The sequence below is a fragment of the Stenotrophomonas sp. STEN063 genome (assembly GCF_056854515.1).
The window spans coordinates 1-44,239 of sequence record NZ_JBXFWF010000037.1; the positions used below are offsets into that span (position 1 = coordinate 1).

Sequence of the window (44,239 nt, forward strand, 5' to 3'; positions counted from 1 at the left end):
GCGCAAGGGAGGGAGCGAAGCACGTGACCTGTCAGCCCCCCGTGCACGCCGCTTTTGCCCCCTCCCTTGCGCAACGCGCAGGGGAGGGTTGGGGAGGGGTGCCCTTTGCTGGTAGCGAACCTTTGAAGCAAAGCCCACTTCCAGCTTTCACCATGCGCAAGGCGGCCCCTGCGCTTGCCTGCGCTGCGCAGTGGGTGCTAGAAGAGTTCACACAGGTTCGGCCCGTAGCAGCGTGGCAGACGAACACGGCGATCGCAGTGGCCCGCGGCGCTACGATTCATTTCGAGGGCATGCCGCACCATGCTGGGACGCGAACACGACATAGCAGTGAACCCCGACGCCTGCCCTGTGCAGGCCAAGCGTGGCCTGCTGCAGGCACTGGACCTGCATTCGCTGTGGCGCGCCTGCGTGGATCTGATCAACCAACACCTGCCCTGCCACTCGTGCACCTTGATGTACGACATCAACGGTACCTACCAACCACAGCGCAGCCTGCATTTCCTCGGTGCCAGTGCGGCTGGCAGCGCACGCCCGCTGCGCAGCCTTGAGGTTGCCGCACCCTATCTGCAGCGCAACCCGCGCGTCGACTGGTACACGCTGTCGCAGATCGCTTCCACCGACGCGCAGGCCCGGCTGCGGCTACGCGCGCAGAATCCCGCGCCCGGCTGGAACGAATTCATCCACATGGCGTTCTGGCGCGGTGAAGGCCTGGAGGCGGTGTTGAGCATCCGCATGCAGGCCGGCCAAGAGCAGATCACCGACGCCCACCAGCAGTTCCTCGGCGAACTGCATCAGCTGATGGCCGCTGGCCTGCAGCGCGTGCGTTCGATGCGGCATGAACGTCGCAGCATCTACCAGGCGCTGCTCGACCGACAAAGCCAAGCCGACATCATCCTCGACCATGAGCTGCACCTGATCAGCCTGTCGCCTGCCGCGCAGCTGTTGTGCGCGGGCTGGCTGGACGAAGCCGGCAAGCGCCTGCGCTTCCCCGACAGCGTGGCTTCGGCATTGCGCGGCTGGCTGCACCAGGCGAGCCAGGTCGGCGATGCTGAGCTTCCACGGGAAGCGTTGGACCTGCCGGCGGCACAGTTGCGGATCGGCCTGCAGGGTCGCTTGCAGGCGGACGGCCTCTATCCGATGTATCTGCTGCGGCTGACGCCATTGCAATCGTTGGCAACGGCGACGCCCGTGGTGACCCGGCCGATGTGGTCCAGGCTCTCGCCCACCGAAACCCGCGTCGCCGAACTGGTCCTGGATGGCATGCGCAATGACGAGATCGCCAATCACCTGCGGCGCTCGCGCAAGACCATCGAAAGCCAGATCAGCGCCATCTACCGCAAGCTCGATGTTGGCCATCGTGCGCAGCTGGTGCGCCTGCTCAGCGTCCCCGGCTGAGCAGGCGCAACAACTCAAGGCACGAACAGGAAGTAGTCATGCGCGGCACGCGCCAGCTGCGCGATTGCCGCGTCGCGGTCCTCGCTGCTGGCGCGTGATTGCACGAATACGGTGACGATGGCGTGGCCGCGTCCACCCGGCAACGTGATCACGCCAACATCGTTGATCACATCCCCAACCGTGCCAGTCTTGTGCGCCACCGGGGTTTCCTTCGGCAACATGCCTCGCAGGCGGGCGCTGCCGGTGCGGGTGTCGAGCATGATGTCCTGCAGCAGCTTGGTCGAACCTGGCTGCAGCACCTCGCCACGCCAGACCTTCTGCAACAGGGTGGCCATCGCGCGGGCAGTACTGGTGTCGCGCGGATCTTCGTTCCAGGCATTGGTGTGGCCGCGCCGCAGCTCCTCGCTGCGCTCACTGCGCGACAGCTCGGCATAGGCCGCCGGGCCCAGCGGCTTCGCTTGCGAAGCCCCATTGCCGCGATAGTTGGCCAGCAACTCCCAGATATAGCGATCCACCCGCATGCCACTGATGCCCAGTGCCTGCATGCGTGCATTCACCGCCGTGGTGCCACCGCCAAGACGGATCAGGATGTCGGTGGCGTTGTTGTCACTGACCGTGATCATCATATGCAGCAGATCACGCACGGTGATGGCCGAACCGGCGCTCAGGTGCAGGTCCATGGGCCCGCCCATTTCCGGATAGACATCATCTTGGTCCAGCGTCACCTGCTGTTGCAGCGTGAGCTTGCCTTCGTCCACCAGCTTGAGGATGTGCACGGCCACCGGCACCTTCATGGTGCTGGCCATGGGGAAGGCCCGGTCGGCATCGAGATAGACGCTGCGACCACTTTCCAGATGGACGATGGCCGCGCCGAGCTGGCCTGGCAGTTGTGCGGCAAGCCGTTGCGCTTCGACCTGCAGGCCCTGGCTGGATGGAGGTTTGGTGGCGGCCATTGCCGGCAGCAGCATGCATGCCAACAGCGGCGCGACGAACAACGCACGCGGGCGTGGACGCGATGGGGAGCAACGGCGGTGGTGCTGGTACATATGGAGTCCTCTGCAAACGGAACACTGCCGCCCATCGCTGAGCGGCAGTCATCATCCCTAGAAACGCATGCGCGCGCCAAGCGTGAAGTAACGGCCGACCACATCGTAATAAGGCGAGCCGACCGCACCCAAGGGGGACTTCTTGTCGAACAGGTTGCTGATGTCGGCGTAGACCTCGACTTCGTTGTCGCCGGCCAGCGCGAAGCGCGCCTTGCCACCCACATCCCAGTACACATAGGACGGGATGTTGCCGTTCGTCAGCACCAGCTGGTTGTTGTAGACACCGGCGGAAATGTAACGCGCCCGCGCCTGCGCACCGTAGCGGTCACCACGCCAGCCGAAGGTCGCGTTCGCACGCCAGCGTGGCACACCGGAGCCGCCGGTGAGGCCCTGCGAGGTCACGTACTCGAAGGTGTTCTTGCCGTCGTAGGTGGTGAGATTGTCGGTCCAGGTCGCCAGCACGCGGGTGTGGAAATTGCCCGACATCGCCGGGAACAACTTCGCCGCCGGCAGGGTGTAGAGCAGGTCCAGGTCGACACCGTTGGTGCGGTACTCGGCCAGGTTGACGTAGTTGGAGTTGATACGCTCGATCTCGCCGTTGCCATCGCGCTGGATGCGCCCGCACATGGCCTGGTTGCCGGCGATACAGCGCAGCACGGTTTCCTGTGCCGACACCTGGGTGATCACGTCCTTGATCTCGATGTCGAAGTAATCCACCGACATGATCAGCCCCGGCACGCCGGCCGGCGCCCAGGTGAAGCCGGCGGTCAAGGTGTCGGCCTTCTCCGGATCCAGCAACGGATTGCCGCCGCCAATCACCAGGGCGCTGATCGAGGTGCCGGTCAGTGGATCGCTGATGGTCGACCAGCCGGTGGTGCTGGTGGTGTACATCTCCGACAGGTTGGCCGAGCGGATATCGCGCGAACGGGTGAAGCGACCACGGAAACCATCAAAGAATTCGTTGGTCATGCCGTACTTCCACGACCAGATCGCGCCGGAGCTGTTGTAGTCGCTGAAGCGCGCTGCCGCATTGACCTGCAGGTCACGCAGCACCGGCATGTCGCGCAGCAGCGGTGCGGCCACTTCGGCGAAGGCTTCGCGAACCTGGAAGCTGCCGGCCATCGGCGAGGAACTCCAGGTACTGAACGACTTGGTCAGGTCCTGTGCGCCCACCTTCTGGTCGATCTGTTCCTTGCGCGCTTCCAGCCCCATCGCCACCGACACCTCACCGGCCGGCAGCGAGAACGGTTCGCCACGCAGATCCAGCCCGGCTGCATCAAGCTTGGTATTGGTCATGCGCCTGGGCGTACCGGTGACATAGGCAGCCGCCTCGGCCGAGGGTGCGCCATGGCCGATCAGGTTGATCGGCACGCAACCGGAGTTGGGGTTGGTCAGCGTCACCCGGCAGACCGGCTTGCCGCTGAGCGGATCGATCACCGCATCCACCGAATCGCGGTAGTTGCTGGTCAGCAGGAAACCTGGCGCGGCCAGATCGGACTGGTTGTCGCCGCGGCTGTAGTAGCCGCTCCAGCGCCAGTTGTCGCCGACCACGCCATCCAGCGCCGCGGTGAACTGGGTGGTGCGGCGGTCGTAATCGATATCGGGAAAGGCAAAGTCACTGTTGAAGCGACCAAGCCCAAAGCTGGTTTCGCCTGCGGCCAGCAATGCATCACGCACGGCTGTGGGCAGGAAGGCGTTGTCCACACTGATCTTCAGGCCGGTGCCACGGTTGTGGTCGCCGAACCATGGGAAGCGGTTCCAGCTGCGCGAGTGGCGGACGTCCATGGTCAGGCTGGTGTTGTCGGTGAGGTTCCACGACAACCTGCCCAACACGTTGTAGCGGCGCTGCGGCGTCATCAGCGAACTGATGTCGTCATTGCTCGGGCTTTCGCCGCCCTGGATCAGCGACGCACCGGTATAGCCCGGGAACGGCCGCAGGCTGCCATCCGGATTGAAGGCCTGCCCGGCCAGCACACCGGTGGTGATCAAGCCACCGATCGCGGCATTGCCGTAACCCACGTTGTCTTTCATCGTGAACGTGCCGTCGCCATTGGACAGCTGCGCGGTGCGGCCCAGCCATGACCGCGATGATTTGGGCAGAATGCCGTCGTTGTTCAAGGCCTCGCCGCCGATGACGATGTGGCCGCGGCCCTGTGCGATCTCGAAGCCGGTAGCGGCCGAGACGTACTGCTTCTGGTTGTCCGAGCGCGAGGACATACCGCCCTGCACGTCGATCTTTGTGCCGACCAGCTGGCTGTCCAGCTGCACGTTGACCACGCCTGCAACCGCGCCCGAGCCCCAGGCGGCGGAGGCACCGCCGGTAACCACGTCCACGCCGCTGATCAGGATCGAAGGAATACTGGCCAGGTCGTTGTCGCTGGAGAAGCGCCGCCCGTCCAGCAGCACCAGGGTGCGGCTGACGCCGAGGCCACGCAGGTCGACCGGCGCCCGTGCCGCGTCCACGCCGGTGGTATGGGTCTGCGGCGACACCGTGCCACGGAACTGCGGCAGGTCGTTGAGCGCGGCAGCGATATTGGTGTGGGTGGAGAGCTGCAGGTCCTCCGGCGTCACCTTCACCGTCGGCGTCGGCGCGTTGAAGCCCGGCCGATCGATGCGCGAGCCGGATGCGGTGACGTTGACGCTACCGATATCCACCACCTTGTCGGTGGTCTGCTCAGGTTTGGCATCGGTCGATTGGGCGAAGGCGCTGGGCAGGCTGCCGGCGATGATCAGGGCGATGCCCGTGGACAACGTGGTTCTGGCGATACGGCACGGCATACGGTTCCTCGCAGAAGGCTGGAAGTGGAACTGCTGACCTGGCAATGCGGACTCTCCCCTCTCCGCATCTTAGGAAGCCACCTTCCCGCCCCGCATCAGGGAAAACCCCGATACCAACCGCTCAAACGACAACGGCCAGCACAGGGCTGGCCGTTGTTTCAAACGTTACCAATGCTTAGTGCGACGAAGCCTTGCTCGCACCAATGCCGGTCTCGGCGCGCACTTCCTGTGCCGGGTAAGCGGCACGCTCGGCCTGTGCGTTCTTGCTCTTGTCGGTGATCGAGAAGAACCAGATGCTGACGAAGGCAATCGTCATCGAGAACAGCGCCGGGCTGGTGTACGGGAACGGCGCACTGCCGGCCGCATTGCCCAGCGTGTCCACCCATACCGACGGCGACAGCAGGGTCAGGATCAGCGACGAGGCCAGGCCCAGCGAACCACCAATCACCGCGCCGCGGGTGGTGCAGTCCTTCCACAGCAGCGACAGGATCAGCACCGGGAAGTTGGCCGAGGCGGCGATGGCGAAGGCCAGCGACACCATGAAGGCCACGTTCTGCTTCTCGAACACGATACCCAGCAGCACTGCGATCACGCCCAACGCCAGGGTGGTGACGCGCGACACACGCAGCTCCGAGCCCGGTGCCGGGTTGCCCTTCTTGAACACGGTGGCATACAGGTCATGCGACACCGCCGATGCACCGGACAGCGTCAGGCCAGCGACCACGGCCAGGATGGTGGCGAACGCCACGGCCGAGATGAAGCCCATGAACATATTGCCGCCGACGGCCTTGCCGACCAGCACGGCTGCCATGTTCGGGCCGCCCTGGATGGTACCGGTGACCGGGTCCGCATACTCCGGATTGGTCAGCACCAGCGCGATGGCACCGAAGCCGATGATGAAGATCAGGATGTAGAAGTAGCCGATCCAGGTGGTTGCCCACAGCACCGACTTGCGTGCCTGCTTTGCATCGGGAACGGTGAAGAAGCGCATCAGGATGTGCGGCAGGCCGGCGGTACCGAACATCAGTGCCATGCCGAACGAGATTGCCGAGATCGGATCCTTGACGAAGCCACCAGGCCCCATTATCGCCAAGCCGGTACTGGCCGCTTCCTCCGCACTCTTGCCGCCGTTGGCTGCGATCTGGGTCTTGACCCGCACCGCCTCGGTGAACAGCGCCTCGAAGCTGAAGTTGAAGTGCCACATCACCATCACGGCCATGAAGGTCACGCCCGACAGCAACAGGCAGGCCTTGATGATCTGCACCCAGGTGGTGGCAGTCATGCCGCCGAACAGCACGTAGACCATCATCAGCACGCCGACCAGCGCCACTGCGATCCAGTAGTCCAGGCCGAACAGCAGCTTGATCAGCGCACCGGCACCAACCATCTGTGCGATCAGGTAGAACAGCACCACGACCAGCGTGCCCGATGCCGCGAACATGCGGATGGGCTTGGCCTGGAAGCGGTAGCCGGCGACGTCGGCGAAGGTGAAGCGGCCGAGGTTACGCAGGCGTTCTGCCATCAGGAAGGTCAGGATCGGCCAACCGACGAGGAAGCCCAATGCGTAGATCAGGCCGTCGTAACCATTGGTCATCACTGCGGCGGTGATGCCGAGGAACGAGGCCGCCGACATGTAATCACCAGCGATGGCCAGACCGTTCTGGAAACCGGTGATGCCACCACCGGCGGTGTAGAAGTCGGACGCCGACTTGGTGCGGCCTGCGGCCCACTTGGTGATGCCAAGCGTGAACACCACGAAGGTCGCGAACATGATGATCGCGGTCCAGTTGGTCGGCTGGCGCACGGTCTGGCCGATGTCGCCACCGGCGGCCATGGCCGCACCACTGGCGATCAGCAGACCGAGCAGCGCGCCGGTTCGCAGGAAGGAGTGGTTCATTTCGCTTCCTCCACGATCTCTTCGGTCAACTTGTCGAATTCCTTGTTGGCACGACGCACGTAGAAGCCAGTGATGACGATGGTGAACACCATCAAACCCAAGGCGATCGGAATGCCGACCGTGGTGATCTTGCCGGCACCTATCGGGGTGGCCAGGAAGGCCTTGTCGAAGGCAATCAGGCCGATATAGCCGTAATACCCCAGCAGCATCAGGATGGTCAGGAACCAACCCAGCTTGTTGCGCGAGCTGCGCAACCGTTGGTATTTCGGGTTGGAGGCGATCCGCTCTACACGGGGATCGACGGAAGCATTCATCGGAATTCTCCAGGCGTTGGGAATACGAACGCCATGGCATGCGGAGATGCCGTGACGGTCACATGAGTGCTCCCCGTGGGGGTAGGGAGATTAGGCGTACTACATTTTCAGACGCGGTACCGGCGGCACTGCACCGCCGGCACCGGATGGGTCAGAAGCTGTACTTGGTGGTGAACTGCAGGCGGCTGATATCGCCCTTCTTGCCGTTCTCGATCTCGCGCACGCCGTACATCAACTCGGCACCGACATCGACCTTGGGCATCGGCGTGTAGAAGATGTTGCCGCGGATCGACTGCACGCTCTTGGTGACCAGGTCACCGGTGATGGACGCGTTGTTGTCGTAGTCGCTGCGTGCGTAGATCAGGTTGGTGCGCAGCTTCGGGCTGAAGGCATGGCGCCAGCCGACATAGCCGGCAACCACGCCGGTCGGATCAATCTCATCACGGATCGCGTCATAGCCGCTGTCGGCGGTGATGCCCAAGCCGATGTAGCGCGAAATGCCTTCGCCACCGGTCAGCTGGTAATGCAGGGTATCGGCATCGCCCATCAGCCACTTGCCGCCGAGGGTGATACCGCCGGCCACCTTGCTGGCATCGGCACCGGTGGTCTGGTTGTCGAGCTTGAGCTGACGCACCAGGCCGGCGACGCCGAAGGTGCCCCAGTCGCCCTTCCAACCGTAACGCACGGTCAGGTCAGGCATCGAGCCACGGTCGGAGTTGGCAACCGCCGGCACGTTCCACTTGTTGGTGACCGGGTTGAAGGTGCCGGTAAGCGTGGTGGTTTCCGGGTTTTCCAGCGCAACACTCAGGCCGCCATTGGTGTAACGGATCTGCGCCTGGCGCACGAACACCACGCCATCGGTGGGACCGACGAAGTCAGCTGCTTCCGGAATCGAGGCCGCGTCCATGAAGTTGGACCAGGTCTGGCCGGCCAACCACTTGTTCCAGTACATGTAGGCGTGGCGCAGGGTGACGCCATAGGTGTTGGTCGCGGTCTGGTTGCCCAGCGAGTTGCCGAAGAAATCCATCTCCACCATCGCGCCGGCCTTGTCGCCGTTCTCGGCGACATGGTCCACGCCCAGGTTGAAGCGCGAGAACTTAGCATGGGCGTTGTAGTCCACGTCCGAGGCCTTGCCCGAACCACCGGCGCCATGCACCGGCGTCTGGCCCGGCAGATACAGCGCGCGGCCGGTGGCATCGTCGGCCAGCTGGCCGTCGCCGGTACGGGTGGCGAGGAAATCGGCCTTGATGAAGCCACCGACCTTGAAGGTGGTGCCCGGCGCGGCGCCCGGGGTGATGCTGGTCAGCTGAATTGGCTGCTTGCCTGCCGGCACCGCCGGTGCAGCAGCACGCTCGGCCTGTGCAGTGCGCACCTGCACCACTTCACTCTGGGTCTGGGCAATCGCGCCCTGCTGTTGTTGCTGGGTGGACAACAGCAGCTGCACCTGCCGCTCAAGATCAGCAACGCGTGCTTCCAGCGCCTTCTCTTTTGCGGTCTCGGCGAAGGCCATGCCCGGCGCGACCAGCGCGACGAACAGGGCAGCGGCAAGTGGCCGGCGGGCCGTTTTCAGGATGTTTCGATTCATTGGGGCTGCCTCTCTCCAGGCTGGCGAACGGTCCGCGCCGGTTGCACGGTCGCAGCCAGCGTGCGCGGCGATGGCAGCGGCCGGCTATTCGCCATTAGTCGTAAGCAGACGTCTGTTCGACCATCGTCTAACAGAAGATGCAGCGCGAGGTGGGGTGGATGCGGCACACTTGGGGTGTCCCGGCCCTGTCCCACGACAGGGCTCATTCATTGGTTACAAGTGCAAAGGTGAGGGTTGCCATGACTGATGTATATCCCGTTGATTCCGCGTTTGCCGAGAAGGCACGGATCGACAAGAACACGTACCAGCAGCTGTACCGCGAATCGGTCGAAAACCCCGATGCGTTCTGGGCCAAGGCCGCCGAACGCCTGGACTGGTACAAGAAGCCGACCAAGATCAAGAACGTCAGCTACCAGCTCGACGATTTCCGCATCAAGTGGTTCGAGGACGGCGAACTCAATGTCAGCGTCAACTGCCTTGACCGGCAGCTGGCCACGCGCGGTGACAAGACCGCCATCCTGTTCGAGGCCGATGGCCCGGACAGCCCGGCGCAGAAGGTCACCTACCGCGAACTGCACCAGCGCGTCTGCCGCCTGGGCAATGCACTGCGCAACCTCGGCATCAAGAAGGGTGACCGAGTCACCATCTACCTGCCGATGATCGTCGATGCCGCGGTGGCGATGCTGGCCTGCGCCCGCGTCGGTGCGATCCACTCGGTGGTGTTCGGTGGCTTTGCCGCCAACTCCATCGCCGACCGCGTCGGCGACTGCGCCAGCAAGCTGATCATCACCGCCGACGAAGGCCTGCGTGGTGGCAAGAAGGTGCCGTTGAAGGCCAATGTCGATGCCGCGCTGAAGCTGCCCGGCACCAATACCGTGGAAACCGTGCTGGTCGTACGCCACACCGGTGGTGCGGTCGACATGCAGGCGCCGCGTGACCGCTGGTTCCACGATGTGGTGGACACCCAGCCGGCCGAGTGCGAACCCGAGCGCATGAACGCCGAAGATCCGCTGTTCATCCTCTACACCTCCGGCTCCACCGGCAAGCCCAAGGGCGTGCTGCACACCACCGGCGGTTACCTGCTGTACGCGGCCTACACCCATGAAGCGGTGTTCGACCTGCGCGAGGACGACATCTACTGGTGCACCGCCGACGTCGGCTGGGTCACCGGCCACAGCTACATCGTCTACGGCCCGCTGGCCAACGGCGCCACCTCGGTGATGTTCGAAGGCGTGCCGAACTACCCGAACACCTCGCGTTTCTGGGAAGTGATCGACAAGCACCAGGTCACCATCTTCTACACCGCGCCCACCGCCATCCGTGCGCTGATGCGCGATGGCGAGGAGCCGGTGAAGCGCACCTCGCGCAAGAGCCTGCGCCTGCTCGGCAGCGTCGGTGAGCCGATCAATCCGGAAGCCTGGCGCTGGTATTACGACGTGGTCGGCGATGCACGCTGCCCGATCGTGGATACCTGGTGGCAGACCGAAACCGGCGGCATCCTGATTTCGCCGCTGCCGGGTGCAACCGACCTCAAGCCTGGCTCGGCAACGCTGCCATTCTTCGGCGTGCAGCCGGCGCTGGTCAGTGCCGACGGCGAGCCGCTGGAAGGCGCCACCGAAGGCAACCTGATCATCCGCGATTCCTGGCCGGGCCAGATGCGTACCGTCTACGGTGACCACCAGCGTTTCATCGATACCTATTTCCGCACCTACCCGGGCAGCTACTTCACCGGTGACGGTTGCCGTCGCGATGAAGACGGCTATTACTGGATCACCGGTCGCGTCGATGACGTGATGAACGTGTCCGGTCACCGCATCGGCACGGCCGAGGTGGAAAGCGCGCTGGTCTCGCACCCGAAGGTGGCCGAAGCGGCCGTGGTCGGCTTCCCGCACGACATCAAGGGCCAGGGCATCTATGCCTATGTCACCCTGATTGCCGGCGAAGCGCAGACCGACGAGCTGCTCAAGGAACTGGTGGCATGGGTGCGCAAGGAAATCGGCCCGATCGCCGCACCTGATCACCTGCAGTGGGCACCGGGCCTGCCCAAGACCCGCTCGGGCAAGATCATGCGCCGCATCCTGCGCAAGATCGCCGAGAACGCGCCGGACCAGCTCGGTGACACCTCAACGCTGGCTGATCCATCGGTGGTCGCATCGCTGGTGGAAGAGCGCAAGGTCCGCTAAGCGTTACAAGCCCGGGGCACCACGGTGCCCCGGCTGTCGGTCCATGTGGAGGGCGTGGATCAGCGTCGCAGCCGGTATCCTGTTTCACCGGAAGGGCGTCACGCCCCTTACTTCAGCATTGGATCGCATATGCCTACCCTCCTCATTGCCGATGACCATCCGCTGTTCCGCGAAGCCCTCAAGGGCGCGGTGCAACGCGTCATCCCCGGCGTGCAGCTGATGGAGGCCGACAGCGTCGAAGCACTGTACGCACTGGCCGAACAACACCCCGATGCCGACCTGGTGCTGATGGACCTCAACATGCCCGGCGCACAAGGCTTCAATGCGCTGGTGCACCTGCGTTCGCTGCATCCGCAGCTGCCCATCGTGGTGGTGTCCGCACGCGAAGAAGCGACGGTGATGCGACGCGCACTGGACCATGGCGCATTTGGCTTCATTCCAAAATCCGCCGATTCGGACACCATCGGCCATGCGCTGGGCACCATCCTCGATGGCGAGCGCTGGGCACCGGCCGAGGCACATAACGTGCCCCCGACCCCGAATGAGGAACGCGAAGTCGGCCAGCGCCTGCGCGAACTGACCCCGCAACAGTTCCGCGTGCTGCAGATGCTCGGCGTGGGCCGGCTGAACAAGCAGATCGCCTATGACCTGGGCGTTTCCGAGGCCACCATCAAGGCCCACGTCACCGCCATCCTGCGCAAGCTCGGCGTCACCAACCGCACCCAGGCGGTGCTGATGGCCGGCAAGCTGGCGATCGACGACGACGCCATCGTGTTGCCGCCGGAAGAAGATTGAGTTGCTGCCGGCACTTGCCTGCGGCTGAGCGCTAAAAGCCCCCCCTCCCCAACCCTCCCCTGCGCGTTGCGCAAGGGAGGGAGCCTGGCCCCTCCCCTTTGGCGCAGCCAAGGGGGAGGTTGGGAGGGGGAGCGTTGGTTGTTGCTTCTACGCGTTGTCTGGCTTGCCCGCGAACAGCCCCCTCCCCAACCCTCCCCTGCGCGTTGCGCAAGGGAGGGAGCTGCTGCCCCTCCCCTTTGGCGTAGCCAAGGGGGAGGTTGGGAGGGGGTAGCTTTAGCTGTTGCTTTTACGCGTTGCCTGGCTTGCCCGCGAACAGCGCCCCTCCCCAACCCTCCCCAACCCTCCCCTGCGCGTTGCGCAAGGGAGGGAGCTGGAGCTCATGCCGAACGCTGCAGCTCCGGATCCGCTGCCGCCGTCGCATCGACCACGAACACTTCCGCCGCTGCGGCCAGCTCCTGCGTCTGCTCGCGCATCGCCTGCGCGGCATGCGATGAGGCGCGTGCGACCTCGCCACTCTGGCGGGTGCCTTCACCGATACGCCGCAACAGGCGCTCTACATCATCCACCGCGCTGACCTGTCGCGCCGAGCCTGCATCGATCCGCTCCAGCGCGCTGGCCACCTGCGCCACCCGACCACCAATGTCCTGCATCGCCGCTCCGCTACTGTCAGCCAGCCGCGCGCCTTCCTCCACCTGCCGCAGCGATGCGTCGATCAGGCCGCGGATCTGCTTGGACGCCTCCGCCGAGCGCTGCGCCAGCTGCCGCACCTCGTTGGCCACCACCGCGAAGCCACGCCCGTGGCTGCCGGCCCGCGCGGCCTCGACCGCAGCGTTCAGTGCCAGCAGATTGGTCTGGAACGACAGGCTGTCGACGGTGGCGACGATCTCGCGGATGTGGCGTGAGGACGCCCGCAGCTGGTCCATGCCAGTGATCGCGGCCGCCGTGGCCTGGCGCCCGCGTTCGGCCGCGTCGCTGGCCTGCGCCGACACCAGCGCGCTCTCGCGCGCACTGCCGGCATTCTCGCGCGCCTCACCGGCCACCGAACGCACCCGCTGCAACGCCTCCTGCACGTCACCCACCTGCTGTTCCACGCGCCCGGACAGATCGGCGGTGCCACTGGCCATGTCGCCCACCGCTGCCTGCACGCTGCCCGCCGACTGCTGGATGCGGGCGACGATGCCGCCGACCTGCTGCATGGCCTCCTCCAGCCCTTGCCGCAGGCGTGCGTAGATGCCCTGGCCGTCGCCGCGCATGCGCGCACTCAGGTCACCGTGGGCGAAGTGGCCGATCACCCGCGTTGCATCCCCCACCTGCGCCTGCACGCTGTCCAGCAGGGAGTTGATGCGCTCGCCCAGCTGCAGCACGAAGCCCTGCTTGTCGGCCAGCACGATGCGTCCCTGCAGGTCACCGGCGGTCGCCGCCGCGACCACCGCGGCCACTTCGTTGACGATCACCCGCTCAAGCCGTCGGTCCTGCCATTCCATCACCAGGCCAAGTACCCGATCAGCTTCCAGCACCGGGCTGGCCCGCAGCAGGAAGCCGCTGTTGCCCAGCTCCACCTCCGCATCCATCGCCACGCTCTGCTCGAAGGCGGCCCGCATGAGTGCGGCAACTGCCGGCCCGAGTTCGGCCACCTCGCTGCCCACCTCGGCCGCTCCTTCGATCCCGGCCTCGGCGAAGGCCTGCTGCAACGCCGAATTGGCATAGACCACGCGGCCTGCGGCATCCGTCACCAGCACCGCAGCGCTGGCCACGTCCAATGCCTGCCGTACCCGCTGGTTGGCACCCGCCGCCAGGCGCTCGCCGGCAATGCGCTCGCGCAGGCTGGACTGCATCTGCATCAGCGCCGCCGCCAACCGACCAATCTCGTCATGCGCGTTGCGCACCACCAATTGGCCGTCCAGATCATCGTCGGCAATGGCGCGGGCGAACGCTGCCGCGTCGGCCAGCGGCCGTTCCACCGCTCGCAACAGCAACAGCAGCAGACTGACCAGCAACAAGCCCACCACCAGCACGGTGGCAGCGAAGGCGGCATCCATCCAACGCCGCGCCGCGGCCTGTTCGTCGCGTTGCTTGGCCAGGCTGGCACGCTGTGCCTGCTGCAAGCGGGTCAGCACCGGCAAGGCCTTGGCGGCAAGGTCGTCCATCGCCTGGGTCTCGCTGTCGGCCCCGTAGCGCGCCGCTGCATAGGACAGGAATGCCTCCTGGTAGCGCTGCATCGCATCGCGCACCTGCTGCTTGCTGCCGTCCGGCATGCGCGCTGCCTGCAGCAGCAGCTCGAAGGGCATCACCTGCGCACCCAGTTCGTCCGCGTATTTCTGCTCACGGCGCAGGATGAAGTCCTTCTCGTAGCGGCGCATGGTCAACATCGACACCTGCAACGCTGCATCGGGATGCTCGCCGATCAGGTTCTCCACTTCGTGCACGGCGTTGCGCAGCTGGCCCTGCATGCCGCTGTCGGCATCGTGGCCAAGTTCGGTGATGCGCTGATCCAGTGCCTGACCGGACTGGACATATTCAAGCAGCGGCGCGCGCAATGCCTGCTCCCAAGCAGCGCCCTTCCTGTCCGTGGCCAGCAGCTCCTGCAGGCGGCCATTGGCGCCCACAAACGCCTGCCCGGCGACGGCCGAGAACGACATGGCATACTCGGCCTGGGCGCGGCGCGCCTCGGCAAACGCAGCCACCAGCGCCTCCAACTGCGCCGCATCCTGCTGGTAACTCTGCAGCCGCTGGTCGGCACCGCGCATGCCAACACTGAGCCAGGCATAGGCCGAGCCGATGACGAGCAGGCCGACCACCAGCGCCAGCAGGCTCAGACGCAGTTTCTGGGCGATACCAAGGGGGAACTTCATGCCGCACTCCGGGCGTAGAGATGCCTCGAAATCGGCCGCATATCAGGTTTCTTGAGTGCTGATTTGCAGGAAACTCCCGCGCTGCGCCAGCCGTGCGCGCGTATCAGGCCATGCATCCATGACAGTGATGTTTCAATCCCGCAGCCAGGCTGGCATCCCGGGCTGTCCGTTCAGATTCGGAGGCCATGCTAGAATCCGCGCTCCCTTGGGGAGTAGCCTGCTTCCAGCATTGGAAGCGCCCACATCAACATACTCGGCCAGTGCGCCGTGGTGTGGGCAGCCAGACCCGGTTGGCGAGACCAGCGGCATGCGTGCGCAACTACGGTTGGGCGCGACGCATGCCGTTTGCGTCCGCCCGACCCGGTAGTCCTGATGTCCCCCATTTCCATTGTTCTGATCGGTTTCGCCATGTCCACCGACGCCTTCGCCGCAGCGGTCGGCAAGGGCGCAGCCATGCGCAAGCCGCGCCTGCTTGATGCACTGCGCGCAGGCTTGATCTTCGGCGTCATCGAGGCAATCACGCCGATCATCGGCTGGTTGCTGGGCCGCGCTGCCTCGCAGTATGTGCAGGCCTTCGATCACTGGATCGCGTTCGGTCTGCTGGGGGTACTCGGTGCACACATGATCATCGCTGGCCTGAAGCCTGATGATGAAAGTGAAGCCGACAACGACGACGAAGCAGGCGAGCAGCACAAGAGTTTCTGGACGCTTGCCGTAACCGGCTTCGCCACCAGCATCGATGCGATGGCGATCGGCGTCGGCCTGGCCTTCCTTGACGTGCATATCGGCGTGGTGGCGCTGGTGATCGGCCTGTGCACGATGATCATGGTGACCATCGGCATCATGCTCGGCCGCGCCCTGGGCGCGGTGGTTGGCAAGCGTGCGGAAATCGTTGGCGGCGTGATCCTGATCATCATCGGCTGCGCAATCCTGTACGAGCATCTGACGGCTGCGGCCGCAGCTGTGGGAGCGGCATGAGCCGCGAAGCCAGCGCACCACCTGTAGAGCGCAGCCATGCTGCGCTGGGGCATTGCCGGTAGAGCTTCTGCCGAGCATGGCTCGGCACTACAGAAACCTAGCCCCTCTCCCGATCACCGGAGAGGAGTTGGGGTGAGGGCAGCTTTTGCTGGTAAAGCCCCTTGCCGAGCATGGCTCGGCACTACAGTGCTGGTTGCTAGCGTCGGCGCGGGTCGTTCAATGCGGTCAGGAACGCGCGCAGCGAGGCCGGCTTCACCGGCTTGGTCAACACGCGGTAGCCGCGTTCGCGGGCCATGCGCTTCAACTCATCGCGGCCATCGGCGGTCAGCAATGCGCCGGGCAAAGGACGGCGCGCGGCTTCGCGCAGGGCGAGCAGGGTGTCCAGGCCATCGAGCCGATCGTGCAGGTGGTAATCCACCAGCATCACATCGGGCTGTTCGCTCAGTTTCTCCAGCGCCATGTCCACCGTACTGGCGGCGATGACCTCCACCTTCCAGCGGCCGAGCAAGGCGCGCATGCCGTCAAGGATTTCCTGGTCGTTGTCCACGCACAGCACGCGCAGGCCGGCCAGCGAGTCATCACCACCAAAAGCGGTCGGCTGACGCGGCGCCGGCAGCGGTACTGCCGGTGTTTCCACCCGCGGCAGGGTGATCGAGAACATGCTGCCGTGGCCGGGTTGGCTGCGCGCGTTCAAACCGTGATCAAGCAGGCGCGAGATGCGTTGGCAGATCGACAAGCCCAGGCCCAGACCCTGCTCGCCCCAGTCGAACGGCTGCTGGTAGCGATGGAACTCATTGAAGATCTGCTGCATGTGATGCTCGGGAATGCCCGGGCCGGTATCCCATACCTGCAGTTCAACCTCGTCGCCACGCACGCGCAGCGCCAGCACGATGCGGCCACTGCGGGTATAGCGCAGGGCGTTGGCCATGAAGTTCTGCAGCACGCGACGCAGCAGGCGTCGATCACTGCGCACCCAGGCAGTGCGTGCAAACACATGCAGGCGCAGGCCTCGCCCTGCCGCTACCGGCGTGTACTGTGCAGCGAGCTCGCGTACCAGCACGCTGGCATCGAACTCGCTGATGGTCGGGCGCAGCCCGCCCGCATCCAGTCGCGACACGTCCAACAGGCCATCCAGCAACTCTTCGGCCGCGCGCAGGGAAGCATCCACGCGCTCGGCCAGATGCCGCTGCTCGTCGGTCTCGTGCAGGCTGTCGCGCAGGGCGGATGCAAAAAGCCGCGCTGCATTCAGTGGCTGCAACACGTCATGACTGATCGCGGCGAGGAAGCGCGTCTTGGATTGCTGCGCTGTCTCGGCTGCCTGCGAACGCTCGGCTACGCGCTGCTCCAGGGTTTCGTTGGCTTCCAGCAGCGCCTGCTCGGCATTCTTGAAATCCGTGATGTCGTTGTAGCTGGTGACATAGCCGCCACCGGGCAAGGCCTGGCCACGCAGCTCGATCACCTTGCCATCGGCGCCGGTGCGCTCGAACACATGCGGTGAACCCGCACGCATATAGCCGATACGGCGATTGATCTGCACTTCGGTGTCACCCGAACCCAGCTCGCCGCGCTCGGCGTTGTAGCGGATCAGGTCGGCGACCGGGCGGCCGACGTAAAGCATGCCGTCCGGGTAACCAAACATCTGCTGGTAGCGCCGGTTCCATGCGGTCAAGCGCATTTCCGGATCGACCACACTGACGCCTGCGCTGATGTTCTCCAGCGTGGTGGAGAGAATTTCGCGGTTGAAGCGCAGCTCCTGGCCCGCCTCATCCAGCACCGCCACCACTTCACCAAGATCCATGCCCGAACCGCGCAGCAGGCTGGTCAGCAGCAGACGCGCGGACGCCGCACCGATGGATGCGGCGAGCAGGCGCTCGGTGAACTGCACCCAGACACGGTCGGCGGCAGCGGCGGGTTGGAATTCGCGTTCCAGCAACTGCGCCTGTTCGCCGAACGAGCGCCGCGCACGGTTGTCACCGATGACGCGCGTGGCCAAGGCCAGCAGATCACGTACCTTCACGTGCGCCGGCCAGTCACCGGCCACCACTGGCCGCTTGGCATAAGGATCGAGGAACGGTGCCGCGCGCAGGCGCTCGGCGACATCCGGGCGCCAGCGCATCGACACCAGCAACATGGTCACGGTGTTGATCAGCAGCGACCAGAAGGTGCCATGGGTCAGCGGGTCCCAGCCGGTCAGGCCGAACAGCTGCTGCGGTCGTAGCCAGCCGATGCCGAACGGCCCCTGCGTCAGCAGGCTGGCATCCAACCAACCACCATGACTCAGCGCCGGCACAAGCAAGGTGTAGGCCCAGACCACAAAGCCGACCAGCATGCCGGTTTCTACGCCGCGGCGGCTGGCGCCACGCCAGTACAGGCCACCGAGCAGGCCCGGTGCGAACTGCGCGACCGCGGCGAAGGCCATCAATCCGTAGGCGGCCAGCATGGTGTCGTCGTTGCTGCCGCGGTAGTAGCCATACGCGACCAGCGCCAGCAGCACGATCGCCATGCGCCGGATCCACAGCACGCGCGAGGCGACATTGGCAGCCTCGCGGTGGTCGCCACTGCGCCGCAGCAGCAGCGGCATGACGAGATCGTTGCTGATCATCGTCGCCAGCGCGATCGAGGACACGATGACCATGCCGGTGGCCGCGGAGAAGCCACCGATGTAAGCAATCAAAGCGAGCGTTGTATTGCCGGCAAGCATCGGCAAGGCCAGTACCAGGGTGTCGTCCGAAGCCAGGCCGGTGCCGAACATCGCCGTGCCGGCCGTGGCGATAGGCACGATCATCAAGGAAATCAGCACCAGATAAGCGCCAAACATCCAGCGTGCGCTGCGCACATCACCGGCATTGCCGCACTCCACCACCGCGACGTGGAACTGCCGGGGCAGGCAGATCAGGGCCAGGAAACTGAGCAGCGTCTGCGAGACGAAGCCCACCGGCGGCATGCCTTCAAACAAGGTGCGTGCCGACTGCACCACCGACTCGCCGCGGTCGGTCAGCCACACATAGGCGAAGACGCCGATGGCGACCATGGCCAGCAGCTTGATCAGCGATTCGACGGCGATGGCCAGCATCATGCCGTAATGGTGCTCGGTGGCATCGACCTGGCGGGTGCCGAACAGGATGGCGAACAAAGCCATCAGCAGCGAGACATACAGCGCCGGATCGGTCAGGAAACCCTTGCCGGCGGCATCCCCGGTCAGCACCTGCAGGCTCATCGCCACGGCCTTGTACTGCAAGGCCAGGTACGGCACCACGCCGATCAGTGCGATCAATGCGACCAGTGCCGCCAGCCGCCGCGAGCGGCCAAAGCGCGAGGAAATGAAGTCGGCGATGGAGACCACGTTCTCGCTGCGGGCGATCAGCGCCAGCCGTTCGATGATCCGCCAGCCGAACATCAGCATCAGCAGCGGACCAAGATAAATAGGCAGGTAGCCGATGCCATAACGCACCGCCGAGCCGACCGCACCGTAGAAGGTCCAGGACGAGCAATAGACCGCCAGCGCCAAGCTGTAGACTACCGGCCGCAGCCACGGGCGGTCCGGATACAGCGGGCGACGATCACCCCACCACGCCACCCCGAACAGCAGCGCGGCATAGCAGAGTGAGACCAGGAGCAGGATCCAGCTGGAGACCAAGGGTAGTTCCCGTGCGACTTAGCCGGGCCAGTGTAGCCATTCCGCCCGGTTGGGGCTTTTGCCCCTCCCTTGTGCGAAGCACAGGGGAGGGTTGGGGAGGGGTGCTTTTGGCGATGGCAATCGGATGCACTTACCGCTTGGCGCATTCGTACGTTCTGAAGCTCAGAGCGTCGAGCTGCGCTCGCCTATCCCTCCCCAGCCCTCCCCTGCGCCTGCGGCGCAAGGGAGGGGGCAGATTGCCTGCACACGGAGAATGCGTCGACTGCTGCTTGGCCCCCTCCCTTGTGCGAAGCACAGGGGAGGGTTGGGGAGGGGTGCTTTTGGCGGCGGCAATCGGATGCGCTTTCCACTAGGCGCGTTCGTACGTTCTGAAGCGCAGAGCGTCGAGCTGCGCTCGCCTACCCCTCCCCAGCCCTCCCCTGCGCCTGCGGCGCAAGGGAGGGGGCAGATCGCCTGCGCATGGAGATTACCCGGAAGGAGACTTGCCCCCAAAACGAACAACGCCCCGGCATTACCGGGGCGTTGTCGATCAACTCATCGCGCTGAACTTACTGCGCCAGCTCGAACCGCACTTCCACGCGGCGGTTCGGCAACAGGCATTCCAGCAGCGCGGCACGCGGCTTGACGCCGTCGCACTGCTGCACCTGCTGGGTATCGCCGCGGTACTCGTAGCGGATCTTGTCCGCCGGCACACCACGGCCGACGAGCAACTCACGCACGGTCTTGGCACGGCGCTCGGACAGGGCCTGGTTGTAGTCGAAGCCGTTGCCCTGCATGCGGTCGGCGTGGCCAACCAGGGTCACCCCGGCCAGTTCACGCTTCTCGCTGCCGATGGTGGCCAGGGCACGGTCCACGCTCTCCAGCGAGTAGGTACGGATGTCCTTGTAACCGTCGCGGTCGAACTCGAACAGCACGTTGGCGATCAGCGGGCCAGCCGCCACCGGAGCAACCACCGGGCCAGCCGGATCGACACCGCACAGGCGCGCTGCGGTTTCGGCTTCGTTGACCAGGTCTTCGGCGATCTGGATGTAGGGCTTGGAGTGGCGCCACTGCTGCTGGTTGAACTCGTTGCCGGCGTGCACCAGCTCCACTTCACCGCAGGCCACCTTCTGCGAGGCGCAGGCGAAGCCCGGCGTGCCGTGGATGACCTTCAGGCGCTCCCACAGATCGGCACGCAGGTACTTGGCACCGTTGACCAGGGCGGTGTCGGTGGGGATCGGCGAAACACCGTTCTCCATGTCCACGATCAGCTTCTCCGACTCGGTCAGCGCTTCCTGCGGGAAGGCGCTGCGGTCGTTGCGGGTGTACTCGTGGAACGACACGTCCAGCCAGCACTGTGCCTTGGACAGGTGGTAGTCGCGGATCGGGCGACCGCCATCATTCAATGCCTGGATGCGGCCCTGGGTCGCTTCGTAGGACTGCAGGTCGGCATGGATGGCTTCATCGCTGATGCGCTTGGCCTGCGGGTTGAGCTGGGTCTGCTGGGCCCCGGCGGTACCGGCGACAGCGAAGACGGCAACAGCCAACAAGCTGCGCAGCGGACGGTACTTGGTTTGCATAACGGTCATGGTGTCGTCCTCAGCGGGCCGGGTCGCGGTAGCGGACCGGGTCCCGACGGAAAAGGTCTTCGTCGAACTTGAAGCGCAGCCGCAGGAAGAAGCCCTGCTGCGTGTACTCGTAGCCATTGAGATCACTGTCGCCTTCGAAGCCGGTCCAGTTGTAACCGGCCGACAGCCACAGGTTCTGCCGCAGCAGGCGGCCAACTTCCATGCCGTAGGCAAACTGGTTGGCGCCGTACTGGCCACGGAAGGTGGAGCCGAGCACGCCGATGTCCCAGTTCTCGGTGATGTCGTACACGACACGACCGGAGACCAGCACCGCGTTGAAGCTGCTGTTGACGCGGCTGCCATCGCCATAGGCGAACTGGTCGCGCTGCCACTTGCCGGCAATGCGACCGGTCAGCCACCACGGCCGCGACGGATGCCAGTCGGCGTGGGTGGAGACAATGTGCGCACGCGTGCGTACATCCTGGCTGGTGCCACTCACCACGTCACCGTTGAGCAGGGTCAGACCGCTTTCGTCACGCTCGAGCTTGTACTCATAGCGCATCAAGGCGTTGACCCGGTTGCGGTCGGTGTCGCGGTAGGCCAGGCCGATCTGGAAGCGGTCCTGCAGCACGTCACCGCGCTCTTCGTAGTTGGTGGCCAGCAGGTAGTTGCGGCCCAGCAACGTCCAGTCACGGCTCAGCTTGCGTGCGACCATGAACTGCAGCAGCGTGGTCTTGAAGGCCTCGTTGCTGTCGGTGGTGCCCGGCACGTCCTCGGAGATGCGGTGCTCGGCACGGATCGCGCCGCGCCACAGCGGGTTGGCACTGTAATCCAGGGCCAGCGCCAGGCCGGTGCTGTCGCCGGTATCGCCGGCGACCACGTTGACGCGTTCGATCGAGCTGCTCAGGCGCAGGCCCTTGGCGATATCCCAGTTGTTGCGGATACCCGAGGCGGCCTGCACATCACGGCCACTGATCGCATCACGCAGGCGGTACTCGGAGAACGCCTGGGTGTCGCGGATGTAGCTGCTGTCGATACCGAACACCAGTGCATCGGCCTCGCGGTCGGTGGTGGTGATGCCGTACGCACTGGTCAGGCCGGTCTGCTTCTCGTAACGGCCATACAGGCGACTGCGTTCGAAGACCTGGTAGTCCACGCCGGCGGCAACGCGGTTGCGGTCTTCGCCGCTGACGCTTTGTTCGTATTCGGCACCACCGCTGAACTTGTCGTTGAAGCGGTAGCCGATACCGACGCGGGCGCTGTCCGATTCCAGCTTGGTGCCTACCGGCAGGTCGCTGGTCATGGATTCGCCGTTGCTGCCGCTGTTGATCACCATCAGCCCGGTGGCCGGATCCAGCGCCTGCTGGCCGTAGCCCAGTGCGCCGCCGCCCGAACCGGTGGCGAAGCCGCCGGTCAAGCCGGACAACTGGCCATAGCCGGTGCTCGACCACGGCGAGGTGATGCCGATGGTTTCGCGGATGCTGCGCAGGCCGAAGTCCAGCGTCAGGCGTTCGGTGGCAGCCACGCGCACGCCGGCACCGCCGGCATCACGCTTGCCACCATCCGGGTTGCGGTCTTCGCTGCGCAGGGCTTCAACGTACAGCTCCAGGCGCGGGCCCACGGCATAGGACATGCGGCCGCTGTACTCGCCACGGCCGCCGTACAGCGGCGAAGCCTGGTTGTTGAACTCCGGATCGGTGCGCGCGCCGAACAGGCGTGCATCGAACTTGTCACCGTCGTGGGCGAACTCGACGCGCCATGCGTCACCTTCGACCTGGCCGCTGACATCCTTCAGGCCCTGCGACGTCACCTGGTTGAGCGAGTTGGTGTTGACCTCGCTCTGGGTGCGGGCGAACTCGGCCACCAGCATGGTGTTCTGGCCGAAGCGATAGCCAGCATTGACGCTGCCCATCTTGAACTCGGCATACGGGTTCTGGTCTTCGACCGCCGATGCACCAACTTCCAGCTTGTCGGTCAGCTTGTACTGGCCATCTGCACCGACCACCCAGAACTTCTCGGTCTGCTGATCGAGTTCATAGGTGATGCGTAGCGAGACCGGATTCAGGTCGCTGTCGAACGAAGGCAGGAACTGGTTGAGCAGGATGCGCCCGGAGAACGGCTCGAAGCTGTAATCCACCAGCCGTGCCAATGCCTTCACCGAGACGATGCGCGAGGGCTGGTTGCGGTCGCGAACGATCATCTCGACGCGCTCGCTGCCTTCCAGCACCGCGTTGTTGCGCAGCGCATACGGGCCGCTGCCCTGGCTGCGGAACTCCTCGATGATCTGCCGCAGCGAATCCTCGATGGCGAACACATTGGTACGCACGCGCTCACTTTCAAAGTGCCAGCCCAGGCCGGTCGCGGTGCGGTTATAGGTGCTCAGGCTGCGCTGCGGGATCGGGCCACTGCCGCCAACGCCAGTGCTGGTTGCCAGGTTGTCGCCGGTCTGGAAATCACCGTACAGCAGGTAGCTGCGCTTGTTGTCCACGCGCACGTACAGGCGCTCGGCCGAGCGTGCATCGAAGCCACGCAGCGAGGAATCACCGTAGACCGGGTAGAACTCTTCCGGCTGGATGTCACGCAGCAGGCGGCCACGCACGTCCTTGTCCGAGTCATAGGCGGCGGTGAGCAGATACTCACCCTTGATCCGGCCCTTGACGAAGAACGCGGTGCGCGCCGAGGCGCTGGCCTTGCCGTTGTTGAACTGCTTCTCCCAGCGACGGATGTCGCGGTCGAAGGCATCGTGGTGCTGCACCGGCGAGATCAGGCTGGCGTTGGACTTGTTGCGGAAGTTCAACACGCCTTCGATCAGGCCGGTGGCGAGCAGCTCACGCATTTCCGGCAGGAAGCCGATCGTGCCTTCGGCGGTTTCGCCACCGGCCGTGATCCGCAGCACTACGTCCTGTGGGTCATGCGGGGCGACCAGGTCGAACTCGGCAACGCCGTTTTCGACTTCCAGCTGGACGCCAGGCATCACCTTGTCGGCGTCGCTGGCACCGGGGCCGAATTCATCGGTACGCGAGCCCGGCAGGCGGATGCGACCGCCACTGTTCTCGATGGTGACGAAGGACTTGCCGGCCAGCGGCTTGCCGTCGGCGCCGAGCAGATGCACGGTGATGTGCACCGGCGTCTGGCCGTCGGCGGGCACGCCGTCGCGGTCCACTTCCACCGACACCCGATCGACGCCGGCGTTGCGGCTGTAGTCGACTTCACCCGAACGCGTCGCCACCACTTCCGGCGGCGTATCGGTGGTGGTCAGCGAACGCGGATACAACGTGCTGCTGTCGCCGATCACCGGGGTGAAACGGGTGCTGCTGCCCACGTTCTGGGCCATCAGCGGTAGTGAAGCGGTGGCCAGCGCGCAGGCCAGCAGGCTCACGCGCGGCATCTTGCGCAGGGCGGCGCGGCTCATGGCTGCACCTCCTGCTGGGCCGCCGCAGACGGCGGGTTGGGTCGCGGTTGCACGATCGGTCCCTGGTTGGACGAGTCCGTTGCCTGCTGCGGCGCACGGACCGGCTTGCTGTCAAAGCGCAGCTGCGACTGCCCGGTTTCGGTTTCCGGTGCACGCACCTCACCCTGGGTACGACGCGCCTTCACCTGCTCCAGCAGCGGGTTGGAGCAGCTGCCCTCGACGAAGTCGGCACGGTGCAGCTCGCCGTTCTTCAGGTCCAGGAACAGGCTGTCGGCATCACCGAGGTTGCGGTTGCTGCTCGTGGTCAGGCGTGCACCCACCGGCAAGGTGGACGGGTCCACCTTCAAGGTGTGGCTCTGCGGCGGCAGGCCGCAGTAGCTGTACTTGCCCTCGGAATCGGAAATCATCCAGGTACCGTTGGAGAAGTACATGCGTACGCCCGGGATACCCAGCTCTTCCTCGTCCTGCACGTGGTTGTTGTTGCAGTCCACGAAGATCTTGCCCAGCACACAGGCTTCCTCGGTGAACACGCCACCGGTGACGCGCACGCGGTACTCGGCACGGTTGGACGGCACCGAGCCCGGCACCGGCGTCAGCGTGACCGGATCGATACAGCCACCGGTGATCGAGCAGCCATGTGCCTGTGCACGGTTGATGCCATCGCCCTGCTGCGCACCGACACCGACACGCACGCGGTAGGTGAGCACCAACTGCTGGCCGACGTTGATCGGGCCAAGGTTGAAGCCCAGACGCGGGCCCGGCTTGCCGATCGGATCGTCGACGGCGCGACCACCCACACGGCCGGTGCCATCGATGTAGGTGAAACCACGCGGCAGCGTGTCGACCACGTTCAACGTGGCCATCGCACTGCCGGCGGTCTGCCGCACGGTGATGGTGTACTGCACGGTGTCACCGATTTCAGCAGTCTGGCGATCACCGGTCTTGGTGATCACCAGGCCGGTGGCCTGCGCGGTATCCAGCGGGATGTGGTTGTGCACGATGCCAGCGGTAGCCGAACCTGCGAACAGGGTCAGCCAGTACTGGGTCGGCGTGCCCACTGCACCGGTCGGTGCACCCGTCTGCGGCTGTACAAGATGGCTGCTGCCGGCCGCACCTAGCGGCGACAGCGAACCCGTCTCCGCCGGGATCAGCGACGACACGAACTGGTAACCACCCGGCGGCGTGACCGTCAGCTGGAACTCACAACGTGCCGGCGCAGCCGGACCAAACATGAACTGGTAGTAGCCGTTGTTGCCAACCGTCATCGACACCGCATTGCCTTCCACGCGGTAACCACCGGCGCCGGCATTGAGGATGGCGGTCTTCGGGTCATAGCCGGTGCACACGCCAACCGGTGCGATGGTGACGATGGAACCCGGCACCGGATCGCGGGTGACGGCATCGTAGACGACACCCGACGGATCCACCGGCAGGCTCTGCTGCGGCAGATGCTGGCCGGCTTCGAGCACGACCTGCAGCTGGCTGGTGCCGTTCTCACTGACACGGCAGGCGCTGACGCCGTTGTTGTTGATGGCGCGCGGACTGTCACAGGCCACGCCCATGCCGCCGACGGTCTCCTGGTTCACCGGCCATGCCCACAACACGCCCGAGCTTGGATCGCGGAACTGGATGTTCCACTTCACGCCCGGAATCACGTCGGCAAAGCGATAGCTGCCGTCCACTGCGGTAACGGTGGACTGCGACACGGCGCCAGTGACCGAGTCCAGCAATTCCACGATCCACGACTGCAGGCGTTCGTCGCCGCCGTCCAGGAAGGTGTCCTCGCTGCCGACATCGAACCACACGGTGCCGCCAACCGAGGACGACAGCTGCACCTGGTTGGGCACGCGGCAGACGTTCTGGGTGATGGCGGTATCGCACACCGGCAGGTCGCCGACGTTGCCTTCAAAGGTGTTGCGCTCGGCCACGGTCGGGGTACGGAACTCGTTCTCGCCGCCGCCTTCGATCAGCACGGCATTGTTGACGGTACCGGCGTTGGCAGCCTCGATGCCGACGTTCACCTTGACGGTGATGTCAGACAACGAGGTGGTGCCGACGTTGACGACTTCCGAGCTGCGGCATTCAAAGCGGGCATCGCCCACCGCACCGGAGCAGGTCCAGTTGTTGCCGGCCGGCACTTCAGCCAGGGTCAGGCCCACCGGCAGGCGATCCTTGACGATGTACTCGCCGAAGGAAGGCTTCTGCCCGCCGTTGCGCACGCGGATGGTGTAGCTGCCCACGTTGTTGACGGTGAACTTCACCGTGTTGGACGACTTGCTCACCAGCATGTCCGGCGAATCGCCGATCTCGCCGAAGTTGTTGTCCACCGAGTTGTTGCCCGGCTTCAACACGATGCCGTCGATCTGCGAAGGCACGGTGTCCTTGCCGGTGACCTTGGCGCCGGACTTCACACCGTCGATGCTGCCGGCGGTGGTCAGGCCATTGAGGGTTTCGGCAGGCTGGGTCGGCTCGGTCACGATGTAGGTGCCCGGGCGCAGGTTCTGGAACACATAGTGGCCCTGCGCATCGGTGACGCCCTGCACGTTGACCGGGTTGCCCAGGTCGTCGGTGCCGGTCAGCACCACGTCGATCATGGCGTAGCCACCTTCGTCGTTCTGCTTGATGCCGTCATCGTTGCTGTCGTTGTAGACGAAGCCGGCAATGCTGCCCACCGGCACTTCACCGAAGTTGTTGTCCTTCGAGGTTTCGTTGACGCCGACCACGATCGTCGAGATCTTCGACGGCGTGGTGCCCGGCGCGGTCGCCGTACCACCGGTGCTGCCCGGCACGGTCTTGCCGTCCAGGGTGCCCGGCGGCTGGTTCGGCTCGGTCACGGTGTAGGTGCCCGGCGGCAGCTCGTCGAAGCTGTAGTTGCCGTCGGCATCGGTGGTCACGGTGAGCTTGATCGGGGTGCCATCGATCGCGGTGCCTTCCAGCTCCACGGTCACGCCGCCGATGCCCTTCTCGCCCGGGTCCACCACGCCATCATTGTTGGTGTCTTCCCACACCTTGCCGCTGATGGCGCTGCTGCGCGGGATTTCACCGAACAGGTTGTCCACCGAGGCGGTGCCCGGCACCGACAGGTCGATGTCGGCGATCTTGCTCGGCACCGTGGTGACCGGCGTCGCCGTGCCACCGGCACTGCCGGCGGTGGTGATGCCGTTGGCGGTACCCGTCGGCTGGGTCGGCTCGGTCAGGGTGTACTTGCCCGGACGCAGGCCTTCAAAGCTGAACTTGCCATCCTTGTCGGTAGTGGTGCTCAGGCTGACGGTAGCGCCGGCATCGTCGACGCCGTTCAACTCGATGACCACGCCTTCCAGACCGGTCTCACCGGCGCCAAGCATCGCACCATCGTTGTTGACGTCGAGGAACACTGCACCAGAGATCGACACCTGCAGCACTTCGCCGAAGTTGTTCTTCTCGGAGCTACCGCCCGCGCTCAGGGCGATGCCACTGATTGCGCTGGGTACGGTTGCCACCGGCGTCGCCGTACCGCCGGTGGTGCCGGCGGTGGTGATGCCGTTGATGGTCGGCGCACCGTTGTAACTCGGCTGCGCCGCCTGCTGGGTCACCGTATAGGTGCCGGCCAGCAGGTCCTGGAACACGTAGTTGCCGTTGGCGTCGGTGGTCGCAGTCAGTGCGCCCTGGCCCAGCACGTTCTGCACGCTGGCCGGCAGGCTCACTTCAACGTTGGCCAGGCCCGGCTCACCGGCGTCCTGGATGCCGTTGTTGTTGCTGTCCAGATAGACCACACCCGACAGCACTGCGGCGATCTCGCCGAAGTTGTTGCCACTGGAGCCTGTCGACGGCAGGTTGGTTATGGTGATGACGTTCGGCGTACCGGTGTTGACGGTACCGTTTTCCTTGCCATCGCCAAGATCAACCGGCTGCGTCTCGGTGACGCGGTAGTTCTTGCCGGTGACGGCTTCCGGGTACGTGTAGTGACCGTTGCTGTCGGTGACGATGGCCGGACCCGGCACCTTCACCCAGTTGCCCGGGCCGTCTTCAACTTCCACGGTGAGGCTGATGTTGGGGATGCCCGGCTCACCGGGATCCTGCGTGCCATCGTTGTTGCGGTCGATGTAGATCGTGCCGCTGATCGGTGCATTGGCCAGCTCGCCGAACAGGTAGCCGCTGGCGCTCTGGCCGGCATCCAGGCCGATGCCGCTGATGACGTTGGCTACTGCATTGCTGCCCGCCGTGGTCGCATTGCCCACGGTGTGCTTGCCGTCGATGTAGGCGGCCGGCTGGGTCTCAGTGATGGTGTAGCTGCCCTGCAACAGGTCGCCGAAGCTGTACTCGCCAGCGGCATTGGTGACGACGGTGCGCGGGGTGATCACCTTGCCGGTGCTGTCGGTGCCGGTCAGGGTCAGGGTGACCCCGGCGATGGCTTTTTCGCCAGCATCCTTGTTGCCGTTGTTGTTGTTGGCCGCAGTGCCCGAGAAATCCTCGTACACGTAGCCAGCCAGGGCGCCAAGCTTTTCACCGTAGTTGTTGCCACTGGAACCGCTCGGCGACAACGCGGTGATGGTGATCTCATTGGTCGGATGTTCCTTGCCCGCGGCATAGCCGTTGGGCTGGGTTTCCTTGACCACATAGTTCACGCCGCTGGGCAGGTCGGCAAACGCATAGTTACCCTGCGCATCGGTCACGGTGCGGTCGATCTCGGTGACGCCATCGGCTGCATACAGCACGATCTCGACGCCAACGATGCCACCGTTGGCAGCGGAGTTGTCGCTGCCCGCATCGGCGGCATCAAAGCTGCCGTTGTCGTTGCGATCCACGTACACCGTGCCAGTGATGGCTGCGACCAGGATCTCGCCGAAGTTGTTGAGCAGCGAGTTCTTGCCTGCCGGCAGCACGATGCTGGAAATCTTCGACGGTGCTTCGGTAACAGTACCTACGGCGACAGAATCGATGTTGCCAGCCGTGGTCTTGCCGTTGTGCGTGGTCACGCCGTTATACGTCGGCTGCGCCAGCTGCTCGGTGACTGCATAGGTATCGGCCAGCAGGTCCGCGAAGTGGTAACGGCCGTCGGCGTCGGTGGTAGCCACCGTCACCAGCGGCTGGCCCAGTGCATTGGTGGTAGCCGTTGCAGCCGACAATGTCACCTGCACGCCCGGCAAGCCCGGCTCGCCGGCATCCTGCACACCGTTGTTGTTGCTGTCCAGATAAACAACACCGGAGACCCCCGCCGCAACTTCACCGAAGTTGTTGTTGGGCGAGCCGGTTGCCGGAATCACACCGGTTTCGATGACGCTGTTGCTGGTGGTACCCGCCGGGCCATTTTCCTTGCCATTGGCAACGCCGATCGGCTGGGTCTCGGTCAGACGGTATTCCTTGCCGATCAGTGCATCGGCATAGCTGTAGGCACCCTGGCTGTCGGTGGTGAGCGTCGTAACCGACACCCAGTTGCCGAGGTCATCCTTGACTTCAAGGGTGACGACAACGTTCGCGATGCCCGGTTCGGTAGCGGCCTTTGCACCATCATCATTACGGTCCAGATAGACCACGCCAGCGATGGTGGTTTTCAGGTTCTCGCCGAAATTGAACTCGGTACCGTTGCCGGCCACCAGCTTGATGCCGGCGATCTCGTCCTGGTCCGTCACACCACCCGCATTGGCGGTGATGGTGCAGGTGCCCGGCGGGCACGGCACGTTGTTGATGCGTCCAAGGTTGACCGCGTCGTGCAGGTTGACCAAGCCAACCGGCGTGGTCGGCAGCGGTTCGCGCAGGCGGTAGGTCTTGCCAGCGCTCAGGCCAACGAACTCGTAGAAGCCCTGCGCATTGGTGGTAGCGGTCAGGGTGCGGTTGGTCTCTACTTCAAACAGCTCAACCTTCGCACTCGAGATAGCAACATCGGATGGGGTGCGGGTCTTGCTGTTGTCCTGGTCAACATAGACGTAGCCGGACAGCTTGCGCTCCGCAGGTTCCGGGAAATCGAACTGCACGCCATTGGCACCCGTGCCAAGCACCACGCCACTGATCACGCTGGAGCTCGCGGTGTTGGCAACGATGTAGGTGCCGCTCACACCGGTGCTGGCGCCGTTACGCACCGCACGCGACGTGTTCGGCTGTGGAACGCCATTGGTCGGATATCCCGCAGGCTGGGTCTGGGTGATCGTGTAGCCAGTGGCATCGGACGGCGCCAGATTGTCGAACACGTAGTCACCGCTGTTGGCGGTGGTGAACTCGCGGTTCACCACGTTGCCGTACAGATCGGTACCACTCAGGGTGAGCCTGACACCGCCGATGCCGTTGTCGCCCGCATCCACGTCGCCGTTATCGTTGGCGTCCTGGAACACGCGGCCGCCAATGCGGGCATTGGTCACCTGCGTGGTGGAGCTCTTTTCGTTGTTGCCCGGGACCAGATCGATCGAGGTCGGCTCGTCATTCTCGTCACGACCCGGTTCGATGTTGGCTTTGTTGGTGTGGTTGACCGGCGCATAGTCACCGGTGAACACGCCCGGCACGGTGCGCGCCCACAAGGTCAGCGTCAAGGTATTGGCCGCACCCACCGGGAAGCTTCCGCCCAGGTCGCAGGTGATCTTCTGCTGCTGGCCGAGCGCGGTGATCGCGGTCGGGCCGGCGGACAGATAGCAGACGTTGTCGGTGCCAACGGCGGGCTTGCTGGTTGCAACCGCCACCGGCTGCGAAAGCGTGGCGGCGCTACCTGCATCCACTACGAAGGTCAGCGGATGGCTGGCGTCGCGCACCCACTCAAAGCCCTGCGGCAGCGTGTCGGTGACGCGCATTTTCTCGACGCGACTGCCCGCGGCGTTGCGAACGACGATCGAGTACTGGATCGGCTGGCCGACGTTCACCGGCCCGGCTGTTACGGTGGTCTTGCTCACAACCTCCAGGTCGGCCGCCGGGAACACGACATCGTTGACCTGTTCAAGGTTGTTGCCTGCATCACCTGCATCTGCACTGCACTTGCCCTGACTCTCATAGTTGGCGGTTTCATCGCCGCATACATAGGCAAGATTGGTGAACAACACCGGCTTGCTGGAGTCACCGACGACATTGAACACCACGTCGAAGGCGACCATCTGCATCTTGTCCAGCGTGTTCAGCGCCGGGTTCGGGTTCAACTTGCAGACCAGCTCGGCGCCCTGCTGCGCGCAGCTGACGTCAGCGTTGGCCTTGTAGGCGTAGCCACTTACCGGGGCACCGGAGTTGATGTGCTCCACCGCTTCAAAACTGGCAGTGAAGCCCGCCGGAACCGTGAACTGATCGCGGATCTCGACATTCTCCGCCTGCGACGGTCCCAGGTTGAAGGTGCTCATGCGGTAACGCAGCTTGTCGCCGGTCACGAAGTTGGAACGGCCAGCCGGATAGATCTGGGTCTTCTTCTGCTGCAGATCGATGGTCGGAACCTTGACCTCGAACGTCACCTTCCCGCTGTTGTTGCTCTCCGACGCAGTGTCATTGCAGCTGGTCGACGACCCTGGCAACCACTGGCAGATGTTGCCGTTGGAGCTGACCACTGCTTCATTGGTGACCTGCGCATAGACCACGCCACCAGCGGCAACCGACAGGTTGGCCGGCTTCTTGACGCGGGCATTGATGGTGACCGTCTCGGTGGTCTGCGAGGCGATGGTGCCGACACTGTTGATGCAGGAGATCACACCCGTCGTGTAATTGCTGGCGGCACAGTTGAGCTTGCTGCCCGAAGGCACGGTCACGCTGATGATTTCGTAGGCGATATCGGTCGACGTCGCAGTGCCGGTTGGCAGCGTGTCAGTGATGACGAAGTCATTCAGCGGTGCCACGTCCGGGCCGTGATTGCGTGCGGTCAAGGTGAAGCTGATCGGTTCGCCGATCAGCACCGAGCCACTCGGGGTGACCGTCTTGCTGGTCATCCGGTAATCGGTACGCGGCAGCACTTTCACCGCAGCCGAGTCGGAGAGGTTGTTGTCGGCACGCAACGACGTCAGCACCGCATTGGGCGAGGTCAAGCTGGCGGTATTGGTCAACACGGCAACGCCTGCCGTGGAGGTAAGTTCACGCTTCACCGCCAGCACTACTTCAATCTGGGTGCCCGGCGCGACATTGGTGAACACACAGGTCTGGCCGCTGCTGCCCACTGCAAGCGCAGGGCAGTTGGTCCCGGCGAGACCGGTGACTACGGTGTTTGAAAGGACCGAAACCTGGCCTTTGAAGACGCTTGTATTGAGCACCCCCGGCACATTGTCGGTCAGGTTCAACGTCGGGATGGTTTTCTGGTTGGACTTGACCGCCGTTGTCGGCGTCGACACCACGATCTTCCAGTACACCGTCTCGGCATTGGCTTGCAGGGTCGGTGCGCTGGCAACGTCATCCACCCAATTGACGTTGTCCACCGAGGAGAACTTCTCGATGTTGACCCAGGCGGTATCGTTGATCACATCGGTGAGGTTGAGGCCTGCACCAGCATTGGCACAGTCGTTGGTTGTGTTGCGGTCCGCAGGCAGCGCGGCATTGGCCGGATTGATGCCCAGCTGGGTCAAGGCGGTGCTACCAGCACAGGCACGATTGGACAGGATCAGCTGGCCGACCACGGCGGTGGCCTTGGTTTCGAACTTCAACACCGTACTGGTGCCACGCACCAGGGTTCCGGTGCCAGTGGTTTTGCAGCTCACCTGCGTGGTGAGCGCGGCACTGACGCCTGCCGGCGGCGTGACGCCGCGCGCTACCGTGCATTCCCATCCGGGACTGACATTGGCCAAGCCATTGAGGCCATGGCTTGCGTCCATCTCTTCGGGCCGCATGTAGTCAACCGCCCACAGCGGGTTGCTTGGCGTGTACTGCGCGTCGCTGGTGCTGTCCGTGCCGTTGCTGATGGTCAACGTAGTGGTGATCGGGGCACCCGGGCTGATCGGGCCAGAACCAGGGCTCTTCGTTTTGCCCAAGCGGATATCGGTGTAAGGCTCGTTGATCTGGTACGGCGCAAGAACGCTGTTGTTGCCTTCGTTCCAGTCCTTCAAAGCAGCCGGCGGGGTAACCACGACCGGGAAGCGGCCATCGCTGCCGGTCGCGGGTGTGGTCAGCGGAATGGTGAAGTCCGCCTTGTTGCCGGACGCAACCACGCCCGCATCGCAGGTCACCAGGGTGCCCGGATACGTCACTCCATTCACGACCAGCTGTTCAGCCGGCTCCGCCGCACAACCAGCGGGCAAGTTGCCGATGATGAAACCGTCGGGGACGATGGTGCTGACCTTGCCGCCGATGGTGCTGGTCTGCGGGCCATTGTTCTGGTACGTCAGTACCAGGTTCTGCGCGGTATTTACTTCAATCGGTGAGCTCGGAAAGCTGACCTTGGCTTCGATATCGGTACCCAGCACGATGTTGTAACTGGCACTGCCCGAATTGTCGTTCGGGTCGGCATCGAAGTAATTTTCATTCTGGGTAGCGATGGTGGCGTTGTTGGTATGCGTACCCAAGCCATTGGTGCGCATCTGCACACGGATCTTGGCGGCATTGAACTGCGCTGCCGTCATCGGCCCGCTGTAGGTGCATTTGAAACTGCGGGTGCTGTTGGCGGTGGCAACCGTGTCGCAGACCGGGTTGCCGCCAGCAGGCGTCGGCGTGATCGCCGTCACCACGTTGGCCACGTCGCTGGGCAGCTGATCAGTCACCACGATCGAAGCGCCAGCCGGCAGGTCGCTGCCACCTGCGGCGATGCGCGGATCCAGCTCGAACACGGCGGTGCCGCCGGTTGCGCCCTGGCCGTTGTCCGGCGAAACCAAGGTCTTGGCGACCTGCAAGTTGCCGGTCTCACGGACGGTGGTGGTACCGGTGGCCGGCGTTGGGCTGTTGCTGGAACGCGCGGTGAGGTTGAAGCTGCCCAGCTCGTTGCCACGGATGGTGAAGCCGACCGAGCCAGAGGGAGCACTGGTCGTGTTGCCCGGCGCAACCGCGCAGGTCACCGTGCGCGTGGCTGCGACGTAGGTGCAGTCGTTGGGGCCTGGTACTGCCGGCGGCACGAAGCTCACCGATGGAGGAAGCACCACGGTGATGTTGGTGACCGCTGCATCGGTGGCGGTACGCATCCAACTGATGGTCAATGGGGTGTCGATCGACTGCCCCATATTGGTCGGCAGGTTCACGTTCTGCGGAATCACCGTCGCCAGCGCTGTCGCCGGCAACAAGCAGGTCAATGCCAAGCAGGCCGCAATGCGGGCCAGGCGTGTACGCCAGCTGCCCGCACCCGCCTTGGTGGTGGGTGCAACGGAACCATCGACGGCCATGTCTTGCTCAATTTGGTTGTTCACCGGCAAACCTCTTGCAAACGGCGCACGCACAGCCCGCCCGTCCAGCTGGCGGCCTGGAAATGCTCGTTTTTGTGAAAAGCGGTCCGCCCCAAAACGGACCGCCGAATCAGCACCTACAGGTGCTTGGAATGGCGGCGATTCTTACGGCGCATACGCGGCTATTCAGTTCCGTTCTCTGACGGAAACTCTCACTTGATTACACTGCGGAACTGCGTGATTGCGCCTCACGGCACTATCACATTGATTTCACGAGGTATTTACTTCAGCAAGCGCTCACAAATGTGAAACACGGGCATTCACTTAAATGAACTCGCGATAAACGCAAAAGTGTGACCTACACCGTCAAACGGTAGCCAGCGCCCCGAACTGCGCGAACTGGAAGGGTACAGCCGGTGGCCGACTGCACACGGTTACGCAAACGGTGGACCAGCACTTCAATCCGGTGCGGATCAAAGCTCCAGGGCTGGTCGGTGAGGGCGGCAATCAGGCGTTCGCGGGCAACCGTCTCGCCCGGAGATGAGAAAATCAAAGTGAGAAATGCGCGCTCGGCCTCGGTCAGCGCCAAAACCTGCCCATTGGGCCCGCGCAGGTCCCAGCCATCGGATTCCAGTGCCCAGCAGGGGCTATTGGCGGCCCCGCCGGCCTCCATCAGCTGCGCCGCCTCGCCGGGCAAGCGCCGGCGCAGGCTATACAGCTTGGCAGCGAGGAATTCCGGCTCCGGGCGGTGTGGCAGGCAGGCGTCGGCGCCAGCCCAGAGGCCTTCGGCGATCAGATGTGGGGTGAGCGGATCGACCAACAGGACAACTCCCAGATCATCACGACGGCGCAGGTGCTCGACCGTCTCGACCATGCCGGCGCGGACCCGGGTGGTATCGATGACCACGATGTCGCAGGGCACGATCACCAGTTCGCGATACAGCGCCTCGACGCTGTCCAGGGCCTGGATCTGCGCGCCGTACGGCAACAGCGGTTGCAACAGTTCCAGGTTGCCGACAATCCAGATACGCAGTGGCGCCAAGGCCGTGGGATTGGCTGCGCCCACAGGCGCATAGTTCAGATCCGATGCCACACACTCTCCCTGTCGGGCGTCAGTAGACAGCCCACCTATTCTCGGGATTTTAGCCTAGCGTAATGTCAGTTATCGCCGAAACGGGGTACACACCGTTTTATGAATGGAATGGGCGGCACTATCGCGCCGCCCATTCAGCCACCCTTATTCGGCAGGTACGCCCATTTCCTGCAGCAGAGCAGGTGCCGGGTACACCTTGGCCAACAGCCAACGCAGGTAACGCATGTCCACGTGCACGGCACGCTTGTAGCGCGGGTCGAACCACCAGCTGGCGCTGACCGATTCCCAGTTGGAATCGAAGTTCAGACCAATCAGTTCTCCCTTGGCATTGAGCACCGGCGAACCGGAGTTGCCACCGGTCGTGTCCAGGTTGGTCAGGAAGTTCACCGTCTGCGTCTTCAACGCAGGATCAGCGGTGCTGCCGAAATCACCCTTGGCAATTGCCGCCAGCAGCGGCTTGGGCGCGTCGAACGGCACCGTGTTGGTGTTCTTCTCGACGATGCCCGCAACCGTGGTCACCGGCGAGTAGCTGACCGCATCACGCGGATGCAGTGCCTCGACCTTGCCATAGCTGATGCGCAGGGTGCTGTTGGCATCGGGATACACCGCCCGGCCCTGGCTTGCACGCCAGGCGAACAAGGCCTGCATGTAGGACGGACGCAGGCGCAACTGCTCACCCGCGCGTTCCTTGCTGTCGCGCTCGGCGTTGAGCTGTGCCATCACCAGTGCAGAGGCCACCGACACCAGCGGATCGGCTTCGATGAAACCACCCTTGCGTGCGGCTTCGAAGCGCGACAGACGCTGCGCTTCATCGCCGAGCTTTGTCTGTGCGTACAGTTCATCCAGATGCCTGGCCAGCTCGGCCGGGGTGCGACCGAACAAGTTGTCGTAATGCGAGTCGCGCTGTGCATCGGGCAGCTGCTGGTAGCGGGTCAGCAATGCGGTGAGCAAGGCCTTCTCAACGGCCGGGTCGTAGCGACGCTGTACCTGCTTGAGCACACCTTCGATCAAGGCCTGGTCGCGCTGCTGATAGCCGGCTTCACGCTCGGCATCGGGCTTGAGCGACTCCACCCGCAGCCGCTCCAACAGCAACGCCGAACGGAGCAGCTGGGTCTGGCTGGACATCAGGGTGATCAGGAACTCGCTGCCACCAACCGCGCTGTCCGCGGCCAGCGACGCAAACAGTGCATCGATATCGGCCTTGTACCTGCCATCGGCGCTGGCCAGCATGGCCTGTTCGTCCTGTGCGCGCTGGGTCTTGGCATCGCTGCGCAGCAGGCCTTCCAGTTCACCGGCAGCGCGCTTGCGGTTGTTCTTCAGCGACTGCAGCTGCGAAGCGTAGCGCGTGCGTGCATCGGCATTGCCCTTGCCCTGCGCTTCGATCACGTCGATCAGCTGCTGGAACACTTCCACGCGACGCGGCAGCACGGTATCGATCTGGTTGGCGAACTCGGCGGCGGTGCGCAGGCGATAGGTGGTGCCCGGGTAACCGGCCAGCATCGCGTAATCGCCTTCCTTCGGGCCATCCAGCGACATTTTCAGGTGCGCCGGCGGATGGTAAGGCACGTTGTCCTTGCTGTACGGCGCCGGCTTGCCATCCTTGCCGACGTAGGCACGCAGCAGGGTGAAATCGCCGGTGTGGCGCGGCCACATGAAGTTGTCGATTTCATCGCCGTAGTTGCCGATCGCACGCGGCGGTGCATAGACCAGACGGATGTCGGTCAGCTCCAGCTGGCGGATGCGGTAGAAGTCGCTGCCGTAGTACATGTTGGCCACCGAGCAACGCACGCCGCCTTCGGCCTCGCAGTCGGCGACGATGCGCTTGCGCGCGCTTTCCACCGCGTCGTAGTAGCCGCGACCGGTCTTGCCACGCGCGTCCTTGAGCACCTCGTCGGTGACCTTGTCGAAGCCGACCGTCACCAGCACCCGGTAGTCGGGATTGGCAGCGCGCTCGTCATCGCGGCCCTGGGCGATGAAGCCGTCATCGATGAAGTTGTGCTCCTTGCTGGCGTTGTACTGGATGACGCCATAGGCCACGTGGTGATTGGTCAGCAACAGACCCTCGTCGGAGACGAACGAACCTGTACCGCCACCGACACGCACCACCGCACTCAACGGCGGCGCGGTGACATCGGCCAACTGCTTGGGGTCGCCCTTGAAGCCGGCGTCCTTGAGCGTCCTGGCCAGCTCCGGCAGCTGCGTGGGCATCCACATGCCTTCGTTGGCGTGGGCGGCAGCGGCGGTCAGGCTCATGCCCAGCGCCAGCGCGGCGGTAAGCGGTTTACGCGTCATTGGAACTCCAGCGGATTACAGAACAGCGGTGGACAGTAGCGGCCCCCGCTTGGAGCGGCAACCGCCAGCAGTCACGCCGTACCGCCAACGCCTGTTGGGGCGGTGTCAGCCGCGAAGCCGGTGCGGATTTATTTCCCGGCAGAGCGGCAGCTTCGGTGTTGGCAATGCGCCAATGGCGGCTGCGGGAGCGCGGGCTTCGCGGCTGACGCCGCTCCCCCAACTGGCCCGCGGCTTTCCGAGGGAAATTGTGGGTTCGGGTGCGTCGAGAACGAAATACTTCGGGAGTGGCGTGAGCCGCGAAACCCGTGCGGCATGGTTTCGCGGCAGAGCAACGGCTTCGGCGTTGCCAATGCGTCAATGACTTCGGCGGGAGCGCTGGCTTCGCGGCTGACGCCGCTCCCACAACACTCCGCCTCCTGCTCAGCGCTCCTTGCGCCAGTTCACCGAGCCGCGGTTTTCGACCGTGGACGATTCCACTTCGATGTCGAAGCCGCGCCGCAGCAGGTACTTCAAGGTGAGTACCGAACCGCTGCCGATCAGTGACACGCCGTAGCCGATGTAGAGCTTGGGCGTGATGTACTTGCCCACGCCGATCACCGAACCGCCCAGCGCGCGTGACTGGCTGACGCCAGCATCATCGAGGCCGATCTTGGCGCCCACCTGTGCAGCAAGCAGGCCGGTGCCGGCCGACAATGCCGCCGATGCCGCGTTGACCTGCTGTGCCTGGTCGCTGCTGGCCATGCTCAGGCTACGCCCCAGCACCAGATAGGCCAGTGACTCGGATTGCGACATCGCCGGATCCGACCACACGTCGACCTTGGGCTGCTGGGCACGGCCGGTGACATGGATGCCGGCGGTGATGTCACCAATCGAGCGCTGCGCCTTGATGTTGATGCGCGGGTCGGAGACCACGCCGTAGTTCCACAACAGCTGGCCGTCGGTGATGGTCAGGTCCTGGCCGTAGGCCTTGTAGCGGCCACTGACTTCCAGGCCGCCGTTGGCGGTCATCTCGCGGCCCGGGCGTGCACGCACCTGCATCCTGCCGGTCAGCGCGCCCTTGAGGCCGAAGCCGCTCATCTTGACCTTGTCGCCGAGGCTGACGGTCAGGTCCATGTCCAGCGGCGAGGACGGGCCTTCTTCCGGGTCGACGGGATCCAGCACCACGATGTCTTCCGACGCCGAGGTACCGCGATCCAGGCGTTCAAGATCCAGATCCGCCTCGGGTACATGCACGCTGCCACGCAGTTCCATCGCGGTGCCAGCCAGGGTGAAGTCCAGATCCGGATTGGCCACCACCCGCAGTTCGCTGGTGTTGGCCATCAGCACCTTGTCGCCGTGGATATGCAGCTGCAGGGGCTGTGCATCGCCGAACCAGGACAGGCCGCCATCCACCTGCAGCGTGCCTTCGCCACCGGTCTTGGTGGAGGCGCTGATACGCGCCGAGCCGTCGGGCTGGGCGATGAAGCTGCCCTTGCCTTCGCTCAGGGTCAGTCCCAACGCCGGGAATTCACCGGTGAAGTTGCTGAGCTTGGCCTCGCCACCCAGGGTTGGCTGCGAGCGCGTGCCACGCAGGCTGACGTGGCCTTCGATCAGCCCTTGCGGGCGCACCAAGTCAGGCGAGAACAACTCCAGCCAGTACAGCCGCGCGATGTTCATGTACAGCTCGCCGGTGAGTGCCGCATTGGGCTCCCAGCCGGTCTGCACCTTGGCATCGATGAAGCCGTCGCCCTTGAAGCCGACGCCGAGGTAGCCCTTGATGCTATTGGGCAGCATGTCGACGTTGAGCGAGAAATTGTCGTAACGCACCAGCTCGCCACGGGCATTGTCGCCCAGGCGGATGCCGCCTTCGGCCGAGGCTACCTTGAAGCCACCTTCCCAGGCATTGCCACGCGGACGGATGTTGCCATCCAGGGTGAGCTCGCCACGCAGGTACATGCGGCGGCCTTCATTGGGCGGCAGCCATGGCTGCACCAGGGCAAGCGGCAAGGCATCGCCGCGCAACTGCAGGCCTTCGCGCGGCCAGTTGGCGGCGATACACAGGGCACCACCGGTCTCCGAGCCCAGGCAGGCATCGGACAGGGTGAAGTTGCTGCCCTGCGCACTGAACGTGGCCGCTTGCCGCAGCTGCCATGGCGCGCCCTTGACCGGTGCGATCCGCAGCGAGGCCAGCTCGCCGCGCCAGGCCTGGCCCTGCTGGCGCACGCTGCCACTCAACGCCACCGCGCCCAGCTCATTGCGGGTATCGGCGTCCAGCTGCAGGTTCTGCACGCTGCCACGTGCGTTGATGTTGACCTGGTCGAGCAGCATGCCGACCTCGATCGCACTGCCATGGATCGCCAGCGCGCCGTTGTTGCCCTGCCATGGCAGACGGCCGTTGATGCTGATCTGCTGGGCCTTCCAATCGTCCCATTGCAGGCCATTGCCGCGCAGGTCGGCGCTGATGTCCGGCTGACTCGGCGTGCCGCGCAGCTGCAGCGTACCGGCCAGGCTGCCGGTGCCGCCGGGCAGCAGATCAGACAGGTGCAACGGCTCCAAGCGCGCATCCACATCCAGACGGTCACCGACCTTGCCCTTGGCCTCGATCTGGCTGTCACCCATCACCAGCCGCACATTGCCCTCGCCCTGCGTACCCTGCAATGCGAGCTTGGCGCGCGCATCGACGCGACGGCCGCGCAGCATGCCGTTGATCTGCGGCACGTCCAGCGTGGCCTCGAAACGCATGTCGTTGCTGCCGGCCATGGCCGGCAACTGCTTGCCCTTGGAGGCCAGCGAGCCGGACAGGTTGCCTTCCCAGCCCGGCGCGAAATAACCGGGATCAAACTTGGACAGGCTTGCATCCACATCCCAGGCCAGCGTCGGTGCCCAGGCCGCCGAGCCCTTCAGTTCCAGCGAACCACCAGGCGTGCTCGCCTGCAGCCGTTCGATATGCGCCTGCTGGTCGTTGCCACGCACATCGAAATCAAGATTGGCGTCCTGCGCTTCGCGCGCCACTTCAGCCTTGCCAACGGCGGCCCAGTTCTTCAGGTTGCCGGCCACACCCAGCCGCGCCTCTTTCAGATGCAAGGGCACAGGTGTGCTATCCGGCGAACTCGGGTCCGGCTCGGGGGTGTAGGTCAGCTGGTTGGCCACAACCGCGAAGCGGAAGCCCGGGTTCTGCGCATCGCTGAAATCGGCGGTGCCCTGCAGCCGCACGCTGCCGCCGAAGGCTTCGGCAACCAGCGGCGCAACCGTCAGCACCTGCTTGTCGATGGCGACATTGGACGGCGCCAGCACCAGTTCGTTCTCGCCCTGGCGCACCCGTCCCTGCAACCGCGCCTGGCCACCGCGGCCACGCGCGGTGAAATCCAGCGCCAACGGTGCCGGCGCTTCGGCCAGGAACTGCGCTGGCACCAGCTGGCCGATATCCAGCTGCTCGCTGCGCGCTGCCACGTTCCACACCGGATCGCTGCGGCCATCGAGAATGAAACTGACATGCAGCGGCTTGGGCGCGTAGCCGGCCACCGCAACTTCCATATGGGCCAGGTTGCCACGTGCGACCAAGCCCAGCCGCGCGGCGGGCTGGCCCGGACGTGGCGGCATCAGCGCGCGCACGGTCAGGTCGGTGGCGTAGTCCTTGCGCGGCAGGTAATGGCCGTCGATACGGAAATCGCCGAGGTTGCTGTTGACCTTGATCTGGGTGGCGGTGAACTCGCCATCGGCGGCTTCAAGTCCGCCACGGACCTTGCTGATGTCGATGATCGGCTGCTGCAGCTGGGTGATGCGCAGGCCATCGATGACGATGGTGTCGGCCTGCAGGGCCAACGGCAACTCGATGGCCGGCAATACATCCGGCCAGTTGGGCAGTTCGAACGGCGTGTCTTCCGACGGCCCCAGCTCCAGCGTGGCATCACTGATGCGCAGCGCGTCCAGGCGCAACTTGCGGCCCAGCAGCGGGCGGATATCCGGATCCAGATAGGCCTGGCCGGCAGTGAAGTGCAGCTCGTTGTAGCGGAAATCCAGGTCGTGCAGGATCAGCGGCCCAGCCAGCGGGCCTTCGGCCTTGCTCCAGGTCAGCGATGAGCCAGCGGGCAGGCGCGCGACCACCTGCGCCAGCAGCACCTCGCGGCCGGCTACGGTCTGCAGCAACCAGTACAGCGCGAACAGGCCCAACAGCACCAGCACGGTGATGGTGATGCCGCTGCGCACCGCCAGCGTGCGCAGCCGCGCCTTGCGCTTGGCACGCAGCTCGGCGATGCGCGCTTCGCGCTCTTCCGGGGTCACTTCATCGGGGCGTGTACTCACAGGTCAGCTCCGATGTTCAGATACAGCTGGAACTGCGAATCCGGGTTGTTCAGGCCATGCGCGATATCAATGCGCACCGGGCCCACAGGCGACTTCCAGCGCACGCCGAAGCCGACGCCGGTATGCAGGTCGATGGTGTTGTCGAAGGCGCTGCCGGTATCGACAAACACCGCGCCGCCCCAGGGACCGCCGCCGAAGTAGTGCTCGTATTCGACCGAACCCACGGCAAGATTCTTCGCGCCCAGCGCGAACTTGTCCGGTGCCGGCGTACGCGGGCCGACTTCGCGGAAGGCATAGCCGCGGATGGAGCGGTCACCGCCGGCGAAGTAACGCAGGCTGGGCGGCATCGCGACCAGATCGCTGGTCCAGGTGGTGCCGGCCTGTCCGCGCAGGATCAAGCGATCAGCCTCGCCAACCGGGATATACCAGCGCACGGTGGCATCGGCCTGGATGAAACTGGTATCCGAACCGGCCCCCTCGATGCCGCCACGCAGGGTGGCATTGCCGCTCAGGCCTCGGCGCGGGAAGCTCTTGTCGTCGACATCGACGTAGTCGGCGGTGAGCTGCGGGTAGACCAGCGTCGAATAGTTGTAGACCGCGGCATTGAACTGGTCGCCGGAGCTGTAGCGCCACCGCTCGCGCAAGGCATTCATCGAGACGATGGCGGTCCAGTGCTCGTTGATCTCGCCGCTGCGGCTGGCGATCAGCTTGACGTTGCGCAGGTCGATGTAATCGGTCTGCTCGTCATAGGCACTGATCGCATAGCTGTACCACCCATCCAGCCAGCGGAAGCCCGGCACGCGGTAGCTGGTGATGAAGCTCTTGCGCTTCTGTGCGTAGTCCAGCTGGGTGCTGAGCTTGTGCCCACGGCGGTTGACGTAGCGACGCTCGACGCCACCGCGCACACCGGGCCCGCTCTCGCTGCCATAGCTCAGACCAGCGGTATAGATGGTGCGCTTGGCGCGGGTCAGCTTTACGTTGACCGGGACCTCGCCGTTGTCATCGGCCTGTTCCGGATGCGGCTGGATGTCGATGACGCTGAAATAATCGAGCTTGGTCAGCGACTCGCGCAGGCGATCAAGCTTGCCTTCATGCCAATAACTTCCCTGTTCCCAGTACACCAGTGGCTCGAACAGCCCCGGACGGAAATAGTCCTGCTCGAAGGTGATCGGCCCCATGTTGTAGCGGCGGCCGCTGTCCCAGGTGAGGAAGATGTCGGCGGCATTCTCGGCGCGTGTCACCTCCACCTTGCGCTGGGTGAAGTCGGCATCGAAGTAACCACGCTCGGCCAGGCGCCGGGTGATGGTGATCTTGCTGGCCTCGTAGTTCACCGAGTCGAAGGCTTCGCCGGTCTTGGGGTGGAAGGCCTCGATGTCGTCCTGCAGGTACTGGTCGCGCGAGGCCGGGCCGGTGATGGCCAGTTCCTGGGTACGGACCTTGACCTGCTCGCCCTTGTCGACCTGGATCAGTACCTGCAGGGTCTCGCCGGTACGCGGCGCTTCCACTGTGATCTTCGGGTTGTAGAAGCCGAACGGCTCCAGCGCGGTGCGGGTCTGCCGCTCGGCCTGCGACAGCAGGTATTCCAGCCGGGATTCGCCCTGCACCTTGCCGATCGCGTCGTAGAGCGACAGCGACACCTCGATGTTTTCAATCATCTCGGCGTCATCACCCTTGTCCAGACCCTTGATCTGGACTTTTTCGATGGTGCCGCGGGCATGGGCAAGGGGTGCTGCTGCCAGCGACGCCAGGAACAGAAGGAGCGGGGTGATTCGAGATAGCTGCATGCGCGCCAGCATACCGGTCCGAACATGACCGGCAAAATCACATGGCCGGCAGGGCCCAGCCATGCTCGGCCGGGGTGGCCCCTGTTGTGCCGAGCCATGCTCGGCAAGGGCATTACCGGTACAGCCTCTGCCGAGCAT

Annotated in this window: 18 protein-coding genes and 1 riboswitch; of the genes, 4 read left to right on the forward strand and 14 right to left on the reverse strand. The window is 64.5% G+C overall.

Annotated features, from left to right (window positions below; all coding sequences use genetic code 11):
- Window positions 1-300 precede the first annotated feature (300 nt).
- On the forward strand, window positions 301-1,395 hold the full coding sequence (locus tag AC1VWL_RS11350; RefSeq protein WP_482986752.1) for a helix-turn-helix transcriptional regulator: 1,095 nt from the start codon (window positions 301-303) through the stop codon (window positions 1,393-1,395).
- A gap of 14 nt (window positions 1,396-1,409) precedes the next feature.
- Here the strand turns inward: AC1VWL_RS11350 and bla are convergent, their stop codons facing one another.
- The 5 genes from bla to AC1VWL_RS11375 form a co-directional block, all read right to left on the reverse strand.
- Window positions 1,410-2,441 (reverse strand): class A beta-lactamase, encoded by a 1,032-nt coding sequence (gene bla, locus AC1VWL_RS11355; RefSeq protein WP_482986753.1) that lies wholly within the window; start codon window positions 2,439-2,441, stop codon window positions 1,410-1,412.
- Window positions 2,442-2,498: 57 nt separating this feature from the next.
- A complete protein-coding gene (locus tag AC1VWL_RS11360; RefSeq protein ID WP_482986754.1) occupies window positions 2,499-5,219 on the reverse strand; it encodes a TonB-dependent receptor domain-containing protein in 2,721 nt (906 codons plus the stop codon).
- A 175-nt stretch (window positions 5,220-5,394) separates the two neighbouring features.
- Window positions 5,395-7,116, reverse strand: a complete 1,722-nt coding sequence (locus tag AC1VWL_RS11365; protein ID WP_303748236.1) for a cation acetate symporter — start codon at window positions 7,114-7,116, stop codon at window positions 5,395-5,397.
- Entirely contained in the window at window positions 7,113-7,430 is a 318-nt protein-coding gene (locus AC1VWL_RS11370) for a DUF485 domain-containing protein (protein ID WP_303748235.1), read from the reverse strand. The genes AC1VWL_RS11365 and AC1VWL_RS11370 overlap by 4 nt, the downstream gene beginning before the upstream one ends.
- Window positions 7,431-7,581: 151 nt before the next feature.
- The gene (locus AC1VWL_RS11375; RefSeq protein ID WP_481534295.1) at window positions 7,582-9,015 is read right to left on the reverse strand and encodes a DcaP family trimeric outer membrane transporter; all 1,434 of its coding nucleotides are present in this window, start codon (window positions 9,013-9,015) and stop codon (window positions 7,582-7,584) included.
- A gap of 239 nt (window positions 9,016-9,254) precedes the next feature.
- Here AC1VWL_RS11375 and acs point away from each other — a divergent pair, with 239 nt between their 5' ends.
- Together acs and AC1VWL_RS11385 are read left to right on the forward strand one after the other, a co-directional pair.
- Window positions 9,255-11,198 (forward strand): acetate--CoA ligase, encoded by a 1,944-nt coding sequence (acs, locus tag AC1VWL_RS11380; protein ID WP_282267499.1) that lies wholly within the window; start codon window positions 9,255-9,257, stop codon window positions 11,196-11,198.
- A 129-nt stretch (window positions 11,199-11,327) separates the two neighbouring features.
- Window positions 11,328-11,993, forward strand: a complete 666-nt coding sequence (locus AC1VWL_RS11385; protein ID WP_057629262.1) for a response regulator transcription factor — start codon at window positions 11,328-11,330, stop codon at window positions 11,991-11,993.
- A 377-nt stretch (window positions 11,994-12,370) separates the two neighbouring features.
- Here AC1VWL_RS11385 and AC1VWL_RS11390 read toward each other — a convergent pair whose 3' ends face one another.
- On the reverse strand, window positions 12,371-14,845 hold the full coding sequence (locus AC1VWL_RS11390) for a methyl-accepting chemotaxis protein (RefSeq protein WP_482986755.1): 2,475 nt from the start codon (window positions 14,843-14,845) through the stop codon (window positions 12,371-12,373).
- Between the two features lie 200 nt (window positions 14,846-15,045).
- A riboswitch (yybP-ykoY riboswitch) is annotated at window positions 15,046-15,207 on the forward strand.
- A 10-nt stretch (window positions 15,208-15,217) separates the two neighbouring features.
- Here AC1VWL_RS11390 and AC1VWL_RS11395 point away from each other — a divergent pair.
- Entirely contained in the window at window positions 15,218-15,823 is a 606-nt protein-coding gene (locus AC1VWL_RS11395) for a manganese efflux pump MntP (RefSeq protein ID WP_482986756.1), read from the forward strand.
- Window positions 15,824-16,019: 196 nt separating this feature from the next.
- On the opposite strand, the gene AC1VWL_RS11400 is transcribed toward AC1VWL_RS11395, so the two are convergent.
- The 8 genes from AC1VWL_RS11400 to AC1VWL_RS11435 form a co-directional block, all read right to left on the reverse strand.
- Window positions 16,020-19,460 carry a hybrid sensor histidine kinase/response regulator gene (locus AC1VWL_RS11400; protein WP_482986757.1) on the reverse strand — a complete coding sequence of 1,147 codons (3,441 nt, stop codon included), beginning with the start codon at window positions 19,458-19,460 and terminating at the stop codon, window positions 16,020-16,022.
- 548 nt (window positions 19,461-20,008) lie between these two features.
- Entirely contained in the window at window positions 20,009-21,028 is a 1,020-nt protein-coding gene (locus tag AC1VWL_RS11405) for an OmpA family protein (RefSeq protein ID WP_482986758.1), read from the reverse strand.
- Window positions 21,029-21,038: 10 nt separating this feature from the next.
- The gene (locus tag AC1VWL_RS11410; protein WP_482986759.1) at window positions 21,039-24,419 is read right to left on the reverse strand and encodes an Ig-like domain-containing protein; all 3,381 of its coding nucleotides are present in this window, start codon (window positions 24,417-24,419) and stop codon (window positions 21,039-21,041) included.
- A complete protein-coding gene (locus AC1VWL_RS11415) occupies window positions 24,416-34,675 on the reverse strand; it encodes an SdrD B-like domain-containing protein (protein ID WP_482986760.1) in 10,260 nt (3,419 codons plus the stop codon). The genes AC1VWL_RS11410 and AC1VWL_RS11415 overlap by 4 nt, the downstream gene beginning before the upstream one ends.
- A gap of 334 nt (window positions 34,676-35,009) precedes the next feature.
- Entirely contained in the window at window positions 35,010-35,744 is a 735-nt protein-coding gene (locus tag AC1VWL_RS11420) for a winged helix-turn-helix domain-containing protein (protein ID WP_481534288.1), read from the reverse strand.
- A 144-nt stretch (window positions 35,745-35,888) separates the two neighbouring features.
- On the reverse strand, window positions 35,889-38,036 hold the full coding sequence (locus AC1VWL_RS11425) for a S46 family peptidase (RefSeq protein ID WP_282267510.1): 2,148 nt from the start codon (window positions 38,034-38,036) through the stop codon (window positions 35,889-35,891).
- Window positions 38,037-38,456: 420 nt separating this feature from the next.
- The gene (locus AC1VWL_RS11430; protein WP_482986762.1) at window positions 38,457-42,269 is read right to left on the reverse strand and encodes a translocation/assembly module TamB domain-containing protein; all 3,813 of its coding nucleotides are present in this window, start codon (window positions 42,267-42,269) and stop codon (window positions 38,457-38,459) included.
- Window positions 42,270-42,313: 44 nt separating this feature from the next.
- On the reverse strand, window positions 42,314-44,113 hold the full coding sequence (locus AC1VWL_RS11435; RefSeq protein ID WP_482986761.1) for an autotransporter assembly complex protein TamA: 1,800 nt from the start codon (window positions 44,111-44,113) through the stop codon (window positions 42,314-42,316).
- Between the last annotated feature and the right edge of the window lie 126 nt (window positions 44,114-44,239).

What these genes read in the sequence shown, in the direction of transcription:
- AC1VWL_RS11360 (WP_482986754.1), bottom strand. Translation starts at nt 5,219, where the DNA reads ATGCCGTGCCGTATCGCCAGAACCACGTTGTCCACGGGCATCGCCCTG.
- AC1VWL_RS11350 (WP_482986752.1), top strand. Translation starts at nt 301, where the DNA reads ATGCTGGGACGCGAACACGACATAGCAGTGAACCCCGACGCCTGCCCT.
- AC1VWL_RS11410 (WP_482986759.1), bottom strand. Translation starts at nt 24,419, where the DNA reads ATGAGCCGCGCCGCCCTGCGCAAGATGCCGCGCGTGAGCCTGCTGGCC.
- AC1VWL_RS11390 (WP_482986755.1), bottom strand. Translation starts at nt 14,845, where the DNA reads ATGAAGTTCCCCCTTGGTATCGCCCAGAAACTGCGTCTGAGCCTGCTG.
- AC1VWL_RS11435 (WP_482986761.1), bottom strand. Translation starts at nt 44,113, where the DNA reads ATGCTGGCGCGCATGCAGCTATCTCGAATCACCCCGCTCCTTCTGTTC.
- AC1VWL_RS11370 (WP_303748235.1), bottom strand. Translation starts at nt 7,430, where the DNA reads ATGAATGCTTCCGTCGATCCCCGTGTAGAGCGGATCGCCTCCAACCCG.
- AC1VWL_RS11375 (WP_481534295.1), bottom strand. Translation starts at nt 9,015, where the DNA reads ATGAATCGAAACATCCTGAAAACGGCCCGCCGGCCACTTGCCGCTGCC.
- acs (WP_282267499.1), top strand. Translation starts at nt 9,255, where the DNA reads ATGACTGATGTATATCCCGTTGATTCCGCGTTTGCCGAGAAGGCACGG.
- AC1VWL_RS11365 (WP_303748236.1), bottom strand. Translation starts at nt 7,116, where the DNA reads ATGAACCACTCCTTCCTGCGAACCGGCGCGCTGCTCGGTCTGCTGATC.
- AC1VWL_RS11425 (WP_282267510.1), bottom strand. Translation starts at nt 38,036, where the DNA reads ATGACGCGTAAACCGCTTACCGCCGCGCTGGCGCTGGGCATGAGCCTG.
- bla (WP_482986753.1), bottom strand. Translation starts at nt 2,441, where the DNA reads ATGTACCAGCACCACCGCCGTTGCTCCCCATCGCGTCCACGCCCGCGT.
- AC1VWL_RS11385 (WP_057629262.1), top strand. Translation starts at nt 11,328, where the DNA reads ATGCCTACCCTCCTCATTGCCGATGACCATCCGCTGTTCCGCGAAGCC.
- AC1VWL_RS11405 (WP_482986758.1), bottom strand. Translation starts at nt 21,028, where the DNA reads ATGACCGTTATGCAAACCAAGTACCGTCCGCTGCGCAGCTTGTTGGCT.
- AC1VWL_RS11395 (WP_482986756.1), top strand. Translation starts at nt 15,218, where the DNA reads ATGTCCCCCATTTCCATTGTTCTGATCGGTTTCGCCATGTCCACCGAC.